The 45680-nt window shown below is 39.5% G+C and carries 33 protein-coding genes and 1 pseudogene; 25 read left to right on the forward strand and 9 right to left on the reverse strand.

The window, feature by feature from the left end:
* Positions 1–474: 474 nt before the first annotated feature.
* The 12 genes from ACM0OT_RS22485 (at position 475) to ACM0OT_RS22540 (ending at position 12459) form a co-directional block, all read left to right on the forward strand.
* Entirely contained in the window at positions 475–1764 is a 1290-nt protein-coding gene (locus ACM0OT_RS22485; RefSeq protein ID WP_414566607.1) for a DHH family phosphoesterase, read from the forward strand.
* A 139-nt stretch (positions 1765–1903) separates the two neighbouring features.
* A complete protein-coding gene (locus ACM0OT_RS22490; RefSeq protein ID WP_414566608.1) occupies positions 1904–2368 on the forward strand; it encodes a DUF29 domain-containing protein in 465 nt (154 codons plus the stop codon).
* An 86-nt stretch (positions 2369–2454) separates the two neighbouring features.
* Positions 2455–2685 carry a hypothetical protein gene (locus ACM0OT_RS22495; protein ID WP_414566609.1) on the forward strand — a complete coding sequence of 77 codons (231 nt, stop codon included), beginning with the start codon at positions 2455–2457 and terminating at the stop codon, positions 2683–2685.
* 67 nt (positions 2686–2752) lie between these two features.
* Positions 2753–3247: a phosphohistidine phosphatase SixA gene (gene sixA, locus ACM0OT_RS22500; RefSeq protein WP_414566610.1), complete on the forward strand. Its 495-nt coding sequence runs from the start codon at positions 2753–2755 to the stop codon at positions 3245–3247.
* Positions 3248–3370: 123 nt separating this feature from the next.
* A complete protein-coding gene (locus ACM0OT_RS22505; RefSeq protein ID WP_414566611.1) occupies positions 3371–4507 on the forward strand; it encodes a citrate synthase in 1137 nt (378 codons plus the stop codon).
* Positions 4508–4889: 382 nt separating this feature from the next.
* The gene (gene nuoH, locus ACM0OT_RS22510; RefSeq protein ID WP_414544671.1) at positions 4890–6008 is read left to right on the forward strand and encodes an NADH-quinone oxidoreductase subunit NuoH; all 1119 of its coding nucleotides are present in this window, start codon (positions 4890–4892) and stop codon (positions 6006–6008) included.
* 81 nt (positions 6009–6089) lie between these two features.
* A complete protein-coding gene (ndhI, locus tag ACM0OT_RS22515; RefSeq protein ID WP_414544672.1) occupies positions 6090–6692 on the forward strand; it encodes an NAD(P)H-quinone oxidoreductase subunit I in 603 nt (200 codons plus the stop codon).
* Between the two features lie 73 nt (positions 6693–6765).
* Positions 6766–7380 carry an NADH-quinone oxidoreductase subunit J gene (locus ACM0OT_RS22520; RefSeq protein WP_414566612.1) on the forward strand — a complete coding sequence of 205 codons (615 nt, stop codon included), beginning with the start codon at positions 6766–6768 and terminating at the stop codon, positions 7378–7380.
* Positions 7381–7455: 75 nt separating this feature from the next.
* The gene (gene nuoK / locus ACM0OT_RS22525; RefSeq protein ID WP_006199065.1) at positions 7456–7761 is read left to right on the forward strand and encodes an NADH-quinone oxidoreductase subunit NuoK; all 306 of its coding nucleotides are present in this window, start codon (positions 7456–7458) and stop codon (positions 7759–7761) included.
* A 6-nt stretch (positions 7762–7767) separates the two neighbouring features.
* A complete protein-coding gene (locus ACM0OT_RS22530) occupies positions 7768–8688 on the forward strand; it encodes an NAD(+) kinase (protein WP_414544674.1) in 921 nt (306 codons plus the stop codon).
* 246 nt (positions 8689–8934) lie between these two features.
* Positions 8935–10560 (forward strand): glycosyltransferase family 39 protein, encoded by a 1626-nt coding sequence (locus ACM0OT_RS22535; RefSeq protein WP_414566613.1) that lies wholly within the window; start codon positions 8935–8937, stop codon positions 10558–10560.
* Between the two features lie 276 nt (positions 10561–10836).
* Complete coding sequence (locus tag ACM0OT_RS22540; RefSeq protein ID WP_414566614.1) at positions 10837–12459, forward strand: hypothetical protein; 1623 nt, start codon at positions 10837–10839, stop codon at positions 12457–12459.
* Here the strand turns inward: ACM0OT_RS22540 and ACM0OT_RS22545 are convergent.
* Entirely contained in the window at positions 12456–14705 is a 2250-nt protein-coding gene (locus ACM0OT_RS22545) for a glycosyltransferase (RefSeq protein ID WP_414566615.1), read from the reverse strand. The two genes, ACM0OT_RS22540 and ACM0OT_RS22545, sit on opposite strands and share 4 nt — an antisense overlap.
* A gap of 302 nt (positions 14706–15007) precedes the next feature.
* Between ACM0OT_RS22545 and ACM0OT_RS22550 the strand changes: the two genes are divergently transcribed.
* The 3 genes from ACM0OT_RS22550 to ACM0OT_RS22560 all read left to right on the forward strand — a co-directional run bounded on the left by ACM0OT_RS22550 (position 15008) and on the right by ACM0OT_RS22560 (position 17709).
* Positions 15008–15457 carry a DM13 domain-containing protein gene (locus ACM0OT_RS22550; RefSeq protein ID WP_414566616.1) on the forward strand — a complete coding sequence of 150 codons (450 nt, stop codon included), beginning with the start codon at positions 15008–15010 and terminating at the stop codon, positions 15455–15457.
* Between the two features lie 75 nt (positions 15458–15532).
* Positions 15533–16258 carry a DUF4079 domain-containing protein gene (locus tag ACM0OT_RS22555; protein WP_414566617.1) on the forward strand — a complete coding sequence of 242 codons (726 nt, stop codon included), beginning with the start codon at positions 15533–15535 and terminating at the stop codon, positions 16256–16258.
* The gene (locus tag ACM0OT_RS22560; RefSeq protein WP_414566618.1) at positions 16255–17709 is read left to right on the forward strand and encodes a sensor histidine kinase; all 1455 of its coding nucleotides are present in this window, start codon (positions 16255–16257) and stop codon (positions 17707–17709) included. Before ACM0OT_RS22555 ends, ACM0OT_RS22560 begins: the two co-directional genes overlap by 4 nt.
* 131 nt (positions 17710–17840) lie before the next feature.
* Here the strand turns inward: ACM0OT_RS22560 and ACM0OT_RS22565 are convergent, their stop codons facing one another.
* The 5 genes from ACM0OT_RS22565 to ACM0OT_RS22585 all read right to left on the reverse strand — a co-directional run bounded on the left by ACM0OT_RS22565 (position 17841) and on the right by ACM0OT_RS22585 (position 23091).
* Positions 17841–19022: an ATP-binding protein gene (locus tag ACM0OT_RS22565; RefSeq protein ID WP_414566619.1), complete on the reverse strand. Its 1182-nt coding sequence runs from the start codon at positions 19020–19022 to the stop codon at positions 17841–17843.
* Between the two features lie 115 nt (positions 19023–19137).
* A complete protein-coding gene (locus ACM0OT_RS22570; protein ID WP_414566620.1) occupies positions 19138–19587 on the reverse strand; it encodes a response regulator in 450 nt (149 codons plus the stop codon).
* A 66-nt stretch (positions 19588–19653) separates the two neighbouring features.
* A complete protein-coding gene (locus ACM0OT_RS22575; RefSeq protein ID WP_414566621.1) occupies positions 19654–21810 on the reverse strand; it encodes a CHASE3 domain-containing protein in 2157 nt (718 codons plus the stop codon).
* A gap of 264 nt (positions 21811–22074) precedes the next feature.
* Positions 22075–22539 carry a CYTH domain-containing protein gene (locus ACM0OT_RS22580; RefSeq protein ID WP_414566622.1) on the reverse strand — a complete coding sequence of 155 codons (465 nt, stop codon included), beginning with the start codon at positions 22537–22539 and terminating at the stop codon, positions 22075–22077.
* A 384-nt stretch (positions 22540–22923) separates the two neighbouring features.
* Positions 22924–23091: a hypothetical protein gene (locus ACM0OT_RS22585; RefSeq protein ID WP_414566623.1), complete on the reverse strand. Its 168-nt coding sequence runs from the start codon at positions 23089–23091 to the stop codon at positions 22924–22926.
* Between the two features lie 295 nt (positions 23092–23386).
* On the opposite strand from ACM0OT_RS22585, the gene ACM0OT_RS22590 reads away from it, so the two are divergent.
* The 8 genes from ACM0OT_RS22590 to ACM0OT_RS22625 all read left to right on the forward strand — a co-directional run bounded on the left by ACM0OT_RS22590 (position 23387) and on the right by ACM0OT_RS22625 (position 41276).
* On the forward strand, positions 23387–25798 hold the full coding sequence (locus ACM0OT_RS22590; protein WP_414566624.1) for a GH116 family glycosyl hydrolase: 2412 nt from the start codon (positions 23387–23389) through the stop codon (positions 25796–25798).
* Between the two features lie 1325 nt (positions 25799–27123).
* Positions 27124–29403, forward strand: a complete 2280-nt coding sequence (locus tag ACM0OT_RS22595) for a peptidase domain-containing ABC transporter (RefSeq protein WP_414566635.1) — start codon at positions 27124–27126, stop codon at positions 29401–29403.
* A gap of 1822 nt (positions 29404–31225) precedes the next feature.
* Positions 31226–31639 carry a HetP family heterocyst commitment protein gene (locus tag ACM0OT_RS22600; RefSeq protein WP_414566625.1) on the forward strand — a complete coding sequence of 138 codons (414 nt, stop codon included), beginning with the start codon at positions 31226–31228 and terminating at the stop codon, positions 31637–31639.
* Between the two features lie 1101 nt (positions 31640–32740).
* On the forward strand, positions 32741–33490 hold the full coding sequence (locus ACM0OT_RS22605) for a peptidylprolyl isomerase (protein ID WP_414566626.1): 750 nt from the start codon (positions 32741–32743) through the stop codon (positions 33488–33490).
* Between the two features lie 1282 nt (positions 33491–34772).
* Positions 34773–35354, forward strand: a complete 582-nt coding sequence (locus ACM0OT_RS22610; protein WP_414566627.1) for a helix-turn-helix domain-containing protein — start codon at positions 34773–34775, stop codon at positions 35352–35354.
* 21 nt (positions 35355–35375) lie between these two features.
* Entirely contained in the window at positions 35376–38423 is a 3048-nt protein-coding gene (locus ACM0OT_RS22615) for an ABC transporter transmembrane domain-containing protein (RefSeq protein ID WP_414566628.1), read from the forward strand.
* A 126-nt stretch (positions 38424–38549) separates the two neighbouring features.
* Entirely contained in the window at positions 38550–40097 is a 1548-nt protein-coding gene (locus ACM0OT_RS22620) for an HlyD family efflux transporter periplasmic adaptor subunit (RefSeq protein ID WP_414566629.1), read from the forward strand.
* 396 nt (positions 40098–40493) lie between these two features.
* The gene (locus ACM0OT_RS22625; RefSeq protein WP_414566630.1) at positions 40494–41276 is read left to right on the forward strand and encodes a peptidylprolyl isomerase; all 783 of its coding nucleotides are present in this window, start codon (positions 40494–40496) and stop codon (positions 41274–41276) included.
* Positions 41277–41450: 174 nt separating this feature from the next.
* Here ACM0OT_RS22625 and ACM0OT_RS22630 read toward each other — a convergent pair whose 3' ends face one another.
* On the reverse strand, positions 41451–42689 hold the full coding sequence (locus ACM0OT_RS22630; protein WP_414566631.1) for an FG-GAP repeat domain-containing protein: 1239 nt from the start codon (positions 42687–42689) through the stop codon (positions 41451–41453).
* A gap of 469 nt (positions 42690–43158) precedes the next feature.
* Here ACM0OT_RS22630 and ACM0OT_RS22635 point away from each other — a divergent pair, with 469 nt between their 5' ends.
* A complete protein-coding gene (locus ACM0OT_RS22635; protein WP_414566632.1) occupies positions 43159–44469 on the forward strand; it encodes an aminopeptidase P N-terminal domain-containing protein in 1311 nt (436 codons plus the stop codon).
* Between the two features lie 47 nt (positions 44470–44516).
* On the opposite strand, the gene ACM0OT_RS22640 is transcribed toward ACM0OT_RS22635, so the two are convergent.
* Positions 44517–44933 carry a type II toxin-antitoxin system VapC family toxin gene (locus tag ACM0OT_RS22640; protein ID WP_414566633.1) on the reverse strand — a complete coding sequence of 139 codons (417 nt, stop codon included), beginning with the start codon at positions 44931–44933 and terminating at the stop codon, positions 44517–44519.
* Positions 44934–45224, reverse strand: a complete 291-nt coding sequence (locus ACM0OT_RS22645) for a hypothetical protein (RefSeq protein ID WP_414566634.1) — start codon at positions 45222–45224, stop codon at positions 44934–44936.
* 227 nt (positions 45225–45451) lie between these two features.
* Here ACM0OT_RS22645 and ACM0OT_RS22650 point away from each other — a divergent pair.
* A pseudogene (locus ACM0OT_RS22650) lies at positions 45452–45680 on the forward strand (RNA-guided endonuclease TnpB family protein); the annotation flags it as partial.

Genomic DNA, 45680 nt, shown 5'->3' on the forward strand with positions numbered 1-45680 from the left:
TGTCCATCCCCACCTTGCTTCGCTGAAAGTGGGGACTTCCGTGATTCCGTTAAATCTGTTTTTCGGCAATGGACACAGCTATTTGCTCAATTTTTAGGCAAACTATATCCAAGCCTTTTATTGTACCTTAAGATATTGTAAAATAATTAAATACACTCCAAATTGTCCTAGAAACCCATGTTTCTAGAAAAATTTTGCATACAATGTTTTGTTTGTTAAAAATATTTAACAGATTTAGTTAAAAGTCACCTTATCAGCATAAAACCTTCTTTTCACCGTCCATATACAATTTGGTGGAATTGAGCCGATAGCTAAGGCATTTGATTCACAAAAAATAGACCTATATAAGTATCCACATATCACTATATTTTTGCGAAGATCAAAATATGTCTCTAACTTTCTCAATTAATACAACACTAGTTGTATCATTTCTTAACATATCAACGGAGGCTCGCACTTACAAAAATGTCCCCTATGCAATTGAATTCTTCCTTGAAGCAATCAGAAAGTTTTTTACCGACCACAGAGCTTAGCCCAGAGGACGCTGACATAGATAAGAATGCAGTCGAAGTTGAACTCAACAAGCCAATCTTGCCATCATCAAATGCTGAAGGAGGAAATGGCAAATATTTAGGTAAACGGGTAAATTCAGTGGCTGTTCAGAAATCTGAAGAACTGCAAAGAACCCTCTTAGCCCACCAAAACGAGCGTCATTTAGTACTTCTACAAGATTTTCCTGACCCTGATGCCCTCTCTTGTGCTTGGGCATACCAGTTAATTGTGCAGCAATATGATATTAAGTGTGAAATTATTTATGCTGGTACACTGAGCCATCAAGAGAATATCGCCTTAGTCAAGCTCACTGGTTTACCTGCCCAGCGTTGGGCGCCACAAACACTGAAGAGTCGTGACTTGTCATCTTATCAAGGTTTCGTATTAATCGATAACCAAGGAACTACAAGTCAGCTACTATCAGCAGTGCAACAGGCAGGAATCCCCCTAGTTGCAGTCATTGACCATCACAGTTTACAGGCGGAACTCAAAGGAGAGTTTGTTGATGTTCGTCCACATGTGCGGGCAACCTCCACGATTTTTACTCAGTACCTACAATCAGGTTTACTGACCTTAGATAGCAGCATTAGTCAACACGTCAAGTGTGCCACTGCCTTAATGCACGGCTTACGGTCAGATACCAATCGGCTGATGCAAGCCCAAGAAGAAGATTTCATGGCAGCGGCATATCTGAGTCGGTTTTATGATGCCCAGCTACTGAACGCCATCTTACAGGCGAATCGTTCCAAACGGGTGATGGATGTGATCGAGCGATCGCTCAAAAATCGCATTGTCCAAAATAACTTTTCCATTGCTGGTGTTGGTTATCTCCGCTACGAAGACCGGGATGCTATTCCCCAAGCAGCGGATTTTCTAGTCACTGAAGAAAACGTCCACACTGCACTAGTTTATGGCATCGTTCACGATGAAGATGACGAATTAGAAGTAGTCATTGGTTCCTTAAGAACCGCCAAACTCACCCTAGACCCTGACGAATTCATCAAGGAAGCCTTTGGACAAGATAGTACAGGGCGCTTTTTCGGTGGCGGACGCACAGGTGCTGGTGGCTTTGAAATTCCCATGGGTTTCTTGTCTGGTAGTAACGAAAATCCTACTTACGCCAAAATGAAATGGGAAGTGTATGATTCTCAAATCAAGCAAAAACTATTGAAGTTAGTTAATCCCAAAGATAGCCCCATTGACTCAGAGTGAACTTTGTGATTACTTACCCAGGAAACCGTAAGTAAAAGTCCGTTACAACTAATTTGAAGACAACATTTATTTATTGGGGGTTTAGCAATGCTAAACCCTTACTAATTTTTATTATTTAATTTCGTAACGGAGAAACTTCATGCACACAACAGAACTACAAAAGTTAAAAAACTTATATGAACAAGACTTTTATGCTTGGGTAGAGCAAACAGCAGAAATTTTAAAATTGCAACACTGGGAAAAACTAGATTTAGAAAACTTAATTGAAGAAATGGTGGACTTGGGCAAGAGTCAACAAAGGTCGTTACAAAGTGCTTTGCGATTGGTATTATCTCATTTACTCAAGTGGAAATATCAACCCGAATGTCGTAGTCATAGTTGGCAAGTTACCATTACCCGTGAGCGACTGAATCTAGATGAATTAATTCAAGAAAGTCCTAGCTTGCGCCGGTTTTTAAATAATGCTGAGTGGATAAATACTACTTATCAAAGAGCGCGGCGAGAGGCAATTGTAGAAACAAATTTAGATGCTGCTAATTTTCCGATTGACTGTCCCTTTAATGTTGATGAAATTTTAGATTTAGATTTTTATCCTCAAACTTAAGAATAGAAAAGTTACATAATAATTACTCGTAAATTTAAATTTAGAGGTAACATGTGTATTAGTTTTACTGGTAGAGATATCTAAAAATGTCACAGTCAGAATTGTTAAATGAATTTTTGTCCTTGCCTGTTGAAGTACAGCGTCAAATTGTAGATTTCATCGCTTTTTTGCGACAAAAACATGCAGTAATTGAATCTGCTTCGCAGTCACCAGATATTGATTTTATCAATCATAGTTTCATTGGAATGTGGAGCGATCGCCAAGATTTCACTGATAGCACTAACTGGGTACGGGCTGTGCGGGAATGTGAGTGGTAAAAGGGTTATGACTAAAACTTTATTCCCGACTTAAATCTATTGTCATATTCATAGCAGTACTCAAATTATGGAATTATACTTAATTCGTCATGGCATAGCTGAAGAGAGACAACCAGATACCCAAGATGAAGAGCGATCGCTCACCAAAGAAGGAAGGCAAAAAACCCAGAAAGTGGCGCAGAGAATTAAACACCTAGGCTTACAGTTTGATGTGATTGTCACTAGTCCCTTAGTACGTGCGTACCAAACATCAGAAATTCTGGTAGCAACCGGGCTAAGTACCCAACTGGAAAAATCTACTCATCTTGCCCCCAACGGTAATATTTCCAGTTGGCTAAATTATTGGCTAGAACCGAAAAATTATCCCCAAAAAGCCCAAATAGCCTTAGTTGGACATGAACCTTGTTTGAGTCATTGGGCAGAAATTCTGCTTTGGGGCGAAACCAAAGACAGTTTAGTCTTGAAAAAAGCAGGTATGATTGGGATAAAACTACCAGAAATAGGTTCACCTCTGGGTCGGAGTCACATGTTTTGGTTGACACCGCCTAAGTACCTGTTGTAACAGCTTTTCAACATTTCTTTCAAAAATGTTGTGAGATTAGCTACTGTTATGACGACATTAATTTCTGGTAAGTTAGCGTGTGCTTTGCACAATCAGATATTTCAATAAGCAAATGGTGTTGCCATGATGGTGTGCGAATATAAGCCTGGTTTAGAAGGCATTCCCGCCGCCCAATCGAGTATTAGTCATGTTGATGGGCAGAAGGGAATTCTAGAATATCGTGGCATCCGGATTGAGGAACTAGCAGAAAAAAGTTCCTTTTTGGAGACTGCTTATCTCTTGATCTGGGGTGAACTGCCAAGTAAAGAAGAATTGGAAGCGTTTGAGCATGAGATTCTTTACCACAGAAGAATCAAATACCGTATTCGGGACATGATGAAATGCTTCCCGGAAAGCGGACACCCAATGGATGCTCTACAAGCCTCTGCTGCGGCTTTAGGCTTGTTTTATTCGCGCCGGGATTTACATAATCCTGTCTACATTCGGGATTCTGTAGTGCGCCTGTTAGCCACAATTCCCACAATGGTAGCGGCCTTCCAATTGATGCGAAAAGGCAATGATCCTGTAAAGCCGCGTGATGATTTAGGATATGCTGCCAATTTTCTCTACATGCTCAACGAGAAAGAACCGGATGCATTAGCAGCTAAAATTTTTGACATCTGCTTGATACTGCATGTTGAGCATACAATGAATGCTTCCACCTTTAGTGCCAGGGTAACAGCGTCAACGTTAACTGACCCCTATGCTGTAGTTGCCAGTGCTGTAGGAACCTTGGGAGGTCCTCTGCACGGTGGAGCTAACGAAGAAGTCATTCAGATGTTAGAAGAAATCGGCTCTGTAGAAAATGTGCGCCCATATGTAGACAATCTTCTACAACGCAAAGCGAAGATTATGGGTTTTGGACATCGTGTCTACAAAGTCAAAGATCCACGCGCCACAGTTTTGCAAAACCTAGCAGAACAGTTGTTCGCCAAGTTTGGGCATGACAAATACTATGACATTGCCCTAGAGATGGAACAGGTGGTCGCCGAGAAACTCTCTGGCAAAGGGATTTATCCCAATGTTGACTTTTACTCTGGTTTGGTGTATAGGAAAATGGGAATTCCTACAGACTTATTTACACCAATCTTTGCGATCGCTCGTGTTGCTGGTTGGCTAGCTCACTGGAAAGAACAACTAGCAGAAAACCGCATCTTCCGTCCTACCCAGATTTACAACGGTAGACACGACGTACCGTATACCCCCATCGATCAACGTTAACTGACAGCTTACTTGTTCAAACTCACCCCAAACATAAGCTAGAAGACCGTTGCCACAATGGAGGCGGGGGTTTTGTGATGACTTGGTAGGGGACTAGGGACTGAGAAGATTGTGGTAAGCCCGAAGTATTCCCCCTGCCTCTTCCCCCCACTCCCTAAAAAATCCTAATCCTGACCATAAGTAGAAGTTCTTGTATAGCTTCAAGGGCCTAAAACCATCCAACGATATACTAGGCATGGGAATTGGCAAAAATCTATGGCTACGCCACGCAAGCTATCAATCAAGCGTCTTCATCAAAGCATAAAGGATGAAGCCTGAAGGCTGAAATTTTATATTTCATAACTTCACACTTCATACTTCAGTTGACCTAAAGAGCGGAAACATGAATTCAGGAATTGATCTCCAAGGAACTTTTATTAAATCCCTCATAGATTTAGGGATACCAGCGGGCACAGCCAAAGCTATTTGGATGCCCTTGCCCATGATACTGATGCTGATTGGAGCAACAGTGGGGGTGCTGGTCTGTGTTTGGCTAGAACGGAAGATTTCCGCATCAGCACAACAGCGGATTGGGCCTGAATTTATTGGCCCTTTTGGCTTATTAGCTCCAGTAGCGGATGGCTTGAAGCTGGTATTTAAAGAAGATATCGTCCCAGCTAAAGCTGATGCCTGGCTCTTTACCATCGGGCCCATTTTGGTTGTATTGCCAGTATTTCTGTCTTATTTGATTGTTCCTTTTGGACAGAATATTGTCATTACAAATGTCGGCATGGGAATTTTCTTGTGGATTGCTTTCTCTAGCATTGCCCCCATTGGGCTATTAATGGCTGGCTACGCATCCAATAACAAGTACTCCCTCTTAGGCGGCTTACGGGCAGCAGCACAATCTATTAGCTATGAAATTCCTCTGTCGTTGAGCGTGCTGGCAGTCGTCATGATGTCTAATAGCCTTAGCACTATTGATATTGTTAACCAGCAATCTGGCTATGGTATCCTTGGCTGGAACATTTGGCGGCAACCAATAGGGTTCCTAATTTTTTGGATAGCAGCTCTAGCGGAATGCGAACGCTTACCCTTTGACTTACCCGAAGCGGAAGAGGAAATCGTAGCTGGTTATCAAACCGAATACTCTGGCATGAAGTTCGCTCTGTTTTACCTGAGTTCTTATGTAAACTTAGTGCTTTCTGCTCTACTGGTAGCAGTTTTGTATCTCGGTGGTTGGGACTTTCCCATTCCTGTTAGTCTGATAGCTAGTTGGCTGGGAATTAGTGAATTAAATCCCGTGTTGCAGGTAGTAACTGCTACATTGGGTATCTTTATGACCCTAATTAAAGCCTATGTGCTAGTGTTTATCGCCATCTTGTTGCGTTGGACAGTACCACGGGTGCGGATTGACCAATTGTTAGATTTAGGATGGAAGTTTTTGTTACCAGTTGCTTTGGTTAATCTTCTGTTAACCGCAGCTTTGAAACTTGCCTTTCCGATCGCCTTTGGTGGATAAACCAATTTTAGATTTTAGATTTTAGATGGAGTCTGAAATCTAAAATCCGAAATCCGAAATTGAAAAGAGAGAGACACAACAATGCTAAAGTTCCTAAAACAAGTTGGTGATTACGCCAAAGAAGCAGTGCAAGCCGGTCGTTATATTGGTCAAGGGTTAGCTGTAACTTTTGACCATATGCAGCGTCGTCCTGTAACGGTACAGTACCCCTACGAAAAATTAATTCCTGGGGAACGGTTTCGCGGCAGAATTCACTTCGAGTTTGATAAGTGTATTGCTTGCGAAGTCTGTGTGCGGGTTTGTCCTATCAATCTACCTGTAGTGGATTGGGAATTTGAGAAAGCCAATAAAAAGAAAAAACTCAACCACTACAGTATTGACTTTGGAGTTTGTATCTTCTGCGGTAACTGTGTGGAATATTGCCCGACTAACTGTTTATCAATGACAGAAGAGTATGAGCTATCCACTTACGATCGCCATGAATTGAACTATGATAACGTGGCACTTGGTCGTCTGCCTTACAAAGTGACCGATGATCCGATGGTGACGCCACTGCGCGAACTAGTTTACTTGCCCAAGGGTGTCATGGAACCCCACGACCTACCTGCTGATGCACCTCGCGCTGGTTCGCGTCCAGAAGACCTTGTAGAACAAAACAGTGAAGAATCAACAGTTAACAGTTAACCAACCAATAACTGAAAACTTATCACTGAAAATTGAATAACTAATAACTGACAATTGACTAAGGACAAAAACAGTGAATCTAGCAGAAGGAGTACAGGTTGTTTCTTTTGGCATACTGGGCGCGATGATGATTGGGGCAGCATTAGGTGTAGTGCTGTTTTCTAACATTGTCTATTCTGCCTTTATGCTGGGGGGAGTGTTTATCAGCATGGCGGGACTTTACCTGTTGCTAAATGGTGATTTTGTCGCCGCAGCGCAGGTACTGGTTTATGTTGGGGCAGTGAACGTGTTGATTTTGTTTGCCATTATGTTGGTGAATAAGCGGCAAGATTTCGCTCCCTATCCTAGTGCAGGGCTGCGGAAAGTCATCACAGCCATAGTCAGTCTCGGATTATTTGGTCTGTTGAGTACGATGGTATTGGCAACTCCTTGGGCATATTCTACAACTGCTGCTGTAGCACCAGAAAGTTCTATAGTTGTCATTGGTGAGCATTTCTTCACTGACTTTTTACTACCTTTTGAACTGGCTTCAATTTTATTGTTGATAGCGATGGTAGGAGCGATTATTTTGGCACGTCGCGAGTATTTGCCGGAAAAACCAGCACCTTCAGAGTCACAACAAACTGTTTTGACTTTACCAGAACGCCCCAGAGACTTGGTATCGGCAGGCAGCGAAACAAAAGAGTAAAATTTGCGATATATTTCGCAGGTAAAAAGCCAGTTTTTATGGCCACGGAAGCTATCAGAAGGGATACAAAAATCCATGCAACTCCAGTACTTTTTATTACTAGCAGCAGCTTTGTTTTGTATCGGCATTTATGGCTTAATTACCAGTCGTAATGCCGTGCGTGTGTTGATGTCCATTGAGTTACTGCTGAATGCTGTTAATCTGAATTTAATGGCATTTTCCAACTTTCTCGATTCAACTTTAATTAAGGGCCAGGTATTCACCGTGTTTGTGATTACCGTGGCAGCTGCTGAAGCGGCGGTAGGGTTAGCGATCGTGCTGGCGATTTATCGCAACCGTGATACCGTCGACATGGAGCAGTTTAATCTCCTGAAGTGGTAATTGTGCGTGCAACTCAAGCAGGTAATCATTGCTTATAAAGCCAGAGATTCCCAGAGTAAACGCTGGGCAGAACTCTGTGCTAAACAACTAGAAAATCGCCATTGCCAGGTGTTGATGGGGCCTAGTGGGCCAAAAGATAACCCTTATCCGGTGTTTTTGGCTTCGGCTACTCAACCAATCGACCTGGCTTTGGTACTCGGTGGTGATGGCACTGTCTTAACTAGTGCTAGACATTTAGCCCCAGCTGGTATACCTATTCTGGGAGTGAATGTGGGCGGTCATCTAGGCTTCTTAACCGAATCAGTAGATGAGTTTCAAGATACAGAGAAAGTTTGGGATCGGCTATTTGAAGATCGCTATGCTATCCAGCGGCGGATGATGTTACAAGCGGCGGTATATGAAGGTCATCGGACAAATTTGGAACCTGTGACTGAACGCTACCTCGCTTTGAATGAATTTTGCGTCAAACCCGCTTCCGCTGACCGCATGATCACTTCAATTCTAGAAATGGAAATTGACAGTGAGGTAGTCGATCAATATGTGGGGGATGGTTTGATTATTTCCACTCCCACGGGTTCCACAGGTTATACAGTTTCCGCTAGTGGCCCCATTATGCACGATGGTATGGAGGCAATTACCATCACTCCTATTTGCCCCATGAGTCTCTCTAGCCGTCCCTTAGTGTTACCCGCTGGTTCTGTGGTCAGCATCTGGCCTTTGGGAGACTATGATTTGAGTACCAAGCTGTGGATGGATGGGGTATTGTCTACGTCGATTTGGCCAGGACATCGCGTTGATGTGCGGATGGCTGATTCTCTGGCTAAATTTATTATTTTGCGGGAGAACAATTCATATTATCAGACACTACGAGAGAAGCTGCTTTGGGCAGGGACAAGGGTTCGCTACAGTAATAATCACCGTAATTGATTTATCAGGTTTCTGCCGCAGTCTTTTGCTTGAAGTTTTTTGTGAACAAAAAATTATATCAGCCCCCGATAATATCTGGGGGCTTTTCCGCAGTTGTTTTCTTTAATTGCCGAAAATGGCTTTTTGTCACGCCTTCAGTTATTAGCAATATAAACGTGAGTTCGACAAATATCAAAAACCCCATTTATTCCGGACTTTACTAGGATATCTGGCTTTATTAATTACGAATTTATCAAAAACATAGCTATGCGGAACTTTGCACTCGTTCCGAGTTGGTTGCGGTTTTTAATTATTTTTGTGTTGACAATGGGTATATTATTTCGCTTTGTCAACCTTGAAGGCAAAATATACTCCCATAATGAAACTTATACGTCATTACGAATTTCTGGTTACACAGTAAATGAAGTCAAACAGCAAATATTTAATGGTCGTGTAATTAGTCGAGAAAATTTTGCTAAATTCCAAAGTCGTAATGAAGAAAAAAACTTCAGTGACACAATTATGTCTTTGGCTACAGAAGACCCGCAGCATCCGCCACTTTATTATTTAATAGCCAGATTTTGGGTAGGAATTTTTGGTAATTCAATCACAGCTATTAGAAGTTTGTCTGCTGTGATTAGCTTATTGGTGTTTCCTGGTATTTATTGGCTGTGCCGTGAATTATTTAATGTGCCATTATCAGTTCCTGGGTTAGCGATCGCTCTGGTGGCTATCTCTCCTATTCATTTAGTATATGCTCAAGAAGCACGAGAATATATCCTTTGGTTAGTCACCGTCATATTCTGTAGCGCATCACTGCTACTAGCGATACGAATACAATCAAAAGATCACAATGAATTAGCCCCAGAACAGCAAATTTCCGATAGTTTTACTCCCTGGGGAATTTATGTAGTTACTTTGACATTAAGTTTTTATACGTGTTTGTGGAGTGTATTTGTAGCAGTTGCTCACGGAATTTATGTAATTATTATTTCCAGATTTCAATTAACTGAAACTGTCAGGGCTTATCTCATAGCATCAGCGCTGGCATTTCTGGCTTTTTTACCTTGGATAATGATTGTGGCGGCTAATTTTTTGGAGTTTCTGCTAACAGCAGATGTGACACAATCTCAATCTTCAATAAGTTCTTTAATTCTAGTTTTGCTAATACAAATAAGTAGAATTTTTTTTGATTTGAATTTAGATATAGATAATTTATTTAGTTCCTTGATTGCACCTTTTTTTTTAACATTAGTGGGATATGCAATTTATTTTCTGTGTCGCACAACTAACTATCAAGTTTGGTTGTTTATTCTGATGTTGATGATAATTATGGCTATCCCCATCAAGTTACCAAATTTGAATGATGGGGGCATAGTTTTTAGTTTAGAAGCATATTTGATACCTTTATACTTAGGTATTCAACTTGCTGTGGCTTATCTTTTAGCTACACAATTATACAATGGAATTGTATCTCGCCGCCGAATTTGGCAGATGATTCTGATATTAGTAATTGTTTGTGGTTTAATCTCTTGTAGGGTAAGTTACGAGGCTGAAACTTGGTGGCACAAAGGGGTCAGTTTTGGAAATGCACAAGTTGCTAGGATTATTAATGAGACTGAAAACCCACTTTTAATTAGTGATGCTGAGGGGATTAATTATGGTAATGTTTTTTCACTAAGTTATCTAGTTCAGCCAAATGTCAGGTTTCAATTGATAGGAAATCAAGCTGTTCCTGATATTCCTGATAGTTTTAGCGATATTTTTTTACTCAATCCTTCAGATTCCAGGCGTAGCCAAATAATTATGAAGTATAAATCTAATATGCATATTGTTTATCAAGATAGGTATTCTCTTCTTTGGAAATTATCCAAACTTCGTGCATCCAGTTAAGTTTTGTTTTTATTAGCAATAAATCATCCACTGGATAACAGGATTTGACAAAATTCAAAAAACCGCAAAGTCCGCACAGAAGCGCGAGTGGCTTCCCGCAAAGTAGAGTACTAAGGGAAGAGAGTTGTGGTTTTTTCCTCAATTAAGTGAATCTGGGAAAAATTGGAATGCTTTCATAAAGGTTTCATTTTAAATCATAATAAGCTTTAGTGTGCAACTTGTAAAATGAGTGCATTCAGTGGGTAATTTTGTCCAAATTATTGAGAAACTTAATTTATGCGACATCTCAAAGTTGCTCCCTATTGGTTACATTTATTAATTGTAGTTGTGTTAATTTTGGGTGTATTTTTCCGATTTTTTAATTTAGATGGAAAGGTTTATTGGCATGATGAAACTTATACTTCATTGCGAATTTCTGGTTATACTGCTGCTGAAGTTAAACAACAAATTTTTAATGGCAGTGTAATTACTAGAGAAAGTTTTGCTCAGTACCAACGACCAAATTTAGAAAAAAATTTTGGCGATACTATTAAGTCTTTAGCGATAGAAGATCCGCAACATCCGCCGCTTTATTATGTAATAGCCAGATTTTGGGTGCAAATATTTGGTAATTCGGTGACAACTATGAGAAGTTTGTCTGCTGTAATTAGCTTGTTGGTGTTTCCTTGTCTTTACTGGCTATGCCGCGAATTATTTCATGTACCCTTATCTGTTCCTAGTTTAGCGATCGCTCTGGTGGCCATCTCGCCTATTCATCTAGTCTATGCTCAGGAAGCAAGAGAATATATTCTCTGGATAGTGGCTATATTACTATGCAGCGCCTCACTTTTACGAGCCTTACGTCTGGAAGCCGTAGATAAATATAATTTGGCATTAGGGCAGAAAATACCTCATCGCACCATTACCTGGGGAATTTATGCCGTAACTTTAGCGCTAAGTTTTTATACATTTTTATTAAGTGGGTTTGTAGCAATATCTCATGGAATTTATATAATTGCTATTGCCAAATTTCGATTTACTCAGACTGTAAAAGCCTATGTGTTAGCAACTCTAATGGGGTTTTTAGCTTTTACACCTTGGATGGTGGTTGTGATAGCTAACTTTTTACAATTTGACAATGCAACTGCCTGGACAAAGACACAATTGCCTTTAGAAACTTTAGTTCAATCGTGGCTACTACAATTAACGCGAATCTTTTTCGATGTAGATTTTAGTTTTACCAATAATTACAACTGGTTAATCACAGTATTTTTTTTAAGCTTTATAGGATACGCAATTTATTTTCTCTGCCGAACCACTCACTATAAAGTTTGGCTATTTATTATGTCTATGATTATAGTGCCAGTAGTACCACTAATACTACCAGATTTGATTTTTGGTGGGATACGTTCACTTTCAGAACGTTATTTATTACCTACTTATTTAGGTATACAAATAGCTGTTGCTTACCTACTGGCTACACAACTATATAATGGGATGCGATCGCGCCGCCAAATTTGGCAAACGATAGTAATATTAGTAATTATTTGTGGATTAGTTTCTTCTCTGGCGAGTTCCCAGGCAGACACTTGGTGGAGTAAGGTGGTTAGCTATGGTAATCCCCAAGTTGCTAAGATTATTAATCAAGCTGAACGCCCACTTTTAATTAGTGATTCTCAAGGAATTAATTATGGCAATATCTTTTCCCTGAGTTATCTTGTGCAGCCAAAAGTGCGATTTCTTTTGCTAAACGAGCAAAATATTCCTGAGATTCCTGAGAATTTCACTGATATTTATTTACTTAATCCTACCGATACCTGGCGTGAAGCAATAGAAACTAGATATAATGCTCCAGCAAATGTGGTTTACGGCGACAATTATTTTTTGCTGTGGAAGTTAGCCAAACCTAATAAAAATTAAACTTTGGAAACTATCATTGGTTTGATATTTACTTTTTTATCAAACAAAATTCGTGGTTTTAGCAATATTCTCAATAGTAACATCAAAGAAATAAACTCTCCTGGGGCGTTTTGATGTTTCCATTGTCCAGGACGACAAAATAACATTTCTACGAGACGGCGATATTGACTCAAACTTACTGATGCAAACTTCACTCTGATTGTGGAAAATTCGTTGTTAAACCCAGTACAAATCATTTCTCCTTTAAAATGTAAATTTTCTTCAATAATTTCTATATTGATTAACTGATTATCTAATAAATAAATATCTTGATTTTGAGTTAAAGCAACTTCTGCGCCTACTTCGGAAATCATTGTAGTCACACCCCATAAACTTTGCTTACCAACTCTTAAATGCACCACACGTCGTAAGTCAAACCATTCATACATATCTGCTTTCGGTACATCTAGCAAAACCCATAAAGTAATCCCAATCATCATCAAATTATAAGAACTCCACAGCCAAGCTAAATTAATACCTGTCATTGGTTGTGTTGTCGGTGCAATTGTAATTACCCATAAACTAATAGCTGTGGCAATAAATAAACTTATTAGAGGTAAGGCTAATCGCCAATTAAAACTATAGCGATTTTTGAATATACCCTTGGGTGTAACTTTAAATCCTTTAGCAAAGGGATTCAACATTACTTGGATGATATTCATTGATAAGGGAAAACAGATTAATATTGAGTAAATATCTGATATTAATGCTGAAGACGAACGATAATTTAACCAGGAAAATACAGCTAAATTTACTAAATAGTAAGGTAATAAAAAGTATATAAGTTCTGCTGGTGTTGATTGAAGAGGAATTACGTGGAGGAATGAATACGCCAATGGCATCAACAAAAAATAAATGCGAGAAATATTACTGAACCAATATAATAAACCACCTAAATAAGCTAACCTTTGAATCAAGGACATGCCAGGAATTGTTAAGGGATTAAACTTAAGAAATAATGCTTGGAGTGTACCCTGTTCCCACCTTAATCGTTGAATTGCATAGGAGGTGATATTTTCTGCGGCTAAACCAGCGCTTAATTTTTCATTTAAATAAAGTAAGCGGTAGCCTTGAGAGCATAAACGAATTCCTGTAAGATAGTCTTCACTTAAAGATTCAACAACAAAACCCCCAGTTTTCTCTAAACTACTTCTACGAACAACAAAAGAAGTCCCCGAACAAATGGCACTACCGGAAGCATCTCGACTCGCCTGAACTTGTCTGTGAAATACTTCTGATTCATGGGTGAGAATATTTTCTAAGCCCAGATTACGGGCTACAGGGTCAGAATTATAAAAGGTTTGGGGTGTTTGGACTAGGGCAACTTTGGCATCTTGAAAGAAACCGACAGTGCGAGTAAGAAAGTTTTTCGTAGGGATAAAATCAGCGTCGAAAACTACTATTAATTCTCCATCAGTTTGGGCGATCGCATGATTTAAATTTCCAGCTTTAGCATGAATATTATCTGGTCTAGTGATGTATTCACAACCTAACTCTTTGGCTAAATATTTCATTTCTGGTCGCCTAGTATCATCTAAAAGATAAATTTTCTTACGGGCATAATCTAGAGCTTGACAACCGATAATAGTGCGACGCAAAATAAACACTGGCTCATTATAAGTGGGAATTAAAATATCCACGGAAGGCGTAAAGCTGCCATCAATTACAGCTAGTGATTTAGCATCAGCTTCTCGGTGACGCTCTTTAATCTTTAATAAAAAAAATAGCTGGATAGTACTATTGAGTACCACTAGCATTTCTGCAACAAGTAAACCTAAACTAAATACTCCATTTAAAGGATCGGCAACATTCAAAGTAGAGAGCGATCGCCACAGCACATACCGCAAAGTTAAGATGATTAATATCCCCACCACCAATTGCCTCGACCAATTTCTGGGTTGAGGAGAAACTTTCATTACCACAAACACAGTTAATAAGCAACCTACAGTGGGTAGCAGTAAATATTTATTCTCTACCATTGGCACTTTTAACCACATTGGTGGGTTTGCTTGCCAGAAATGAATTTGAGTAAAAAGGCTATTAATTGTGTCATTACCTGCAAACCATCCCGCTACTATGGCGCTGCATAAAAAAACAACACCTAAGAGAATCAGTGTTGCCCTGGGAAATGGAAAATATTTTGAGGAAATATGAGATTGAAGGTTGCGACTATCAAACAGGGAAACAGGAATCTCACGCTTTTGCACTTAATAAATCTCCTGGAAAATCAATAATTTTTTCTGCTTTATTGTGACGCATTTTTAAGAAATATTACAATTTAAATTTACTGAAAATATTCTCCGAAAAAATAAAATATTTTTAGCCCCAACAGAGAATATTGCAGTTTAATAGCGTCATAGTATTTTGTAGAATAAATAATTGTTTGCTGATTTAAAACCAGCTAAAAATAACGTAACTAAATTTTCAACAAATTCTCAGCTTAAATTAATTTAGACGGTGAGATAAAGCTTTAAATTGTTTTTATTCATCAATTTGAGAATATCAAGCTATGAAATTCCAGAATTTAGTCATTCTATTTATACTTACCGCTGTGACAATAGGCTGCACAAAAGAAGTAAGTTCCAATCAACCCGCTGTTCAAACACCAAGTGCAACCACCGTAGCCAGCCCAATTGCTGAACCGGGGAACTTTCAAGCTGCGGAACACCCAACTCAAGGAAAAGTTAGCGTCATTACTGAACAAGGTAAACGCTACCTGGAGTTTGATCAGAATTTTAAAACTGATAAAGGGCCTGACTTATTTGTGATTTTGCATAATTCTGATATGCCGCCAGTTTCTGGTATTCAAGAAAAAGATTATGTGAATATTGCCCCCTTACAAAAAATAAGTGGTACTCAACGTTATGCTTTACCTGATAATGTAAATTTGGTAGACTTCAAGTCTGTGGCGATCTGGTGTCGCCAATTTAATGCCACTTTTGGCTATGCCGTTTTATAAAACCAACAAGTAAAAGGCAAAAGAAATATTAATCTCTTTTGCTTTTTATATTCCCTATTTAGTGAAAATTAACATATGCAAACAGCAGATTTTTTGCGTCTGATACATCCAGTAATGGCAGTTATCTTTATCTATCCACTGATTGGGATTGTGGTAAGTTTTGCCTGGCAAACACGCCAGCGACGCTTACAAAATAGAAAGGTAGCTGAAAATAAGAGTAGAATCAACCCAGGCGTGGGAAAAGAACATAAACAGTTCGGTAACTGGTTGACAAGTGCAATTGTGGGGCTGTCTTTAATCGGTTTAGCCTATCCCATTGGTAAGAATATTATCAGTAATCAATTATGGAATGAAGGGCGTTTTCAAGTTGCATTTATTATATTGATGTTTATTTTAACTATTACTTCTCTCATATTTCTTTATTTATCAAGACAGCGTTTGTGGCGGGGAGTTTTTGCCACTTTAACTGGTGCAGGGTTAGTGATTCTCGGTTGCCAAGATGGCGTATTTCGGCGAACAAATGAGTGGTACTGGTCACATTATTATATAGGAATTGCCGCATCATTATTGATGATTTTTTCTGTGGCGATCGTCCAAGATATTTATCAAGATAAATCAAATCGCTGGCGGCTGACCCATCTCATTTTAAACTGTATTGCTTTATTACTATTTATAGGTCAGGGATTTACAGGAACAAGAGACTTATTAGAATTACCTCTGAGTTGGCAAGAACCCTACATTTATCAGTGTGATTTTGCCAATAAAACCTGTCCAACACCAAATCCACAAGTGTCAGAATGAATCAAATGAGGAAACTTTGGACAAGAATTTATCCTCATTCATTACAGGTGCGATTAACAATTGGGATTGCTTTAGTTTCAGCTTTAGGATTAGGTAGTCTAGCTATTTGGACAAGCTGGAAAATGAAGGAATTATTAATTAACAGCCACAAATATAATATCCAAAGAATTGCTCAACGCCTACCAAATGATGTGCAACTTTATAGTGAAATATTGCCATCAAAAATTGGGTTGCAAAAGGCAATTAACAATTTGACTAGTACTAATACATTTTTATGGATTAAAAGTCCTGAAAATGATATTTTAGCAAAATCTACTAACTGGAATCAGCTATCTGATAGGGCAGCAGCTAAGTTAATGTCTCTAACGGAGATGTCAGTGAAACCCCAAGTTAATCAAGTGGATAAACGCTACTTTGTTGTGTGTGGGGCTGTATTACCAGTACAGGGTCAAACTTTAGGAAATTTGTTTGTGGTACAAGATGTTACCAACGAACAAAAAATGTTTTTAGTAATTGTGCGGAGTTTGGGAATTAGCAGTGTTTTTGTGATTACAGCAATTTCTGTGGCGATCGCACTTTATATTAAGCGTTCTCTGCAACCTCTGCGCCAGTTAAGTCAAATGACAGAAGTTATTTCTATTGAAGATTTAGGTAAAGCGCAACTTTATTTAGATAATGCACCCAGTGAAGTTAAAGAATTAGCCCAAACCTGCAATATGATGTTATCGCGCCTCTCCCAATCTTGGGAGCAAGAGCGACAATTTGTGAGTAATGCTTCCCATGAGTTACGTACACCGTTAACTATAGTACATGGTTACTTGCAAAGTGTCTTACGTCGGCAGCATAATTTAACCCCAACCCAAAAAGAAGCTTTAGAAACTGCTGCATCAGAAGCGGAACGCACCATCCGGCTTTTGCAAGATTTACTTGATTTAGCGCGAGCAGATAGTGGTTATTTGCATCTTCGTATGGAACCCTGCGTGTTAAATGACTTAGTTGCAGAAGTTGTGGGTATGGCTCAAAAGTATAGCGATCGCTCGATTAAAATAGAGTCAACAACTCAGATAATTGAGGTGAAAGCCGACTATAATCGCTTAACTCAAGTATTGCTAAACTTAATTGATAATGCTGTGAAATATTCCCCAGCAGATACGCCCGTGACTATAAAGTTAAGTCAACAAAACCAAGAAGTATTGATTCAAGTTTGTGATCAAGGTTTTGGCATACCTTTACAACATCAATCACGAATTTTTGAGCGATTTTACCGCATAGATGAAGCTCGCACCAGTTCTACTGGAGGTTGCGGATTAGGATTGTCAATTGTCAAGACACTGATAGAAAATATGGGTGGTAGTGTGACAGTGCGTAGCTGTTCAGCCGATGGTCTTCAGACATTACAATTGGATGCGGTAACTGTATTTACTATTACTTTGCTTGCTTATAAAGCATAGTAGGGAACAGACTGAAAAACTTATTGATTTTTCTGCTTTTTCTCTTTCTTAGCGTGTCTATATATCTTTTGTGGTTAGTTCCTTTATCACTCAACTATTTACTGGCATATTACTACCTGGCAACAGATTTGCTAAGATAATGCAACATAATTTAATGGCAAGGTAACTATTACAGTTGTACCAACATCTTGCTGGCTTTCTATTTGGATTGTTCCACCATGTATATCTACACACTGTTTGACAATAGCCAATCCTAATCCAGTTCCTTGAACTCGGCGCACATTACTGGCGCGATAAAAAGTTTGAAATAAACGAGGTTGGTCTTTTAAAGGAATACCCCTTCCTTGGTCTGTTACCTTGAAGGTTGCCACTCCATTCTGGCAGCTTAAATCAAACTGAATATGGCTATCTTCAGGAGAATACTTAATAGCATTAGAGAGTAAATTAGTAAAGATACAATTTAGTAAATCCTCATCCATTTCCGATTGGGAGCATTCGCCTTGAGAAGTAAACGTAATCATGTGCTGGTTACCTGCATCAAACTGAAAACCTTCTGTTAATTCATTACAAAAAGACTCTAGATTTAAAGATACAGGGTTATATTCAAATTTTGTTGCTTCCGTTTTACTTAAAAATAATATTTCATCTAACAGTTGTAACATCTGTTTAATGGCATTTTGTACACGTTCAAAGTATTTAATTCTCTGTTCTTGAGTGAGTTTATCATTGTTATATTCAATAATCTCTAAAGCCGTTTTAATGGTAGTCATGGGGTTACGAAACTCATGAGAAACCATAGCGACAAAGTTTGATTTTAGCTCGTTGAGTTCCTGTTCCTTTAACAAAGCTTGACGGCTACTTTCTTCACTTTCACGTAGCTTTTTGAGAATTTCTTCCCGTTCCATAGCGTAGCGAACAGAACGCATTAATAGTTGAATCGTAATTTGATCTTTAACCAGATAATCCTGTGCGCCTTCTGCTAAGGCTCTGAGTGCTAATTCTTCATCATCAAGCCCTGTTAACACTACAACTGGAATATCTGGCACAGCTGCTCGATATGCTTTTAAAGTTTCTATTCCCGTAGAATCTGGCAGACTTAAGTCTAACAAAACTACATTGAATCTGTGTTGCGGGAAACTTGCGGACTGAGAACTATGAGATATTACTTCAGGGTTTTCTAAGCTCAAATGAATCGCTTCCCATAGCCGTTCCACATGCGTCATCTGCCATTCTTCTTGTTGTGTACGCAAAAATATCTGACGTAGGAGTCTGGCATCAGTAGGGCTATCCTCTACAAGTAGAATGTGAATCATTATCTTTCGCACACAATATCGTTGTATAAATTTGCCTGATAATTGATCAATTTCTTATCTGTTTAGAAAGCGTTAAAACAGTGAATTTTGCCAGTACGAGTAAAAATTATTTCCTTTATAACTCTCTTGGTAGTGCTACTGCCGCCAGCCAGAAATCTTTGATTAACTGTACAACTTGGATAAACTGGTAAACATCTAAGGGTTTTGTGACATAACAATTAGCACTGAGATTATAAGAACGTAGTATATCCTGCTCATCGGCTGAAGTAGTAAGTATAACTACGGGGATAAGCTTGAGATGGGGGTCTGATTTAATTTCTGTTAGTACTTCACGCCCATCCATTCCGGGAAGATTTAAATCGAGCAAAATTAAGTCTGGACGGGGGGAATTAACAAATTCGCCTTGCTGCCATAAGTAGTTCATAGCAGTTTCACCATCTTCCACCCAATGCAAATTATTGGCGATTCTGGCATTGACAAAGCCTTTGATGGTGAGATTAGCATCGCTAGGAGAATCTTCAACTAGCAAAATTTCAATATGACGGAATGCCTGATGATAATCCATGCAATTATTAAATGGTTACTAGAGGGTTATTAAATGCATACAAGGCTCATGCTTTAATAAAATAACTTAATTATCATTCAAGGTAATATAAAAAATTGTTCCCACTCCCGGCTGAGATTCAGCCCAAATTTGACCATGATGCCGCTCGACAATTTTTTTGCAGATGGCTAAACCAATACCTGTTCCGGAAAATTCTCGTCGAGTATGCAGGCGTCGAAACACCTCAAAAATACGCTCAAGATACTGGGGTTTGATACCAATGCCATTATCTTTGACTGAGAATAGCCAGGTTGGGGACTGGGAAAATTCTTCTCCATCTCCGTGATCTTTTTTAACTGCGCTAATGTAAATTTGTGGTGGTTCTTGTTTGCGAAACTTAATAGCGTTGCCGATGAGATTTTGAAATAACTGTATTAGTTGAGTTTTATCTGCAAGGATTTCAGGTAAAGGATCGTGAGTAATGATGGCATTGCTTTGGGCGATCGCTACATGTAAATTACTAAGAGCTATATTGAGTACAGCATTGCAGTCAACATGGGAAAATTCTTGCCCACGAGTTGCCACACGCGAATAAGTCAACAAGTCTTGAATTAATTGCTGCATCCGCTTTGCTCCATCAACAATGTAAGCAAAGTATTCTTGAGCAGATTCATCAAAAAGTTCTTGATATTCTTGTCCTAACAGTTGGCTATAGCCTGTCACGGCTCTTAATGGTTCTTGCAAATCGTGGGAAGCGACATAAGCAAACTGTTCTAATTCTTGGTTAGAGCGTTTTAACTCCTGATTCAAATTTTGTAATTCTGCTGTTCGTTCCTCAACTTTAATTTCTAGTTCTGCTTTAGCCTGTTTTAGTGCTTCCTCCGCTAGTTTACGGTTAGTGATATCAGTGTTAGCACCAACCCATTCTTGAACTTCACCATTAGTATCTAAAACGGGAACTGCACGGGCGGCAAAAAAGCGATAACTACCATCAGCCACTCGCACACGATATTCAATCTGATAAAGACTTTTGGTTTCCAGGGACTGATTCCACAATAACTGTGTTAACTCTCTATCTTCGGGATGAATTGCATCCAGTCGTCCCCACCCTTGGACTTCTAACTCACTTTGCCCAGTCAAATCTCTCCAAGATGGAATATCTTCTACCACAGTACCGTGAGCATCAGTAATCCAAATAGCTTGAGAAGTAGCAATTACTAGTGAGCGATAGCGTCTTTCATTCTTTTCTAGGGTAATTTCTGCCAATTTACGGCGAGTGATATCTTGAAAGAAAATTGATAGCCCCTCTGGGGATGGATAGATGCGATTTTCAAACCAGCGATTCCACGGTGGATAATATTCCTCCATTTGAATTACTCGTTGTTCTGCCACAGCTTGATAATAGTTGTGATAAAACTTTTGTCCCACACCTTCGGGGAATTCTTCCCAGATGTTTTTGCCAATCAAATCAGTAGGATTACGGTTGAAAAGTTGTCCGGCTTTCTGATTGATGTAGGTATAACACCAATTGTGATCTAGGGCAACAAAGGCATCTGTCACAGTTTCTAAAATATTTGCCAGTTTCGCTTTTGCAGCTTGCTGTTCCACCGCAATAGCTTCTTCAGATAATGTTTGATTAATCCGAATTTGCTGGCGGAGGAGTGTATAAACAACTATTAGCAGAATAATACTTAAACCATAACCTAAACTGATCACAATGATAATTTGCTGAGTTAGAGAATCTGTAAGTGCTGCCCGTTTTTGTAATACAATTTTTTCCTCATTTTTTATAGACTGGCTGATTGTTTGAAGTTGTTGATTAGCCTCTATACCTGGTTGACTAAAAGCTAGTTCATTGGCTGCATTTAAATTATTTTGCTCAAATAAATTTATTGATTGGTCAAGCAAAACTAGTTGCTGGTCAATTAAAGGTTCAAGTTGATGTAATCGGCTTTGTTGCTCAAGATTGTCACTAGTTAATTGCCGCACAGCTTGCAGTAATTGAGATACTTTTTGTTTCTCGTCTTGATAAGTTTTTCGGTAACCTACATTGCCAGTCAGAATATAACTATTGCTTCCACTTTTGGCATCACTAAGACTAGCCCTGATTTCATCTAAGGTGTTTATAACTTCATAAGTATGAATTACCCATTTTTTTTCCTGATTCAATCTTTGGATACTAAAATAGGAAATTAAACTCACACCACACAGTAGTAATAGTGCCAAAGTAAAACCACTCGCCACAAATTTTCCTGACTGTTTATGCATCTCATTCGGTTGAGTACTAATAGCAGGTGACTAGTGACAAACCTCTGTGGCCTGGATGAACAGGCAAGAGATAAGTCTGAATTAAATGATACAACTGGTTGGTAACCTGCTACTTGATACACTACATATCTTTAAAAACAGCCAATGACTTTGTAAACTATGTTTGAGAAATGAGAAGCTCGGTGTCTCCGAGATACAGGTCTAATGACTTCATTTGTAGTACCCGTACCTACGTAATAACTACCATTGAGAAAACGGGTGTGTTACCAAGTTGCTGTTAAAATATCGATAGTCGTGGGAAACTTCTTGCCCAATCCACGTGGGCACTTCAAACACTTGGTTAGCATCACTGAGTTCGACTTCTGCTAAAATCAAACCTTTATTCACACCGTCAAACTCGTCTATTTCCCAAATCAAGCCGCCCCACTCTATTTTGTATCTAATTTTTTCGATAAAAGGACGACGGCATAATGTATCAAGCATTATTTGAGCATCTACCACAGGAATCGGGTACTCAAATTCTAATCGAGTCACATTGACAACAGGCCCTTTAATTGTCAAGTAACCTTGTTCTCCGATGATCCGCACACGTACAGTAACTTTGTCTTGAGTAGCTATATATCCCTGACGATATATACTTCCCTTAGCTAATTCTCGCCAACCATCTCCTTTGACTAAAAATTTACGTTCTATTTCTTTTGCCATTTTTTTAATTATTATTTAATAGGGACTAGGGGCTAGAGGCTAGAGGAAATCACCTCATCTAGATGAAGAAGTTTGTATATTCAAGGAAAAATTTTAATCTTTTTAGCAACTAAATTCTTGATTTTAAGATATTTTAGATCCTGTTAAAAGTTTAAAATTGGTAAAATTTTATAATAAGTCTAGCTCTGCTGTCTACATAAAAATATTACCAGTTATCGACTAGCAAATAACTGGAGATAGAATTTATGATTTAGTGCGATCGCTCTTAATGATTCTAGCTGCTCATCAGATTGCCAGAACAGAGTATTGGCGATCGCACTGTTTAATTTCCCTCATGAATATTGACAATGAGAGAACATTTAACTTAATCAAGTGAAAACCAACTTAATAACCGCATCCAATACGACCAGATCCACGGTCAAAGTTAAGTACACCATTATCCACATAGTTAGTGATAGGTAGGCGTTGAGCAGTATCAGTTTTCTGAGCAATAGCCAGAGATGAGACAGATTCCTGCCAACCTACAAACAATTCTGAGGTGAAGCGGTTCATAATCTTTAGTTTGGTAAGTTGATGGTAATTTCTACAAGCGCAGGAAGTTTACGAAGAGAAGATTCCACGAAGCTTTGAATATATTCTAGCAAAAATATTAGTTGTGAAACAGTCAACCACATACGCCATATGATAGTTACCTGACGCAGCACAATCAGGAAAAATTTTCCAGTCAATCTTAATTAAAAACTAGACTTGCATGTTATTTAATTCATATTCCTTACCAAATTGCTTGAGAAAATTGACACATCGAGTTAAGCTTCCTTAGCGTAACCGCACGCTGTAAACTTAGGCGATGACAAATCAGCCCTCTTCCGTAATTCCCTCTTGCACTTGGAGCCGTCCCATTGGTTTAGGTTGGGACAAGCCCTATACTGTCCGCTACGCGAGTAACATTGATGACGGACCCTGGCATGGAATGCCTTTAGGTGGCTTTGGTGCAGGTTGTATCGGTCGGTCTTCCCGGGGAGACTTTAACCTGTGGCACATTGACGGTGGTGAACATACTTTCCAAAATATTCCTGCTTGCCAATTCAGTGTATTTGAATCCCATCACACAGGTTCTCAAGCTTATGCTTTGTCTACGGAATCGCCGACAAATGGAAGTCTGGCAAGTTGGCAATGGTATCCAGCATCCACAGCTACACAACAGACAGGAACTTATCACGCCTTATACCCGCGTAGTTGGTTTGTCTACGAAAACGTCTTGCAAGCCCAGTTAACTTGTGAGCAGTTTTCGCCTATCTGGGCCCATAATTATCAAGAAACTAGCTATCCTGTGGCTATGTTTGTCTGGAATGCTCACAATCCCACAGATGCACCAATTACTCTGAGTATTATGCTCACTTGGCAAAATATGGTGGGCTGGTTCACTAATGCTTTGAAATCACCCCAGGTGCAAATTCGGGATGATGGTAGTCCGGTTTATGAATATCAACCGCGTTTAGGTGAAAGTCAAGATAATTACAATTATTTAGTTGATAATATCCAACATGTTGGTTGCATTTTAGGTCGGGTTGATAGAGATGAATCAGTAGCAGAGGGTGATGGCAGTTGGTGTATTGCCACAATTAACCATCCCGGTGTGGAAGTATTTCATCATACTCGCTGGAATCCTGCGGGCACGGGGGAAGATATCTGGTCAAGCTTTGCTGCTGATGGTTCTTTGCCTAATTATCAAGATGTCAATCCGGCATTAGAAAATACACAAATTGGGGCGGCGATCGCAGTGCGTTTTACTGTCCAACCAGGGGAAAGTTTAGCCATTCCCTTCGTACTGGCTTGGGACTTCCCGGTAACAGAATTTGCCGCCGGAATTAATTACTACCGCAGATATACAGACTTTTTTGGTCAAGGTGGTAATCAGGCTTGGGCGATCGCTTCTACTGCTTTAGAACAATACCAAAGTTGGCAACAACAAATCCAACGTTGGCAACAGCCGATTCTGGAACGGGAAGATTTACCCAATTGGTTCAAGATGGCACTATTTAATGAATTGTATGACTTAACTAGTGGTGGTACTCTCTGGAGTGCAGCATCAGAACTTGACCCCATTGGGCAGTTTGCGGTGTTGGAGTGCTTAGATTATCGCTGGTATGAAAGTTTAGATGTGCGGTTGTATGGTTCCTTTGGGCTGTTAATGCTGTTTCCGGAACTGGAAAAGTCGGTGATGCGGGCGTTTGCGAGGGCGATTCCCCACAGTGATGATCATCAGCGGGTGATTGGCTATTACTACACCATTGGGGCAGAAACGACAACAGCACCACGCAAAGTTGCAGGTGCAACGCCCCATGATTTGGGCGCACCTAATGAACATGTATGGGAAAAAACCAACTACACCTGCTATCAAGACTGCAACTTATGGAAAGATTTGGGTAGTGATTTTGTATTGCAAGTATACCGAGATTTTTTGCTTACTGGTGCAGATGATGTGCAATTTTTAGCAGACTGTTGGGAGGCGATCGCCCAAACTCTCAGCTATCTGAAAACTTTCGATTTAGATAACGATGGCATTCCCGAAAATTCTGGCGCACCTGACCAAACCTTTGATGATTGGCGTTTACAGGGTGTGAGTGCTTATTGTGGGGGGTTGTGGTTGGCGGCTTTGGAGGCGGCTATCGCTATTGGTAAGGTTTTGTTAACGAACCACAAAGCTACGGAAAACATTGAGAAGTTAGTATCAATTTATCAGGTTTGGTTGGAACAGTCGCGCCCTATCTACCAAGAAAAGCTGTGGAATGGTGAATATTACCGTTTGGATAGTCACAGCGGTTCTGATGTGGTGATGGCGGATCAATTGTGTGGTCAATTTTATGCCAGATTGTTGGGATTGCCGGATATTGTACCAAGCGATCGCGCCTTATCTGCTGTAAAAACTGTTTATCATGCTTGCTTCCTCAAGTTCTGCAATGGTCAATTTGGTGCTGCTAACGGTGTTCGTCCCGACGGTTCACCAGAAAACCCCAAAGCTACCCATCCGCTGGAAGTTTGGACAGGAATTAACTTCGGACTAGCCGCATTTCTCGTACAGATGGGGATGAAGGATGAAGCTTTGCAGTTAACGGGCGCTGTGGTGGAGCAAATTTATGACAATGGGCTACAATTCCGCACACCTGAAGCTATTACCGCCTCTGGAACTTTCCGCGCTAGTACTTATTTGCGGGCCATGGCGATTTGGGCAATTTACCGAGAATTATGTATTAAATGATATATAAATCCGGTTTTTGACTCTAGTGGACTGACACAGCTAAAATGTTGCATTAAATTTATCTTGTAGGATGGGCGTCTCGCCCGTCCGGTGCAGGCAATATGCTTACACTACAAGAGTTATATCTATCACACCATTTTAGGCTTGTCAGTCCACTACTTGTGAAGGATTTGGGGTGATTAAAAATTGCGTCTACCATAGAAAAATTTGTAATCAAAGATACATAATAACTGACACAAATGCTTGAAAGTTGCCGTTCTGATGGGTATTGCGCCTAAAACTGGGAAACTTCGAGATTTTTAATTTTATTTTCCGGGTGTATCAATAACCCCAGGAAAATGTAACTAGGGTTAAAAAAGATTTTAAATACTGACAGATTAAAACTGCATTGTTTAATAAAAATATTATTAATGCTAGCCATAAATATTACTAATATTAATGGGCTGATGTTTGCCATTAACTAATTGATTGTTCAAATTGATAATTAAACATTTTAGAAACAAACCAGAAGTTAAATCATGAACCCCTCTTTGTCGTTCAGAGTTCAAGGAGATATGAACCAAGATATGAGCAACGAGCAATCTCCTACTCGAGAAGCGGCTATCCTCAAACTTGTGCAGATAATTGTAGGGGATATAAGTCTCGCATCAGAGTTTAGCCAATATTGGATGATGCGTGAGTTTAAACTGGGTGATGAATTGAGTAGTTCTGCTCTCAATGAAGACAGTTTTCTACATTTTGTCTGTCAAGGTCGTGTGCGTTTGTTGAGTTTTGATGTGACTCTAAAGCGGGAAGTTTCGACACAATTAATATTAGCAAAACAAACTTTTGGGGCAGATCATTTATTTTGTCATCAACCTTTACCATACCGGGCGATCGCCGCGAGTGCTGGTTATGTAGCAAGCATAGCTATTGCTGATTTAAAACAGTGGTTAGAGCGTTTACCTAGTCTCGAAAGTTATTTACAGCACTTCACAGGTGAACAGCAAGCATTAATTTTCTTTAAAACTTATACTGAGTTGCGATCGCTTACCAGTAAAACTGTGCGTGAATTGCTACCCTACTTTGTAGCCACTAAGATCACGGCTGGCTCATCCTTAGCAGAAGTCACTGCACTAGTAAAGGGGCATTTTTGGTTGGTAAGTGGCAAAATTGCAGGTTCACAACAGATAGGAGATAGCTGGGGATATGCCGATACCACACCGAATGATGGTATTGCCCAAACTGATTTGTTAGTTTACCACCTATCTCCAACACACTGGGAAACAGTCAGGGCGATCGCACCGCAGTTATTGGCTGGTCAGGGTGAACCAGTCGCAGAAGTCTTGGAAGTTGCCCAAATACCACTTCCGGCGCCATCAGAAACTAGTACAGAAACTATCTACCCTTCTCCAAAAGAACCTTTAGCAGAGATTGTAGAAATTGATTTTCTGGAAACAGATAACCAGCTACCATCAAAAACTAAGTCTTGGCGTGACTATCCATTTATTCAACAACAAAGTTCATCAGATTGTGGTGCGGCGTGTTTGGCAATGATTAGCCAATATTGGGGTAAGTACTTGCGCCTCTATACTCTGCGGAATTTAGCCCAAGTAGACCGCATGGGTGCATCTCTCCAGGACTTAGCCGCAGCAGCGGAAACCTTAGGATATGATGTGCTACCAGTAAGAGCAAGTTTAGATAAGTTCGATACTTATGCCCATCCTTGGATTGCCCACTGGCAAGGAATGCACTATATAGTTGTCTGGAAAGTTAAAAGCGATCGCTTGTTGATTTCTGACCCAGCTTTAGGTAAACAATGGATATCACGTCCAGAATTTATCGCCAGTTGGACAGGGTATGCTTTACTATTAAATCCCACTGAGCGTTTTCACACCCTCAAAAGCGAAAAAGTTTCTTGGGGTCGCTATGGTGATACTTTGTGGAATTACCGAAAATTAATTGGGCCGATTATTCTTTCTTTAATCTTGGTGCAATTATTTGGGTTAGCAATGCCTTTATTTACCCAAATAGTTATTGACCAAATAATTCCCCGACAAGATTTTGAAACCCTAAATATTTTTGTTCTCAGCTTTCTGGGTTTAGGCATCTGGCGCACTGTCTTAACAGCACAGCGTCAATACCTCTTGGAGTATATTGCTAACCGCATCGACTTGAATTTGATTGGTAGTTTTATCAACTACACTTTGCAGTTACCATTGCAATTTTTTGCATCGCGCCAAGTTGAAGACATTCTCAGCCGTGTTCCAGAAAACAGCAAAATTCAGTTGTTTCTCACCCGACAAACTATCAGCGCCATTATCGACGTTTTCATGGTAGTAATTTATCTAGGGTTGATTACTTATTACAACTGGCAATTAACTTGTGTGGTGCTGGTTTGGCTGTTATTAATCGTGATTTTGACTCTCGCCACAACGCCATCTCTGAAAAAAGCTGCCCAGGAAATTCTCAAAGAATCAGCAGGACATAATTCTGCAATGCTGGAAATAATGACTGGCATTGTCACAGTCAAAACCACAGCATCTGAGTATCCTGTGCAAATGCATTGGGAAGAGCGTTTTCAGAAAATGCTCAAGGTGCGGTTACGGGGTAGAAAGTTAGCTAGTAATTGGCAATTAATTAGGGGTTTGATCAATCAAATTGGCAGTACCTTAGTTTTGTGGTTCGGTGTCAATATGGTGATTAATGGGCAAATATCCCTGGGTAAGTTTATCGCTTTTAATTTACTTATTAGTAATATCACAATGGCAGTGTTGGCATTGGTGAATTTTTGGCATGAGTTACCAGAAATTCAGATTTCTCTAGAGAAATTGGCAGATATTTTTGCTTCCCAACCAGAAGATAATTCCCCCACACCTTTACTGGTAATGCCCACAATTCGCGGTGAAGTCCATTTTGAAAATGTTTCTTTTGGATACAACCCTGGTAAATATCACAACACCTTGCACAATATTTCTTTTCAGGTGCAACCCCAGCAGACTATTGGTATTATCGGTCGCAGTGGTTCGGGTAAAAGTACATTAATGAATTTGCTGGCTGGTTTATATCGTCCCGACACAGGCCGGATATTAATTGATGGACAAGATATTGCCCTAGTTTCGCCGCAGTCGTTACGCAGTCAATTAATTTTGGTACCCCAGGAGTGTTGTTTATTTTCTGGAACCATTTTAGAAAATATTACCCTGTATAGTTCAGAGTTTAGTTTAGAACAGGCGATCGCCTCTGCCAAAGTAGCAGAAGCACACAGCTTTATTCAATCATTGCCTTTGGGGTATGACACCAAAGTCGGAGAACGAGGGATGATGTTATCTAGTGGACAAAAACAAAAAATTGCCATCGCCAGGGCATTAATTAGGAATCCCCGGATTTTGGTTTTGGATGAAGCTACTAGCGGTCTAGATGCAGAGTCAGAACGCTGTCTACAAAAAAACTTAACCCGGTTCAATAGCGATCGTACTACTTTTATCATTTCTCATCGTCTCTCTAGCGTCCGTCATGCTGACTGTATATTCGTCCTAGACAGAGGTGTTTTAGTGGAACAAGGCACTCATCAACAATTAATGGCCACAGCTAGTCTTTATCACCACTTAGCCCAACTGCAATGACAAATGTAAATAAAGGCTTGTAGTAAGTCTTTTATAAAGTCCTACGGGTATACCTGTGTTTATCACCGCAGACGTGCCAAAGAATCTTCTCGCAGAGTAGGGTGTAAAGCCCCTCTAAAAAGCTGATGTCATAATATCAGCAGTTGCCTCATAAGTGTAGGTTAGGAAATAAATTAACGTGAGTTCGATAAGCTGGAAATTACCCCTCTCCATTCCTCTCCCCTGCAAGGAGGAGCCACTGCTTTGGGCGGCTTTGCCGACTTGTAGCAAGTGGCGTTAGAGGCTTAAAAAGCTGATTATTTCGTACCACATGAGACACTTTTTGCCCCTTCCCTTTTAGGGAAGGGGTTGGGGTTAGGTTCCGTCTAATTCACGTTAATTTAATCATAAAAACCAGGACATCCAGAAACTTTCAAGTCTGTACTCCTCTAGCCCCTAGCCCCTAGTGGAGATAGAGCCACAATTATAAATCAGTAAAAAGCCTATTCTATAAGCATTAAGACAGCGCTAATATTTCTAGCTGATTAATATAATAAATTTCCATGTAGGGTGTATTGTCGCGTAGCGCAACGCACCGTTAACCATTCAAGGTACTTTAACCTACAGCATCTTATACCCTACAGACTATAGGTGATTTTTGTGGCTTAAAAAAATTAGTAGAGCATCGCAATTCTAAATTTTTGATTAAGACCTGCTATATTTTTACCCCAAATTATATTGGTACTAATTAAAAAGTAACGATACATACCATAAAGCATTGCTGAATATTTGACAAGATACAAAACCATTTTGCCGTAGAGTTACTAGCCATACTATGTCTAGAACACTTGAATGTTAAGCAATTTAGCCGCATTAACCCACTTAAACAATGCGTATCAGGTAAAAATAATTTTCAATAACTCAACCTCAAACCTATTGATTTGACGTTTTAATGATATTTATCTTGTTGTTTTTATTAGTTATTGATTAACTCATTGAGTGGTAAAATTTTCTAGTATACTGATAAAAGATAAAGCCTCAAATGCGGAGTTACTGAGGGGTTTCACCCCCCATTACTTAGTAAAAAGGGGACGAAAACCAAAGTTGCACAGCATACTAGGAATCCGGAAAAATCTTCAGTAAATTTAATTTATGATCATGTTAGAATAGCTGATGACATTAAAGATAAAACGTAGTATAAATACTAAAGTAGTCATTAATGTTCTGGGAACAACAGTTTTTATCTCCTAGCCTAAAACAAATAGATTTCTCTAGAAATACCTTGATTTTAGAGCCAAAAAATATACAATAAAGTTATCAGGTCAAAAATTAAACTAGGGTTTCAATCTTTCAAAATAGGTAAAAACTGCATCTACCGCGAGCCAAATAAAGACTTGTTTCTGTTAGTCAAATTCCATACAAAATGTGAATTTTATACCGTTATTTCGCTGCCAAGCAAAAGTTACAAATGAACAATCAGCAGTGATGGCTACTTCTATTAGCACCGCAGGCAGTCTCAAAAACTACGGCACAGCAGCAAACAGACTTGATTAAACACAGTCAAGTTTTTCATTAAAAGTCAGCTCATGGAAAGAATCATCAGGTCAAATGCAGTTGCAACCTCACGTCAAGGAGGAAGGTTAGAGATGAAGCTCTATGATTTTTATTTTTACTACTATCTAAAAAGATTTTTGTACACAGTTGTGGATGTAGCTAGTAAATTTGCTCAACATCCGCTCCATATCTAATATGTTTTTTGGACTCACTAAGTAATTAACAGCCAACAGTAACCCTAATAACTAACGAAACTCAGCCAGTTTCATCAACAACAACAACTAACACTATGAATCAAGATATTCCTGGAATTAGTAGCAACTTCAACAAAGCCATGAATCCTCAACAATTTGACCAAATAGTGGAAGCAATTCTTGCTGGAAAGTATTCCTGGGCATGTGTTTTAATGCTACGCATAGTTGGTTATAATCCTTTGCATTACATTCCCTACCGCACTTATAACCGACTACTTAAAGAAAATACCCAAAACAGAACACATCAACAGCATCACGAAAATAAGAATGCTGCTAAACCATCAATTAACCAAAAACCGCATTCTCAGGCTTCCACCAGTTGTTTAAGTAAAATCAAAGACCTGGCGTATCTGGAAGTGGTAGGAAAACAAAAGGCAGAAATTCGTGGTGCTGGTATGGATAATTACTCAGTGCAGTCAAAACAAGACTCTCAAACCTTAGCATCTTAATTAAAACCGGGAAGCACTCAAAATTTATCTGGCAACAGTTGTGAATTCAATTAAAAAATCTATTGCATCGATAGATTCTGCTTTACAGTTGTAGGGAACATAGCTGTCTCCCTACAGCTTGGTCTATCTACTTAAAAATATTGCAACTAATGACGAAAATAATTGCCAAAATCTGCCAAAATGGCAAATATTATTCCCTAAAATCAGATAAATTATAAATAACTACTCAACAAGAGGTGTTTGAAGCAAAATTCATTTACAACGATAAAATCAAACATTATCTGATTATGAGACACCTCTAATTGATTGCTATTGCTGAAGCAGTCAATATTTTAGGGAGTAAATAACTCCTAACCCAAAACTAACGATTCTAACGTTGCTATTGGTGGTTCTTTTTCCTAGAGAATTTAAGCAGAATAAGTTAGGTAGCGTCTCCCCGCCATCCTAATTTTGAATGCCTGTTATCAAGTTTTCAGACGTGGGTAAACTGGATAAAGATTCTTAACTGAAGTTAATGTTATTTGAGCTTGAACCACTTATATGTAACAGTATTAACACCAGTGGAAAAAGAAACGTGACAAATTAATCGTTGTTATGGCTGATAGAACTTATAGCTCTTACGCTTTTTGGCTAACATAATAATCCTCTTCTCCCAACTAGGATTATTTATGCTTGATAAGCTTACAATTTATATAGCTAATACTGGAAGCTCAAACATTTGAACAGCTTCCAGTTTTTTTATAGTTTTTAGTGAATTTTAGTAACTATAGGAATCCTGTTTGATGTTTGTTGGTGTATCCTGTCCTATGCGCTTAAAAACTCAATACAACTTGAATAGTCTGAGGCTTATTACCTTACCTGCGTCAGCAAGTTATAGGACTCCTATGTAATTTTTGCATTACACGTAGTGGCGTGACACGACTAAATTACTGCACAAAAAATTTATATCTAATACACGATTTTAGCTGTGTCAATCCAGTAGGGTAGGCTTCGCCCACAGTATCCAGATTTTGTGGGGCTGAAGTTTTTTCAGATATGATTTAGGATTGCTATATCAAAAATCAACACCGACTACTAAATATCCTCTAGCCCCTATCACCCATGAGTGACCTTTCTAAAATAGTGATTACATCAGAAGAAATTATCGACTTCCTAAAAAAAGAAATGAATTTTAGGGAAGTATATAAAAAAATATTATTTAATAAAATTATCTGGCGGGTAGCCGCAGAAAAAGGAATAATTGTTACCAATGAAGAAATTGAAGCTGAAGCTAATCGCCAACGACGGGAACAGCGCTTAGAGAAAGCGACAGACACCCTAGCATGGTTAACTGACCAATTAATCACTCCTAGCGACTGGGAAATGGGAATTAGCGATCGCCTATTAGCACAAAAACTATCTCAGGCATTATTTTCTCAAGAAATAGAACAGTTATTTATGCAGAAGCGTTTGGAGTTTGAGCAAGTTATTCTTTATCAAATTATTGTTGATTCTGAAAAACTGGCTCAAGAAATTTATTATCAAATAGAAGATGGTGAAATCAGTTTTTATGATGCTGCTCATATTTATAATATTCATCCTTTATCTAGACAAAAATTCGGTTTTTCCGGAATCAAGTATCGATTTTCGCTGCAAATAGAGATAGCTGCACTTGTATTTCAAACACCACCCAAACAGTTGATAGGGCCTTTAAAAACCGAGCAAGGTTATCACCTGTTGATGGTAGAAGAGTTTATTCCTGCTGAGTTAACATCGGCAAAATATCAAGAACTGATCAATAGTATGTTTCATAATTGGCTAGTGACCGAGTTAGATTATTTACTTAATTCCCAGACTGGGGAAATTTCATAAACTCAATACATCATATCAAATTATTTTTTAGATATCTAATAGTTTTCATAATTATATGAAATCAATAAATTTCATTCTCAGGATAGATACTTGTAAGCTTTGGAACTATGATTTTGAGACATATTTTTCTCATTCTAGCGATAGATGTAGGATTGTTGTTAATTTCTTATCATGATTTTTTGGTAATCAAATATCTGGAATAAAGTCTTAATTTATATTTGACTAATTATGGTTGATTACATAAACTTAAATGCCACGAGTTTGTGTTTAAGTAAAGTTAATAATTCCGCAGACTTATGACCGATAAAATTAATCATTAATTTCTAATAAAGATATAATCAATATTGAGTAAAGATTTCATGTTTTTTCTCAAAACCCTTGACTCAATGCCTAAAAATTTCTAAAAGAAGAACAGTAGGTTAAGACAACAAAGTGAAAAACTGTCACTTGATCGTTGAACTTGTTTTCCAAAAAATTCCAGATTTATCGAAATCTGCTGATGAAATAATAGCTAGTTTTAAGCTAGTCTAGGAAGTAGATTTGTATTCATACCTGACCTTAGCTGCTTCTAAGTTCCAATTCGTTTGGAACACGTTTTGGCATCTTTTTGGTAATCCAAACATAACCAGGCTAAATATTTTGAGGTTTAACTATAAACTTGTATTACATAGTTAAATAACATCCTCAAAATAGGAGTCATCAAAAGACTCCATATTACTTCCCTGTGATCATCAACCAAGATCAATGGTTGAAAGCACTACCAACATCAAACCAGGCTGCGGGGAAGTCTATCAAACTTTTGGCGTTAATCAGTGATTAGTTCACTGGTTGAAGGTGTCTTACCAGAAATCGCTGTTTATGAGAGTAGACAACAGCTATGTTTGCTGCATATTTTGTCAGGTTTGCTTACTACTACTTATTGACTATTTGTGCTTCTATCTTGGGAGCGCACTCTTCAACGAAAAATTTGCCAACTGGGAAAAATAGAAAAGTCCCGTGATTTTATGCGAGCTTTTGAATTACTCCTCTCATTTCCATCCTGGCTACAAATATGCTGGAATGTTGAGGCTAAAAGGCAAGTATAAACCGGGTATATATCCCCTAGATCCTCATAGTACTAGGGGTAAACACCAAGCATTATCCACGCATCATTTCAATACTTAGTTAGCCTGTTAAGGCTGATTAACTTTGTAATGGCAAAACCTAATTTATCAAGGTTTTTGCCCTAGCTGCAACGGATAAATTTGCCCACATTTTCAGTAAATGGCAATTGGTAATTTTTATGTCACACTCTTTTGAAAACTACGACATGCAAGAAAGTAAGTTTTTAACGCCTTTTCAAAAAAAGGCTTTGCTGAAAAGCTTGCAGGCTAATTTACAACCAGAATATCGGCGGCGCATTGAAATTATGTTATTAGCCGATGTGGGTAAATCTCAAAGCCAAATCTGTGAAATATTAGGTTGTTCGCAAGAAATGGCACGCTACTGGATTGGTTTAGCAGAAGCAGGTTTAGCACATAAATGGAATGAGCGCCCAATTGGTAGACCAAAGATTGTTAATGATCAATATTTGGCAAGGTTAAAGGAATTAGTTAGCCATAGTCCCCGTGATTATGGTTACGCATTTACCTATTGGACAGCCCAATGGTTAAGCAAACATTTAGCCAATGAGTTTAACATTCAAATCAGCGATCGCCACATTAATCGCCTACTCAAACAAATGGGACTATCAACCAAACGTAAAAGTTCCAACCCACCGGAAACTGACCAAATCAAAGATGCTGGAATTACGATTTGTGATTTGCAATCTACCTCCGAGCCGAATTTTAACTGGTCATTAAATCTTATTCAGGCCAATAAATAATTTTGTCTTGGAGGACAGGTAATGACATCAGCGTTTTCCCAGGAACAACTAGCTCAACAACTGATCCAAGTTTTAGGTGAGTCGCTATCAGAGCGAGAAATTGAAAGGTGCTTGGTAGGGGTAGAAGTCGTAGAACCACCAGTAGCCAAGCAATTTTGGCAAGCCACAACCGCGCCTAATGGCATTTATATTGTCCTCAAGGGTAAAGTCAGACTGTTAGATGGTTCTAATAACTTAATCACCACCCTGACAACCGGAGGCTGTTTTGGTGAACTGACTTTATTTCCCGAAGCCAAGTTTAGCCCTTATGTCGCTAGAGCTTCTGTCAATCTCAAACTTGCCTATTTTCCCCAAGCCGCGTTACAAGAAGTGATCCGCAAACATGGGAGTATCTGCGATCGCCTCAAACAACGTGCTGAAGTGTGGGACTTACTATTATTATGTTGCCAAAGCACCCTGATTCCTCACAACGGCTCTGTAGAAGGGGTTCTCAAAGCACTGTCTTTATTTGAACGACACACATTAGACAGTGGCCCACCTGCATCTGAGTTATTTCAAGATACCAAACTTTGGTTACTACACCAGGGAGAACTATTACACACTGATGGACGCACATTAACACCAGGAAACATCTATGTGTATCCCCAACAAGATAGTTGGCAAGCGACACAAGCATCAACTGTTTACAGCCTGAGAAATGCTGATTGGCAAAGAGCCATAGAATACTGGCCCCAATTGACACAGTTAGCCAACTTGCAAGAACGCCAAGATGCTGACAATAATTCTCTGGCTGTAGAAAATAACTCCACAAAAATCAGCCAATTACCCCTACCAGATCCAGAACCCCAAAAGAAGCAAAAACGGGCTTATTTTCCTAGTCCCAAAGTTAAAGCAGGTCATTGGTGGGGACATTTAACTAAACGGTATCCCTTCTTTGAACAACAAAGTGCCTCAGATTGTGGCGCAGCTTGCTTGGTGATGATTAGTCGCTATTGGGGCAAGCGTTTGAGTGTCAATCGACTGCGCGATTTAGCCAACATTAATCGTACTGGGGCATCACTACGGGGTTTAACAACGGCGGCGGAAAGTATTGGTTTTACCACCCGTCCGGTAAAAGCCAGCCTAGATAAATTAGCCCAACAAACCCTACCGGCCATCGCCCACTGGGAAGGCAAACATTATGTCGTCGTTTACGAAGTCAGCAAAAGACATGTGATTGTGGGTGATCCTGCCATTAGTCAACGCACTCTCACCCATGAAGAATTTAAAACTGGTTGGACTGGTTATGCGTTGTTATTGCAACCCACAGCCCTCCTCAAAGAAACCGCAGAAACGAGTACACAATTTTGGCAGTTATTTGATTTAATCAAACCCCACTCCAAAGTTTTGCTAGAAGTCTTTATGGCTTCAGTATTAATTCAAATCTTTGGACTAGTTACACCTTTATTTACCCAGTTGCTATTAGACCGGGTAGTGGTGCAGGGAAGTACCCTGACATTAAACGCTGTGGGTTTAGGGTTACTAATATTTGGCTTGTTCAGTGTGGTCATGAACGGACTGCGACAATATCTGCTAGACCACACAGCCAACCGCGTTAGCGTAGCCTTGTTGGTGGGTTTTATTAAACACACCTTCCGTTTACCTTTAGCTTTTTTTGAGTCACGTTATGTAGGGGATATTATTTCCCGTGTCCAAGAAAACTATAAAATTCAGCGATTTCTCACCGGAGAAGCGTTATCCATCACATTGGATTTGTTGACCGTTTTTATCTACGTGGGATTGATGTTTTGGTACAGTGCATCAATGGCGTTGCTGAGTTTAGCCATCGTCCCACCATTTTTTATTCTGGCAGTTGTCGCCACACCGTTCTTTCGCCGCATTAACCGCGAAGCTTTTAACGCCACAGCCAGCGAAAACAGTTATCTGATTCAATCCCTCACAGGTATTAGCTCAATTCGCTCAATGGCAATTGAACAGACAGTGCGTTGGCATTGGGAAGAGCTATTGAACAATGTGATCAAGAAAACCTTTATGGGTCAGATAATTAGTAACCAAATGCAACTTTTTAGCTCCGCCATTGAGACTTTAGCAACTACAGGATTGCTGTGGTTTGGAGCTTGGTTAGTAATTCAAAACGAACTCACCATTGGACAATTAGTTGCTTTCAATATGTTATTGGGCAATATTATTCGTCCTTTTCAAAGATTAGTAGTTTTGTGGAACCAATTTCAGGAGATAGTAATTTCTACTGAGCGCATTAATGATGTTTTAGAAGCCGAACCAGAAGAAGACTTACACCATAAACCCCGGCAGTTTATCACTAGATTAGAAGGTCACATTAAATTTGAAAATGTCACTTTTCGCTATCATCCAGAAAGTGATATTAATGTCCTAGAAAATCTCAGTTTTGAAATTCTGCCTGAGCAAACTGTAGCCGTGGTAGGGCGTAGCGGTTCCGGGAAAACTACCCTCTCCAAACTGATTTTAGGACTATATCTGCCGACAGATGGCAGAGTATTAATTGACGCCCAAGATGTGACTAGTATTTCCTTGCGATCGCTACGTTCACAAATTGGTGTAGTTGACCAAGATACCTTTTTGTTTGGTGGCACCATCCGCGAAAACATCAACATCGCCCATCCAGAAGCCTCCTTAGAAGAAATCATGGAAGCCGCACGGTTAGCAGGAGCAGATGAATTTATCAAACTCATGCCCAGTGGCTACGAAACCCAAATTGGTGAAGGTGGGGGGATGTTATCGGGAGGACAACGCCAACGTCTAGCCATCGCCCGTGCTTTGCTAGGAAATCCGCGCTTACTACTTTTAGACGAAGCAACCAGCCACCTCGATGCCGAATCAGAGCGGATTATCCAAAATAACCTGAAAACAATTCTCAAAGGGCGCACAAGTTTGATTATTGCCCATCGCCTGTCCACAGTGCGTCATGCCGACCTCATCCTGGTTTTAGATCGTGGCTTACTTGTCGAAAGCGGCACTCACGATGAATTAATTGCCAGCAGAGGTCATTATTACTACCTCAACCAGCAACAACTGGCACCAACTACTTAAAAACCTGGGAAGTATCCGAAGTGATTAGGGACTAGGGACAAATCAATTCAAAATTCAAAATCGAGACTTTTAATTACGAATTACGAATTGTCCCAATTCCCTTGCAATTAAATTGTTGAATTACTCATGCCAAATTTATCTCAACATTTATCATCTGTACTTGCGATACCAAAGCAAGATCAGCCTCCCCAGGTTGAAGATTCTCGTGCTGTTGTTGATTATCAAACCCAGGTAGCAACTGAGGCCAATGATTGGTTTTACGGTACAGAAGAACTGTTAGATGCTTTACCAAGGGTCTGGACACGTTCCATGCTGTACTTTTTGGTAGCATTTGCTGCCATCGTTTTACCTTGGTCGATGCTCACCAAAATTGATGAAACAGGTAGTGCTAGAGGGCGTTTAGAGCCTCAAGGAGCAACCCATCAATTGGGGATTCCTGTTCCTGGGAGTGTGAAAACTGTGAATGTGCAAGAAGGCTCGACGGTGCAAGCCGGTCAGGTTTTGATGGAATTAGACTCTGATATTTTGCAAACAGAGTTGCAACAAGCCAAGACACAACTAAAAGGATTAGGCGATCGCCAAGCGCAACTCAAGCTACTGCAAAACCAATTAATGCTGGCGATTAACATTCAAGAGCAACAAAACCAAGCTCAAGAATTAGAAAAACTGTCTCAAGTGAATCAGGCCCAGCAACAACTTGATGCTAGACAAAGTGCTTATAACTTACAGAGATTAGAAAGACAGGCTTTAGTTGAGCAAGCTAGACAAAACATTAATTCTAGCCAAACTGCCGAAAAGTTAGTCCAGAGTCGTTTTAACCGAGATTTCGCGGAAATTGACCGCTATCGTCAATTATATGAGCAAGGTGCAATTCCCCAAATTCAAGTTGTGGAACTAGAAAAAACGGCAGAGGAAAGCCAACGTTTACACTTGCAAGCACAATCTGAAGTTACCCAAGCTCAACTGCGTTTAAGGGAAGAAACAAGCCGTTATCAAGCGACGATGAGCCAAATTGTCGCAGATATTCAACAAGCTAAACTACGCCTCCAAGAACAGCAAAGCAGTTATCAAAGCGTCGTCCAAGCAGGCAAACTGGCTCTACTGAGAACCCAGGAACAACTCAAAGACATGGAACGGCAAATTAGTACCATCAACTCAGAAATAGCCCAAACTCAAAGTCAGATTCAATCTTTGCAGATTCAGCTACAACAACGAATAGTGCGATCGCCTATTGATGGCATCATTTTTGAAATGCCTGTGCAAAAACCAGGCCCTGTGGTGGAACCAGGACAAATAGTTGCCCACATAGCACCTAAGGGTAGTAAATTAATCCTCAAAGCCCAAATACCCAGTCAAAATAGCGGTTTCTTAGAAGTGGGAATGCCAGTCAAAATCAAATTTGATGCGTATCCCTTCCAAGATTATGGAGTGCTTGAGGGACGTGTTAGTTGGATTTCACCTAACTCTAAAGTTCAAACTAGTAATCAAGGTAGCGTAAATACTTATGAGTTAGATATCGCCCTAGATCAGCCTTATATGGAAGCTGGTAACAGACAAATCGCCTTAACTCCCGGTCAAACAGCAACCGCAGAGGTGATTATTCGTCAACGTCGAGTCATTGACTTCATCTTAGATCCGTTCAAGAAATTACAAAAAGGCGGTCTGGAACTGTAGTCAACACTCAAAGATAGTAACTTAAACTAGGAGTAGAAAATAGGGACTAGGATTCTTTTTGAACGCAAATTTAACGTAAGTTTGATGAACCTCTCCCCAACCCCTTTCTGACGCGGAAAGGGGCAAAAATATCCTTAATTACCAACGAAAGTTAAATATTGCCCCTCTTTTGATACTTTTTTAAAGCTGATAAAAGAGGGGAATATGTAATTGCTATTGCTCTACTTAATAAAAAATAGTTGCTCATACAATAACCTTTAATTTAAATATTAAAACTATCATCAGATAGAGACAATAAAAGATATATCAAGTGAAGATGATGAATACAATACTGATTTGTCTGTAAACCATCAGCAACCAATGTCTAGTTAGTTGGTTAATTGGAGGAATTTAACTATGTCAAATATTTTAAAAGTTTCTAGTGACGATATTATTTACTATATAAAACTAGCTTGTCAAATACCTGGAGTGTTAGAGGCGATCGCCACTCAAAAAATCATTGCTGATGCTGCCGATCAAGCAGGAATTGAAATCACCACAGAAGAACTACAAAAAGCGGCAGACAACCTGCGTTTAGCTAACAGACTGCTCAAAGCCGAAGATACTTGGGCTTGGTTAGAGAAACATCATCTATCTCTAGATGAATTAGAAGAAATAGCCAAAATTAACCTGTTATCGTCCAAATTAGCAAATCATTTATTTGCAGATAAAATTGAACCATTTTTTTATGCACATCAACGTAATTATTCTGGAGCCGTCACTTACGAAGTTATTTTAGATGATGAAGATTTGGCTTTAGAACTATTTTATGCCCTCCAAGAAGGCGAAATCAGTTTCCAAGAAATTGCTCGCCAATACATCCAACATCCAGAAATTCGTCGTGCTGGTGGCTACCAGGGAATCCGCCGTCGTGTTGATTTCCGACCTGAGGTAGCAGCCGCAGTTTTTGCCGCTACTCCTCCACAAATTTTGAAGCCCATAATTACACCAAAAGGAGTGCATATCATTGCAGTTGAGGAAATCATTAAACCAGAATTAGATGAAAATCTGCGTCTGCAAATTCTGGGAGATTTCTTTACAAATTGGTTACAGCAACAAATCGCTACTATAGAAGTTGTGGCGCATCTTCCAGAGAATAGCAATTCTTTAATACCACAAAATCTGCTCAAACCAGCTTAGTTTTCGATTAAAGCAGGGGATAGGGATAAAATTCAAGTCATCTCAGTTCAGTAGGTTGCTTTGTTCGCGTCAGCGTTGCGGAGCAATGGAAGGAAACCCAACATTTTGCGGGGTTTGTTGGGTTTCACTATCGCTCAACCTACATTCATTGAGTAATTTATTTTTCGGTAATCTTTAAGCAGTGAACCATTCTGGGCCAAATCTCTCTTCTTCAGCTACGAAAGACTCAGTGGCTGTTGTGCCATCCACAGACCAAATTCTATCTACACCTGCTTGTTGATCACGCCAGTAGATGTCGGTTTTGCCATCACCGTTGAAGTCGCCCAACGATGGCGTTAAAGTAGGATCATTACTGGGAAGAAAAGCTTCAGTAGCTATTGTTGAGCCATTCATCAACCAAGCAGTGTTTTCACCAGTTACCTGATTGCGCCAGAAGATATCAGTTTGACCATCACCATTGAAATCACCAATAGAAGATGTCCAGGATGAGTCTAATGTAGGTAGGGCACCTTCAGTAGCAAAGATACCGTTCATTGTCCAAATCTTGTTCTCACCTGTTGCTACGTTGCGCCATAGCAAATCAGTTCTTAAGTCACCGTTGAAATCACCAACAGTAAAGTCCCAACCGACATCTTGTGATTGCAGCGCAAACTCGGTTTTGTTGGTGCCATTCATAAACCAAGCTTTATTTTCACCTGTGGTTTCATTGCGCCAAAAAATGTCACTTCTGCCATCAGCGCTGAAGTCAACAATGGTGGGAGCGAATGCTGTATCAGTGGTTTCTAGAACAGTGGCATCTACAACTCTAGTACCATCCATCGTCCAAATGGCATTTTGACCAGTTTGTGCATTATGCCAGAAAATATCGGTCTTGCGATCGCCATTAAAATCGCCAATTTTAGCATTCCAGTTGGGGTCAACAGTTTCCAGTGCTACTGTATCAGCAACTCTGGTGCCATCCATTAGCACAATACGATTTTCTCCTGTAGCGTTATTACGCAACAAGAAATCAGTCTTACTATCGCCATTGAAATCGGCAATTGTATAACTCATGGCTGATAAGTCAAATTGACCTAAAGAAGCCTGCTCAACTACTCTGGTACCATCCATTAAGCGAACAACAATTTCACCAGTTTCAGCATTAACCCAAAGTTTATCTGTTTTGCCGTCACCATTGAAATCAGGTACAATCGCCGCACTTGTTAAGTAAGGATTAGGATTGGGGTTGGCTCCTCCAAATAAATCTTGAGGTATTGGTGTAGTTCCAAATGATGAAGAACTACTATTCATTGGTAATGTAGTGTCTAAGCCTATGGAAGAACCTTCCAACAAAAATGCGGTTTTTGCTAAAGAATCATCAAATGAACTTTTTACTTTTTGCTGAAGTCCAGAAGAGTTTGACTGTGAGAACATAATGTATTTTATGACTGGTTGTCTTCTCAGTTTTACCTCTTGGGTTTAGTTAACTTCTGTACTCAAAAAACATTTATTGAGATTTAAATGTTTTACTTATAAACATTTTGTTTTTATAAATATCTTTTTTTCCATACATTTGTTTGGCAAGCAAATTGTTTTTCTAATGTCAAGACATGCCTATATTGTTTGGGATTTTAGATATAAGTTATCAAACAGCTAAGATGCTAATAACGCCAAGAGAATCAACCAATAATTTCAGGAATCATTTAGAAGTGCTAGCTAGAAAAAGATGGCTGTTGTCGTCGGATAACGCACTTAAAATAATCAAGTGATGAATATGTCATAATTGATGATTGAAGATAAAATAAGGATTTGCCTAAATAATTTAAATTAGAAGTTACAAAAAGGCATAATCTCTAATTATCAAAAGTGTACACTAATACTAAAATTGACAATTTAATTCACTATGCAAGCAGAATATCGGCAGCGTCGCGAACAATTAATGGCAAAAATTGGTAACAGCACAGCCATTTTTCGGAGTGCGCCAATGGCAGTAATGCACAACGATGTCGAATACACTTATCGCCAAGACAGTGATTTTTTCTATCTGACTGGGTTTAATGAACCGCAAGCAGTAGCAGTTTTAGCACCGCATCACCCAGAACATCGGTTTGTGCTGTTTGTGCAACCGAAGGATCGAGAAAAGGAAGTTTGGACTGGTTATCTTTGTGGGGTAGATGCAGCCAAAGAATTTTATGGTGCAGATGCAGCTTACCCTATTACCGAATTAGATGAAAAGTTGCCCCAGTACTTGGAAAAAGCCGATCGCATTTATTATCATTTAGGACGCGATCGCAATTTCAATGACAAAATTCTCGGACATTACCAAAGCTTACTGCGGACTTATCCCAAGCGGGGTACAGGGCCAATTGCCATTCAAGATACTGGTAGCATCCTCCACAGCATGAGGTTGGTGAAAAGCGAAGCCGAATTAGAGTTGATGCGCCAAGCGGCTGCAATTGCTGTGGAAGCACATAACCGCGCTATGGAATTTACTGCACCCGGACGCTATGAATATGAAGTCCAAGCAGAAATAGAACATATATTTAAGCTACGGGGTGGGATGGGGCCAGCTTATCCTTCCATTGTGGCTGCTGGTGCCAATGCCTGTGTATTACATTACATCGAGAACAATCGGCAAATGCAGGATGAAGAATTGCTGCTAATTGATGCCGGTTGTGCTTATGGTTATTACAACTCTGATATTACCAGGACTTTCCCTGTAGGTGGTAAGTTTACACCAGAGCAAAAGACATTATATGAGATTGTCTTAGAAGCCCAAAAACAGGCGATCGCTCAAGTACAGCCAGGCAATAGTTTTAACACAGTTCATGATACAGCAGTACGAGTTATCACTGAAGGATTAGTAGAACTTGGCATCCTTAAGGGCGAAATTGACAAGTTAATTGAAGAAGAAAAATATAAACCCTATTATATGCATCGTACCAGCCATTGGTTAGGCTTGGATGTTCATGATGTGGGTGTTTATCAACATGGTGAAGATAAACCGCAGATTTTGCAACCCGGTCAAGTGCTGACGGTGGAACCAGGGATTTATATTGTCCCCGATACCAAATTAGCAGAAGACCAACCAGTAACAGATCCTCGCTGGGTAGGTATTGGTATTCGCATTGAAGATGATGTTTTGGTGACACCTACAGGACATGAAGTGTTAACTGCTGGGGTTCCCAAGGAAGTTAGCGAAGTAGAAAGATAAAACAACTGGGATAGAGAAACAAAGCGGCTAAGGCAAAGAAAATATACCTAATCAACACAGACAAAATCTACTCCACACCTTATAGCCGCTTCTCTTAACCGAGTATCAATAGTTGCCAATGGTAATCCTAGCCGCAATGCCAATTCTAAATAAGCTGCATCATACGCTGCTAAACCTTCCTGTCGCCCTAACGTCAATGTTGCATCTAATGCGTTAGTAGCTGTAGCTATATCAACTTGAATTAATAGTGACTGTAACAGAGCAATAGCAATCTCGGATTGTTCGTTAGTCATGCGGTTACGCCGTTCCGCTACCAGTAAGACATTAGCAATCTCCAGAAACCAAATTCCCGGTACAAACGCTTCGGCATCCGGCATCATTGCTAATATGGCATTAGCATAATCATTATTTTCATCCACCAAGCACCAGCTAATTGCTACAGAACAATCCAAAACAAACTGCATTTATGATCTTCGCCCTTCTTCTATCATGGAGCGAATGGAAGTTTTATCTAACCCCACTTCTCGCCGCAGTTGTTCCATTTTGGCAATTGCACTACTGATCGATCTTTTCGTTGTGGGCTTTCCCCAAGCATTATATTGCACTTGGGCTTCTTCAGAGATGGTAACTTCGTCCTCAGGTAACGGTTGTATCACCACCACTACTTCAACAGAAGTATCTTTTAAATCAGTGGGTGTCTGAATTTGTAAGATACCATCAGTCCCAATATGCGATCGCAACTTCATAGTTTCCATAATTTTATTTAATCAAGCTAGAAGACTCCCATTACAATGCACCAGCATTTAGCGGGAGACGGCAGTTGCTCATGGGGGAAACCCCCAAGACCGCACTGCCTCATGAATAGCGGTTAAAAACGAAACACCCTGTTAGAAAATATTTCGTGTCACGAAATGAGTATAACAGGGTAGTTGAGTTTTTGACAAAATAATGGTACTGTACTTAACAGTAACCAAACAAAAGAATGATAGTCTACGAAGCAAAAGCAGAGATAACAAGAGAGCAGTCACTTAAGGTAAATGAAGCCTTAAGGACTGCTCTTTTTGTTAAAAATTCTTGCTGGCGCTACTGGATAGATGGTCATGTAAAAACTGGTTACGATTTGAATAAATACACCAAAGTTCTAGCCGACAATCCCGACTTTCCGTGGGTTAAAAAACTCAACTCAACGGCAAGACAGGCAATGGCAGAAA

Source organism: Anabaena sp. CCY 9613, assembly GCF_963920895.1.
GTDB lineage: Bacteria > Cyanobacteriota > Cyanobacteriia > Cyanobacteriales > Nostocaceae > Cyanocohniella.

Excerpts from the sequence above, each read along its gene's own strand:
- ACM0OT_RS22485 (WP_414566607.1), top strand. The coding sequence starts at position 475 with ATGCAATTGAATTCTTCCTTGAAGCAATCAGAAAGTTTTTTACCGACC.
- ACM0OT_RS22490 (WP_414566608.1), top strand. The coding sequence starts at position 1,904 with ATGCACACAACAGAACTACAAAAGTTAAAAAACTTATATGAACAAGAC.
- ACM0OT_RS22495 (WP_414566609.1), top strand. The coding sequence starts at position 2,455 with ATGTCACAGTCAGAATTGTTAAATGAATTTTTGTCCTTGCCTGTTGAA.
- sixA (WP_414566610.1), top strand. The coding sequence starts at position 2,753 with ATGGAATTATACTTAATTCGTCATGGCATAGCTGAAGAGAGACAACCA.
- ACM0OT_RS22505 (WP_414566611.1), top strand. The coding sequence starts at position 3,371 with ATGATGGTGTGCGAATATAAGCCTGGTTTAGAAGGCATTCCCGCCGCC.
- nuoH (WP_414544671.1), top strand. The coding sequence starts at position 4,890 with ATGAATTCAGGAATTGATCTCCAAGGAACTTTTATTAAATCCCTCATA.
- ndhI (WP_414544672.1), top strand. The coding sequence starts at position 6,090 with ATGCTAAAGTTCCTAAAACAAGTTGGTGATTACGCCAAAGAAGCAGTG.
- nuoK (WP_006199065.1), top strand. The coding sequence starts at position 7,456 with ATGCAACTCCAGTACTTTTTATTACTAGCAGCAGCTTTGTTTTGTATC.
- ACM0OT_RS22535 (WP_414566613.1), top strand. The coding sequence starts at position 8,935 with ATGCGGAACTTTGCACTCGTTCCGAGTTGGTTGCGGTTTTTAATTATT.
- ACM0OT_RS22540 (WP_414566614.1), top strand. The coding sequence starts at position 10,837 with ATGCGACATCTCAAAGTTGCTCCCTATTGGTTACATTTATTAATTGTA.
- ACM0OT_RS22550 (WP_414566616.1), top strand. The coding sequence starts at position 15,008 with ATGAAATTCCAGAATTTAGTCATTCTATTTATACTTACCGCTGTGACA.
- ACM0OT_RS22555 (WP_414566617.1), top strand. The coding sequence starts at position 15,533 with ATGCAAACAGCAGATTTTTTGCGTCTGATACATCCAGTAATGGCAGTT.
- ACM0OT_RS22560 (WP_414566618.1), top strand. The coding sequence starts at position 16,255 with ATGAATCAAATGAGGAAACTTTGGACAAGAATTTATCCTCATTCATTA.
- ACM0OT_RS22565 (WP_414566619.1), bottom strand. The coding sequence starts at position 19,022 with ATGATTCACATTCTACTTGTAGAGGATAGCCCTACTGATGCCAGACTC.
- ACM0OT_RS22570 (WP_414566620.1), bottom strand. The coding sequence starts at position 19,587 with ATGGATTATCATCAGGCATTCCGTCATATTGAAATTTTGCTAGTTGAA.
- ACM0OT_RS22580 (WP_414566622.1), bottom strand. The coding sequence starts at position 22,539 with ATGGCAAAAGAAATAGAACGTAAATTTTTAGTCAAAGGAGATGGTTGG.
- ACM0OT_RS22585 (WP_414566623.1), bottom strand. The coding sequence starts at position 23,091 with ATGAACCGCTTCACCTCAGAATTGTTTGTAGGTTGGCAGGAATCTGTC.
- ACM0OT_RS22590 (WP_414566624.1), top strand. The coding sequence starts at position 23,387 with ATGACAAATCAGCCCTCTTCCGTAATTCCCTCTTGCACTTGGAGCCGT.
- ACM0OT_RS22600 (WP_414566625.1), top strand. The coding sequence starts at position 31,226 with ATGAATCAAGATATTCCTGGAATTAGTAGCAACTTCAACAAAGCCATG.
- ACM0OT_RS22605 (WP_414566626.1), top strand. The coding sequence starts at position 32,741 with ATGAGTGACCTTTCTAAAATAGTGATTACATCAGAAGAAATTATCGAC.
- ACM0OT_RS22610 (WP_414566627.1), top strand. The coding sequence starts at position 34,773 with ATGTCACACTCTTTTGAAAACTACGACATGCAAGAAAGTAAGTTTTTA.
- ACM0OT_RS22615 (WP_414566628.1), top strand. The coding sequence starts at position 35,376 with ATGACATCAGCGTTTTCCCAGGAACAACTAGCTCAACAACTGATCCAA.
- ACM0OT_RS22620 (WP_414566629.1), top strand. The coding sequence starts at position 38,550 with ATGCCAAATTTATCTCAACATTTATCATCTGTACTTGCGATACCAAAG.
- ACM0OT_RS22625 (WP_414566630.1), top strand. The coding sequence starts at position 40,494 with ATGTCAAATATTTTAAAAGTTTCTAGTGACGATATTATTTACTATATA.
- ACM0OT_RS22630 (WP_414566631.1), bottom strand. The coding sequence starts at position 42,689 with ATGTTCTCACAGTCAAACTCTTCTGGACTTCAGCAAAAAGTAAAAAGT.
- ACM0OT_RS22635 (WP_414566632.1), top strand. The coding sequence starts at position 43,159 with ATGCAAGCAGAATATCGGCAGCGTCGCGAACAATTAATGGCAAAAATT.
- ACM0OT_RS22640 (WP_414566633.1), bottom strand. The coding sequence starts at position 44,933 with ATGCAGTTTGTTTTGGATTGTTCTGTAGCAATTAGCTGGTGCTTGGTG.
- ACM0OT_RS22645 (WP_414566634.1), bottom strand. The coding sequence starts at position 45,224 with ATGGAAACTATGAAGTTGCGATCGCATATTGGGACTGATGGTATCTTA.